Origin of the sequence: Lentibacter sp. XHP0401 (assembly GCF_025751535.1) — a bacterium.
Lineage (GTDB): Bacteria > Pseudomonadota > Alphaproteobacteria > Rhodobacterales > Rhodobacteraceae > Lentibacter.
On sequence record NZ_JAOWLC010000013.1, the window covers coordinates 57,672 to 115,342 of the forward strand.

At 55.5% G+C, this 57,671-nt stretch carries 49 protein-coding genes, 1 tRNA gene and 1 riboswitch (2 of these 51 cut by a window edge); of the genes, 27 read left to right on the plus strand and 23 right to left on the minus strand.

Annotated features, from left to right (window positions below; all coding sequences use genetic code 11):
* From miaB to OE750_RS15685, 4 genes are all read left to right on the plus strand, one after another.
* Positions 1-487 carry the final stretch of a tRNA (N6-isopentenyl adenosine(37)-C2)-methylthiotransferase MiaB gene (gene miaB / locus OE750_RS15670; protein ID WP_263765252.1) on the plus strand. 836 nt of this gene lie to the left of the window's left edge, so only the last 487 of its 1,323 coding nucleotides appear in the window; its start codon lies beyond the left edge, outside the window; the stop codon is at positions 485-487.
* A 293-nt stretch (positions 488-780) separates the two neighbouring features.
* Positions 781-1,287, plus strand: a complete 507-nt coding sequence (locus tag OE750_RS15675) for an OmpA family protein (RefSeq protein ID WP_263765323.1) — start codon at positions 781-783, stop codon at positions 1,285-1,287.
* A 14-nt stretch (positions 1,288-1,301) separates the two neighbouring features.
* Positions 1,302-1,649, plus strand: a complete 348-nt coding sequence (locus tag OE750_RS15680; protein WP_263765253.1) for a hypothetical protein — start codon at positions 1,302-1,304, stop codon at positions 1,647-1,649.
* A 119-nt stretch (positions 1,650-1,768) separates the two neighbouring features.
* Positions 1,769-2,824, plus strand: coding sequence for a PhoH family protein (locus OE750_RS15685; protein WP_263765254.1), 1,056 nt, complete (start codon positions 1,769-1,771; stop codon positions 2,822-2,824).
* Positions 2,825-2,937: 113 nt separating this feature from the next.
* On the opposite strand, the gene OE750_RS15690 is transcribed toward OE750_RS15685, so the two are convergent.
* Positions 2,938-3,591: a Fe2+-dependent dioxygenase gene (locus OE750_RS15690; RefSeq protein ID WP_263765255.1), complete on the minus strand. Its 654-nt coding sequence runs from the start codon at positions 3,589-3,591 to the stop codon at positions 2,938-2,940.
* A complete protein-coding gene (locus OE750_RS15695; RefSeq protein ID WP_263765256.1) occupies positions 3,591-4,412 on the minus strand; it encodes a hypothetical protein in 822 nt (273 codons plus the stop codon). Before OE750_RS15695 ends, OE750_RS15690 begins: the two co-directional genes overlap by 1 nt.
* A 104-nt stretch (positions 4,413-4,516) precedes the next feature.
* Here OE750_RS15695 and ybeY point away from each other — a divergent pair, with 104 nt between their 5' ends.
* From ybeY to metK, 4 genes are all read left to right on the plus strand, one after another.
* Positions 4,517-5,020 (plus strand): rRNA maturation RNase YbeY, encoded by a 504-nt coding sequence (ybeY, locus tag OE750_RS15700; RefSeq protein ID WP_263765257.1) that lies wholly within the window; start codon positions 4,517-4,519, stop codon positions 5,018-5,020.
* 36 nt (positions 5,021-5,056) lie between these two features.
* Complete coding sequence (locus tag OE750_RS15705) at positions 5,057-6,019, plus strand: hemolysin family protein (protein ID WP_263765258.1); 963 nt, start codon at positions 5,057-5,059, stop codon at positions 6,017-6,019.
* Positions 6,003-7,532 carry an apolipoprotein N-acyltransferase gene (gene lnt / locus OE750_RS15710; RefSeq protein ID WP_263765259.1) on the plus strand — a complete coding sequence of 510 codons (1,530 nt, stop codon included), beginning with the start codon at positions 6,003-6,005 and terminating at the stop codon, positions 7,530-7,532. The genes OE750_RS15705 and lnt overlap by 17 nt, the downstream gene beginning before the upstream one ends.
* A gap of 45 nt (positions 7,533-7,577) precedes the next feature.
* A riboswitch (SAM-SAH riboswitch) is annotated at positions 7,578-7,627 on the plus strand.
* A gap of 5 nt (positions 7,628-7,632) precedes the next feature.
* Positions 7,633-8,814 carry a methionine adenosyltransferase gene (metK, locus tag OE750_RS15715; RefSeq protein ID WP_263765260.1) on the plus strand — a complete coding sequence of 394 codons (1,182 nt, stop codon included), beginning with the start codon at positions 7,633-7,635 and terminating at the stop codon, positions 8,812-8,814.
* An 81-nt stretch (positions 8,815-8,895) separates the two neighbouring features.
* Here metK and OE750_RS15720 read toward each other — a convergent pair whose 3' ends face one another.
* Positions 8,896-9,114 (minus strand): DUF6500 family protein, encoded by a 219-nt coding sequence (locus OE750_RS15720; protein WP_263765261.1) that lies wholly within the window; start codon positions 9,112-9,114, stop codon positions 8,896-8,898.
* Positions 9,115-9,305: 191 nt separating this feature from the next.
* On the opposite strand from OE750_RS15720, the gene trmB reads away from it, so the two are divergent.
* Positions 9,306-10,028 carry a tRNA (guanosine(46)-N7)-methyltransferase TrmB gene (trmB, locus tag OE750_RS15725; RefSeq protein ID WP_263765262.1) on the plus strand — a complete coding sequence of 241 codons (723 nt, stop codon included), beginning with the start codon at positions 9,306-9,308 and terminating at the stop codon, positions 10,026-10,028.
* 234 nt (positions 10,029-10,262) lie between these two features.
* Here the strand turns inward: trmB and OE750_RS15730 are convergent, their stop codons facing one another.
* The 4 genes from OE750_RS15730 to fabA all read right to left on the minus strand — a co-directional run bounded on the left by OE750_RS15730 (position 10,263) and on the right by fabA (position 13,537).
* On the minus strand, positions 10,263-11,051 hold the full coding sequence (locus OE750_RS15730) for an enoyl-ACP reductase (RefSeq protein WP_263765263.1): 789 nt from the start codon (positions 11,049-11,051) through the stop codon (positions 10,263-10,265).
* 5 nt (positions 11,052-11,056) lie between these two features.
* A complete protein-coding gene (gene fabB / locus OE750_RS15735; protein WP_263765264.1) occupies positions 11,057-12,286 on the minus strand; it encodes a beta-ketoacyl-ACP synthase I in 1,230 nt (409 codons plus the stop codon).
* A 103-nt stretch (positions 12,287-12,389) separates the two neighbouring features.
* Positions 12,390-12,992, minus strand: a complete 603-nt coding sequence (locus tag OE750_RS15740; RefSeq protein WP_263765265.1) for a thermonuclease family protein — start codon at positions 12,990-12,992, stop codon at positions 12,390-12,392.
* A 35-nt stretch (positions 12,993-13,027) separates the two neighbouring features.
* The gene (fabA, locus tag OE750_RS15745; RefSeq protein ID WP_263765266.1) at positions 13,028-13,537 is read right to left on the minus strand and encodes a bifunctional 3-hydroxydecanoyl-ACP dehydratase/trans-2-decenoyl-ACP isomerase; all 510 of its coding nucleotides are present in this window, start codon (positions 13,535-13,537) and stop codon (positions 13,028-13,030) included.
* A gap of 177 nt (positions 13,538-13,714) precedes the next feature.
* Here fabA and irr point away from each other — a divergent pair, with 177 nt between their 5' ends.
* The 8 genes from irr (at position 13,715) to OE750_RS15785 (ending at position 21,295) form a co-directional block, all read left to right on the plus strand.
* Positions 13,715-14,143 carry a Fur family transcriptional regulator Irr gene (gene irr, locus OE750_RS15750; protein ID WP_263765267.1) on the plus strand — a complete coding sequence of 143 codons (429 nt, stop codon included), beginning with the start codon at positions 13,715-13,717 and terminating at the stop codon, positions 14,141-14,143.
* Between the two features lie 62 nt (positions 14,144-14,205).
* Positions 14,206-15,195, plus strand: a complete 990-nt coding sequence (locus OE750_RS15755) for an NADPH:quinone reductase (protein WP_263765268.1) — start codon at positions 14,206-14,208, stop codon at positions 15,193-15,195.
* 238 nt (positions 15,196-15,433) lie between these two features.
* Positions 15,434-16,036, plus strand: coding sequence for a superoxide dismutase (locus OE750_RS15760; RefSeq protein WP_263765269.1), 603 nt, complete (start codon positions 15,434-15,436; stop codon positions 16,034-16,036).
* A gap of 99 nt (positions 16,037-16,135) precedes the next feature.
* On the plus strand, positions 16,136-17,356 hold the full coding sequence (locus tag OE750_RS15765; protein WP_263765270.1) for a TCR/Tet family MFS transporter: 1,221 nt from the start codon (positions 16,136-16,138) through the stop codon (positions 17,354-17,356).
* A 67-nt stretch (positions 17,357-17,423) separates the two neighbouring features.
* The gene (locus OE750_RS15770) at positions 17,424-18,506 is read left to right on the plus strand and encodes a Zn-dependent alcohol dehydrogenase (protein WP_263765271.1); all 1,083 of its coding nucleotides are present in this window, start codon (positions 17,424-17,426) and stop codon (positions 18,504-18,506) included.
* Between the two features lie 18 nt (positions 18,507-18,524).
* Positions 18,525-19,574, plus strand: coding sequence for a TauD/TfdA family dioxygenase (locus OE750_RS15775; RefSeq protein WP_263765272.1), 1,050 nt, complete (start codon positions 18,525-18,527; stop codon positions 19,572-19,574).
* Positions 19,575-19,675: 101 nt separating this feature from the next.
* Entirely contained in the window at positions 19,676-20,908 is a 1,233-nt protein-coding gene (locus OE750_RS15780) for a mandelate racemase/muconate lactonizing enzyme family protein (protein ID WP_263765273.1), read from the plus strand.
* A 54-nt stretch (positions 20,909-20,962) separates the two neighbouring features.
* The gene (locus OE750_RS15785) at positions 20,963-21,295 is read left to right on the plus strand and encodes an ArsR/SmtB family transcription factor (RefSeq protein ID WP_263765274.1); all 333 of its coding nucleotides are present in this window, start codon (positions 20,963-20,965) and stop codon (positions 21,293-21,295) included.
* A 16-nt stretch (positions 21,296-21,311) separates the two neighbouring features.
* Here the strand turns inward: OE750_RS15785 and OE750_RS15790 are convergent.
* The 8 genes from OE750_RS15790 to OE750_RS15825 all read right to left on the minus strand — a co-directional run bounded on the left by OE750_RS15790 (position 21,312) and on the right by OE750_RS15825 (position 29,413).
* Positions 21,312-21,389: transfer RNA gene (locus OE750_RS15790), tRNA-Arg, on the minus strand.
* 295 nt (positions 21,390-21,684) lie between these two features.
* Positions 21,685-22,611, minus strand: coding sequence for an MYG1 family protein (locus tag OE750_RS15795; RefSeq protein ID WP_263765275.1), 927 nt, complete (start codon positions 22,609-22,611; stop codon positions 21,685-21,687).
* Between the two features lie 379 nt (positions 22,612-22,990).
* Entirely contained in the window at positions 22,991-24,133 is a 1,143-nt protein-coding gene (locus OE750_RS15800; protein ID WP_263765276.1) for a hypothetical protein, read from the minus strand.
* Positions 24,134-24,166: 33 nt separating this feature from the next.
* On the minus strand, positions 24,167-24,457 hold the full coding sequence (locus tag OE750_RS15805; RefSeq protein WP_263765277.1) for a hypothetical protein: 291 nt from the start codon (positions 24,455-24,457) through the stop codon (positions 24,167-24,169).
* Positions 24,457-25,431, minus strand: coding sequence for a TniB family NTP-binding protein (locus OE750_RS15810; RefSeq protein ID WP_263765278.1), 975 nt, complete (start codon positions 25,429-25,431; stop codon positions 24,457-24,459). Before OE750_RS15810 ends, OE750_RS15805 begins: the two co-directional genes overlap by 1 nt.
* 3 nt (positions 25,432-25,434) lie before the next feature.
* Entirely contained in the window at positions 25,435-27,627 is a 2,193-nt protein-coding gene (locus OE750_RS15815; RefSeq protein ID WP_263765279.1) for a hypothetical protein, read from the minus strand.
* Complete coding sequence (locus OE750_RS15820; protein ID WP_263765280.1) at positions 27,627-28,307, minus strand: hypothetical protein; 681 nt, start codon at positions 28,305-28,307, stop codon at positions 27,627-27,629. Before OE750_RS15820 ends, OE750_RS15815 begins: the two co-directional genes overlap by 1 nt.
* 503 nt (positions 28,308-28,810) lie before the next feature.
* Positions 28,811-29,413, minus strand: coding sequence for a transposase (locus tag OE750_RS15825; protein ID WP_318528004.1), 603 nt, complete (start codon positions 29,411-29,413; stop codon positions 28,811-28,813).
* 357 nt (positions 29,414-29,770) lie between these two features.
* Between OE750_RS15825 and OE750_RS15830 the strand changes: the two genes are divergently transcribed.
* The 5 genes from OE750_RS15830 (at position 29,771) to OE750_RS15850 (ending at position 38,934) form a co-directional block, all read left to right on the plus strand.
* Positions 29,771-31,309 carry a type I restriction-modification system subunit M gene (locus tag OE750_RS15830; protein WP_263765281.1) on the plus strand — a complete coding sequence of 513 codons (1,539 nt, stop codon included), beginning with the start codon at positions 29,771-29,773 and terminating at the stop codon, positions 31,307-31,309.
* Entirely contained in the window at positions 31,306-32,490 is a 1,185-nt protein-coding gene (locus tag OE750_RS15835; RefSeq protein ID WP_263765282.1) for a restriction endonuclease subunit S, read from the plus strand. The genes OE750_RS15830 and OE750_RS15835 overlap by 4 nt, the downstream gene beginning before the upstream one ends.
* 121 nt (positions 32,491-32,611) lie before the next feature.
* A complete protein-coding gene (locus OE750_RS15840) occupies positions 32,612-34,711 on the plus strand; it encodes a DUF262 and DUF1524 domain-containing protein (RefSeq protein ID WP_263765283.1) in 2,100 nt (699 codons plus the stop codon).
* Entirely contained in the window at positions 34,708-38,103 is a 3,396-nt protein-coding gene (locus tag OE750_RS15845; RefSeq protein WP_263765284.1) for a DEAD/DEAH box helicase family protein, read from the plus strand. The genes OE750_RS15840 and OE750_RS15845 overlap by 4 nt, the downstream gene beginning before the upstream one ends.
* Positions 38,104-38,211: 108 nt before the next feature.
* Positions 38,212-38,934, plus strand: coding sequence for a hypothetical protein (locus tag OE750_RS15850; protein ID WP_263765285.1), 723 nt, complete (start codon positions 38,212-38,214; stop codon positions 38,932-38,934).
* A gap of 123 nt (positions 38,935-39,057) precedes the next feature.
* Here OE750_RS15850 and OE750_RS15855 read toward each other — a convergent pair whose 3' ends face one another.
* The 5 genes from OE750_RS15855 to OE750_RS15875 form a co-directional block, all read right to left on the minus strand.
* A complete protein-coding gene (locus OE750_RS15855; protein ID WP_263765286.1) occupies positions 39,058-42,345 on the minus strand; it encodes a DEAD/DEAH box helicase in 3,288 nt (1,095 codons plus the stop codon).
* Positions 42,338-43,042 (minus strand): hypothetical protein, encoded by a 705-nt coding sequence (locus OE750_RS15860; RefSeq protein WP_263765287.1) that lies wholly within the window; start codon positions 43,040-43,042, stop codon positions 42,338-42,340. The genes OE750_RS15855 and OE750_RS15860 overlap by 8 nt, the downstream gene beginning before the upstream one ends.
* A 466-nt stretch (positions 43,043-43,508) precedes the next feature.
* The gene (locus tag OE750_RS15865; protein WP_263765288.1) at positions 43,509-44,894 is read right to left on the minus strand and encodes an IS1182 family transposase; all 1,386 of its coding nucleotides are present in this window, start codon (positions 44,892-44,894) and stop codon (positions 43,509-43,511) included.
* A 208-nt stretch (positions 44,895-45,102) separates the two neighbouring features.
* Positions 45,103-46,029 carry an MYG1 family protein gene (locus OE750_RS15870; RefSeq protein WP_263765289.1) on the minus strand — a complete coding sequence of 309 codons (927 nt, stop codon included), beginning with the start codon at positions 46,027-46,029 and terminating at the stop codon, positions 45,103-45,105.
* A 209-nt stretch (positions 46,030-46,238) separates the two neighbouring features.
* Positions 46,239-46,550, minus strand: coding sequence for an ETC complex I subunit (locus tag OE750_RS15875; protein ID WP_263765290.1), 312 nt, complete (start codon positions 46,548-46,550; stop codon positions 46,239-46,241).
* Between the two features lie 180 nt (positions 46,551-46,730).
* Here OE750_RS15875 and uvrB point away from each other — a divergent pair, with 180 nt between their 5' ends.
* Both uvrB and OE750_RS15885 read left to right on the plus strand, forming a co-directional pair.
* On the plus strand, positions 46,731-48,929 hold the full coding sequence (uvrB, locus tag OE750_RS15880) for an excinuclease ABC subunit UvrB (RefSeq protein WP_263765291.1): 2,199 nt from the start codon (positions 46,731-46,733) through the stop codon (positions 48,927-48,929).
* Positions 48,930-49,034: 105 nt separating this feature from the next.
* A complete protein-coding gene (locus tag OE750_RS15885; protein WP_263765292.1) occupies positions 49,035-50,126 on the plus strand; it encodes a hypothetical protein in 1,092 nt (363 codons plus the stop codon).
* A 275-nt stretch (positions 50,127-50,401) separates the two neighbouring features.
* Here the strand turns inward: OE750_RS15885 and OE750_RS15890 are convergent, their stop codons facing one another.
* On the minus strand, positions 50,402-50,701 hold the full coding sequence (locus OE750_RS15890) for a zf-TFIIB domain-containing protein (RefSeq protein WP_263765325.1): 300 nt from the start codon (positions 50,699-50,701) through the stop codon (positions 50,402-50,404).
* A 201-nt stretch (positions 50,702-50,902) separates the two neighbouring features.
* On the opposite strand from OE750_RS15890, the gene OE750_RS15895 reads away from it, so the two are divergent.
* Positions 50,903-51,466, plus strand: a complete 564-nt coding sequence (locus OE750_RS15895; RefSeq protein WP_263765293.1) for a hypothetical protein — start codon at positions 50,903-50,905, stop codon at positions 51,464-51,466.
* Between the two features lie 53 nt (positions 51,467-51,519).
* On the opposite strand, the gene OE750_RS15900 is transcribed toward OE750_RS15895, so the two are convergent.
* Positions 51,520-53,808: a glycosyl hydrolase family 28-related protein gene (locus OE750_RS15900; RefSeq protein WP_263765294.1), complete on the minus strand. Its 2,289-nt coding sequence runs from the start codon at positions 53,806-53,808 to the stop codon at positions 51,520-51,522.
* A 166-nt stretch (positions 53,809-53,974) separates the two neighbouring features.
* Complete coding sequence (locus OE750_RS15905) at positions 53,975-54,433, minus strand: GatB/YqeY domain-containing protein (RefSeq protein ID WP_263765295.1); 459 nt, start codon at positions 54,431-54,433, stop codon at positions 53,975-53,977.
* A gap of 143 nt (positions 54,434-54,576) precedes the next feature.
* Here OE750_RS15905 and carA point away from each other — a divergent pair, with 143 nt between their 5' ends.
* Together carA and OE750_RS15915 are read left to right on the plus strand one after the other, a co-directional pair.
* Positions 54,577-55,731, plus strand: coding sequence for a glutamine-hydrolyzing carbamoyl-phosphate synthase small subunit (gene carA / locus OE750_RS15910; RefSeq protein WP_263765326.1), 1,155 nt, complete (start codon positions 54,577-54,579; stop codon positions 55,729-55,731).
* A 108-nt stretch (positions 55,732-55,839) separates the two neighbouring features.
* Positions 55,840-57,671 carry the 5' portion of a glycosyltransferase family 2 protein gene (locus OE750_RS15915; protein ID WP_263765296.1) on the plus strand. The gene runs 31 nt beyond the window's last position, so only the first 1,832 of its 1,863 coding nucleotides appear in the window; it begins with the start codon at positions 55,840-55,842; the stop codon falls past the right edge of the window.

Here is a 57,671-nt window from a genome sequence, read left to right on the forward strand (position 1 = left end):
CTCCCACACCCGCGACAGCTACCTCAAGCTCATCGAGCGCATCCGCGAGGCCCGCCCGGATATCCTGATCTCGGGTGATTTCATCGTCGGCTTCCCCGAAGAAAGCGATCAGGACCATGCCGACACGCTCGATATCATCCGCGAGGTGAATTACGGCCAAGGCTTCTCGTTCAAATATTCTCCCCGCCCGGGGACGCCCGCAGCCGAGCGCCCCGAAGTGGATGCCGCCGTGGCAGATGCCCGTCTGCAAGAGCTGCAAGCTCTCATCGCGCATCAGCAAAAAGCGATCCAAGATACAATGGTCGGCCGCGAACTGGACGTGCTGTTTGAAAAGCCCGGGAAATTCGAAGGCCAGATGATGGGCAAATCAGGCTATCTTCACGCCGTCCATGTGAAAAACTGCGACCTCCCCCGCGGTGCTTTGGCCCGCGTCAGAATCATCGAAAGCGTGCGCAACTCGCTGGCAGGCGAACTTGTCATCCGCTGATTCTCGATCGTGGCGGAAATTTGGCGGCTATGCGGCAGAAATTTGACACCGTGAAAGGCAATTTCCCCCCAGAATTGCCCGTTTGCAGCGAAACACCACAAGATATTGTAATTTCTACGCTTCACAAGCCTAACAATCTTGTTAAACTAGAACGATAAGACAGTGTCAGAACCTATGGCTGCCATACCATTTTTCAGGTCTGACCGGGGGAATTAACATAAGGGACACCGGCTGTGGCGAATTTGATTTCAAAATCAGTAACAAGCCTTGCTGCCTTTGCTTTGGGCGCGGTGATGACAGTCACAGCGGCAGAAGCACAGCAAGGAACACGCACCGTAACGGGCGAAAGATATGCACCGACAATCTGGGTTGATCCGGACGGATGCGAACACTGGGTTATGGACGACGGTTTTGAGGGCTATATGTCTCCCCATACCACGCGCCAGGGTATCCCTGTGTGCCACCGTGGCAATGTCTGCGGCGTCATGAACTCCGACCAGTTCTTCGCCACCAACAGTCACCACATCAGCGCCTCGGGTAAAGCGAGCCTTGCAGAATTCTTCCGCAGCGCTCAGGCCACATCCTTCATCATTGCGGGTCATACCGACAGCCGCGCATCCGATGAATACAACATGAAGCTCAGCTACAACCGCGCCAATGCCGTTGCCGCTGTGGCCAAATCGACAGGCGCTCGCATCGCTGATGTGCGCGGCTATGGTGAGCGTATGCCCATCGCGTCAAACAAGACAGCCGGCGGCATGAAGCAAAACCGCCGCGTCGAAATCATTTGTGTACGCTGATAGGGAGCCGGATCATGCTTAAAGTAAAAATCGCCGCGCTCATGACAAGCGCACTTCTCGTCTCAGGTTGCGGAGAATCCGTAATTGCAGGGTTGTCGGGTGAAGGTGGCGGAGGCCGTGTCAACACCGACAAAACAATCGACTACGGTCAAGGCGGCAAGGAGAAACACCTCTCCAACCTCGTCGCAGGCATCTGGGTTGATCCGAACGGCTGTGACCACTGGATCATCGACGATGGTATCGAAGGATATCTCAGCCAACGCCTCGACCCATACGGCAAGCCCGTCTGCTCGGGCATCGCGCCACCCAATACAGCCGTTGGCCCCTACAAGGGCAATCAAACAATCCGTGACTCGCTCTAAGCGGTGCTCATCACCATAATACCACGTCAGGCCATGGTGCACCCGCACCGTGGCCTGATGCATTCTGGGGCCTGCTTTTTAGCAAACTCCGCGCATCACCACATAGTTCAGGAGGTCTGATGACCACTTCAACATTGCCCCCCGCAGGCTCCACCGGCTCCAACGACACCGGTTCTGATAACAAAGACATCCTCAGCGAAGTGCTGCTTGATTTTCCCGACAACCGCCTGCTGATCGAGCTCTGCGGTGAGTTTGATCGCAATCTGGCCGACATCGAGCAAAAGCTTGCCGTCCAGATCCTGCGTCGTGGCAACCACCTCGCCATCATCGGCGATGCCTTCCAAACCGAGGGCGCCGCCAAAATCCTGCAAACCCTCTACGCCCGCCTCGAGGAAGGCCGCCCTGTCGAGGCCGCCGATATCGACCGCGAGTTCCGGATGGACACAAGCGCTGCCGCCTCGGCTGCGGCCAGCCCGGCCCCTGCAGGCCAGATGGAAATGTTCAAATCGGGCCGCGTCGAGATCCGCACCCGCAAAAAAACAGTCGAACCGCGCACCGCCGCGCAAAAGACCTACGTTGAAAACCTGTTCAAAAGCGAACTTGGCTTCGGCATCGGCCCCGCAGGCACAGGCAAAACCTACCTCGCCGTTGCCGTTGGCGTGAATATGTTCATGGAAGGCCATGTTGATCGCATCATCCTGTCCCGTCCCGCTGTCGAAGCAGGCGAAAAGCTCGGCTACCTGCCGGGTGATATGAAAGACAAGGTCGATCCCTACATGCAGCCGCTTTACGATGCGCTGAATGATTTCATGCCAGCCAAACAACTCGCCAAACTGCTCGAAGAAAAGCGCATCGAAATCGCGCCGCTGGCCTTCATGCGCGGCCGCACGCTCTCAAACGCGTTTGTCGTGCTAGACGAAGCGCAAAACGCCACTGCGATGCAGATGAAAATGTTCCTCACCCGTCTGGGCGAAGGCTCCCGCATGGTCATCACGGGCGACCGCTCCCAAGTCGATCTGCCCGCCCATATCACCTCGGGCCTCACAGAAGCCGAGCGCTTGTTAAAGCGCATCCCCGATATCAGCTTCAACTATTTCACCGCCGATGATGTGGTCCGTCACCCCCTCGTCGCCGCCATCATCAAAGCCTACGACGCCGACGCGCCGCTCGGATAAACACCGACAGCGCCAAAGCTCCTTTTTTCTTGCTCAAAATATCCTGGGAGAGCGCGAGAGGGCAAAGCCCTCTCGCATCGGTCGGATTTTCGCTATGCGAAAATCCGATCCCACTACTCCGCCCACATCCTCAGCAGATTACTGCGCGCCTTACCAATCCGCTGCACCTGTTCAAAGTCTTCTGCCGCCTCGGCAGCCACTCCAGCCTGCCAAAGATCAAACAAAATCTCCCGCGCGCGCGGATCACGGATAAAGCTCGTCACCCAGCCGACAATCACAATCCGCGCGCCACGCGTCACAGGCGCGACCCTGTGCAGGCTATCAGACGCGTATAAAATCATCTCGCCCTGATTAAGCTTCACCGCGCGGTCCTCAAGTCCGTCCACAATCACCAGCGCGCCGCCCTCATAGTCCTCGGGGGGCGTCAGAAACATCGTAAAGCTCAGGTCCGTGCGCGCACCGCCCATCAGAGCGTTGTCCACATGGTCACCATACTGCCCGCCGCCCTCGGTGCGCGAAACGATCAGCCGCGCAAACCCCTTCGGATAGGCCAGCGCGCCAAAGACAGGATGCGCCAGCAAAGCCGCTTCAAGCTTGCCCAACACGGCCGCTGTCTCGGCACAGCTCCCGGCTTGCAGGTTGTCCTTCACCCGCCGCGCCAGCCGCCCGGCCGTTTTGGCCCCGTCCTCAAACGGCAGCGCCTGTGCCGCATCATAAAGCACCTGCGCCTCGGTCGCGCTCAAAACATCCGAAAGAACCTGCGCCATCACTTCAGTCGCAGCGCAATAATCTCGGCCCAGCCTGCCGCCACGCTCAGTTGCGACGCATCCACAGCGGCAGTGTCAGAGGTCAGTGAAGGGTAAAGCGCCTCCACACCCTCAAGCTGGGCAAGCACATCCGCGCCCGCCTTGGCAAGGCTCACATCGGTTCCCCTCGCAAGGCGCTCGGCCCGTGCGCGTGCCGTTTCATAAAAGCCCCAGCTGTCACGATACTCGATCACGATATCCACCGCGCCTTCGGTGACACCGCCTTCGTATTCCGCAGCCGCCAGCTTGATCAACTCATGCACCGACATCAGCCTGTCATATCCCGAAGGCGAAGCGCTGATGATATTGCCGTCAATCGCCGTCATCAAGGCATCGTAAGCCTCCGTAACAGCCACATTGCCCTTGTCTTCGTTCACAGCCGCCAAAAACACCTCAGCCTCCCGAGCAAATCCGATGGCCTTATACTCGGCCAGGCTGTCCTCGATATCCTCGTAAAACGCGTGATGCGACTCTTCCAGATGCGCCTTGGCACCGTCGCGCGCTCCGCTCAGATAAAGCGAAGCGGCAATGCGATAAGTTCCTTCAAAATAGCCCAGCTTCGTCAAAAACCCCGCTGGCCCTTCGCTCAGCACAACGCCGGCTTCTCCCGCTTCACCACCTTCGCCCGCTTCAGCCTTACTCGCCGTTTCGGCATAAGCCTTGCCCACGAACATATCCTGCACCCCGTAAGAGTGTGTCACAGAAATCCCCGCAACAGTCGCAAGCGCAATTCGTCGCGGAGTGATCAGCCTTGGAGCCGCGGGAGCTTTGGTCTTGGTCATAGCCTGTGTCCTAATTCCGAGCATTTCTATCAGATATGTAAATTCTTCCTGCCTTCGTCAAGCCTTCTCTTTATCCTCGCGCCGCAAACGGCTATCGCTCGCGCATGTTGATTGATCTCATCACCGAAGACCCGCGCTGGCAAGAGGCCGGCCTTGACACGTTGGCCGAAAATGCTGCGCGCGCCGCGCTCGCACATCTCGGCCTTGTGCCCGCCGCGCATGAAATCGCCCTGCTCGCCTGCGATGATGCCCGCATCGCAACCCTCAATACCGAGTTTCGCGGCAAGCCGGTGCCAACCAATGTGCTCAGCTGGCCCGATGAAGACCTCGCCGCCGAAGAGGCAGGCGCACCGCCCGCCCTGCCAGACCCAAGCGCCCAAGACCCCGAAGAAGCGCTCTTCCTCGGCGATATCGCCATCAGCTATGACACCTGTGCGCGCGAAGCCGCCGATCAGGCCAAGCCCTTTGCCGATCATGTCACCCATCTGATCCTCCACGCCACCCTTCATTTGCTGGGCTATGATCACATTCGTGACAAGGATGCCACGCTCATGGAAACACTCGAGATAGAAATACTTGGCAAAATGGGCATTGCTAACCCATATTGAACGCAGTATCGCAAGGCTCCCTTCAGGAAAGAGATAATGGGCGACAGTATAGACGGTTCTTCTAACGCAGCGCCAAGCGCGCAGCCTTCCCCCGAGGCCAACCCTCACCCGACACCCCAAAAAACCGGTTTTTTCGCGCGTATCATCGGCGCGCTCAGCCCGTCTGATGCAGGTGACAAACCCCTGTCCCCACGGCCCGGTAACAGCAGAACAAACATCGCCCATGGCGTTCTAAATCTGCGCCGCATGGCGGTTGAAGACGTCATGGTCCCCGCCGCCGATATCGTCGCCGTGCCGTCCACCACCACAAAAGAAGAGCTGGTCAACGTGTTCCGCGAAAGCGGTCTTACGCGCCTGCCCGTCTATGAAGACACGCTCGACAGCCCGATCGGCATGGCCCACCTCAAGGATTTCGCACTCCAGCACGGCTTCAACGGCTCTGCCAAAGGCCGCTTCTCGCTCAAGGCTCTGCTGCGCCCGCTCATGTTCGTGCCGCCGTCGATGCCAATCGGTGTTCTGCTTGCCAAAATGCAGGCCGAGCGCAAGCACATGGCGCTGGTGATTGATGAATACGGCGGCGTCGATGGTCTGGTGACCATTGAAGACCTCATCGAGCAGGTCGTCGGCGAAATCGAAGACGAACACGACGCCGAAGAAGATGTCTATTTCACCTCCGACAAAAAAGGCGGCTATTTCGCGCTCGCCAAAACCCCGCTCGACGAGTTCGAGGAAGAAATCGGCCTGCCCCTCACCGACGTTGATGAAGTCGATGGAGAAGAAGTCGATACTCTCGGCGGCCTTGTCTTCATGCTCACAGGTCGCGTGCCCGTACGCGGCGAGGTGGTAAAACATCCGGAAGGCTTCGAGTTCGAAGTGGTCGATGCCGACCCGCGCCGCATCAAGCGTCTTCGCGTGCGCCTGCCAGATCACGCCGAGCGTGCCGCCAAAGCAGCCGCCGCCTCAACGGCCGAAAAAAGCAGCAATGCGGCGGCCACTTAACCCTATGCCATGGCTCACGGCGCTCGGCCTGCGTGCGCAAATGGCCCTCGCGGCTCTGGCGGGCGGGGGCGCCGCGCTCGGCCTTGCACCGTTCAATCTCTGGCCCCTCGCCCTTGTGGCGCTGGCCTGCGTTTATCTTATGTCTCTTGCGGCACAGAGCCGCCGCGCAGCCGCATGGCTCGGCCTCGCCGCAGGCACAGGCTACTTTGCCTTCGCCCTCATCTGGCTGGTCGAACCTTTCATGGTCGACCCGTGGCGCCACGCATGGATGGCCCCTTTTGCGCTGTTTTTCATGTCCGCAGGCCTTGCGCTTTTCTGGGGCGCGGGCTTTGCCTTCGCCCACAAACGTGGCCGCATTGCATTCATCGCATCACTGGCCATGGCCGAGCTCACCCGCTCTTACGTGCTCACAGGCTTTCCCTGGGCGCTTCTGGGCTATCTCTGGTCCGAAAGCCCGATGGCGATTTATGCGGCCTATATCGGCCCGCACGGCCTCACGCTTGTGGCACTTGTCGCCGCTGTCTCTCTCGCCACACGCCCGGCTCAGGCGCATATCACAGGCAATCTGCCGCTTGTGGGCGTGCTCATAGCCCTTGGTCTCACTCCGCAGCTCAAACAAGACACCGGCGCGCAGGCCACCGCCCCGCTTGTCCGCCTCATCCAGCCCAACGCGCCCCAGCATCAGAAATGGGACCCCGAGCATGTGATCGGGTTTTACGAACGCCAGCTTGGCTTCACTCAGGCCTCCTCTGAAACAGGCCAGCGCCCCGATCTTATCGTCTGGCCCGAAACCGCCGTGCCATGGACACTGGACCGCGCCGATACAGCGCTTGATATGATATCAGACGCCGCAGGCGATGTGCCCGTCGTCCTCGGCATCCAGCGCTTTGACAAGTTACGCCTCTTCAACTCGCTTCTCCTGCTTGACGGCTCGGGCCAGCAAGCCGCGCTCTATGACAAGTATCACCTCGTCCCCTTCGGCGAATATATCCCCTATGGCGACTGGCTCACACGCTTCGGCATCCGTGGTTTCGCCGCCCAGGAAGGCGATGGCTATTCTTCGGGCACAGGCCCCAAGCTCATCACCCTGCCGCGCATTGGAACAGCCCTGCCGCTCATCTGCTACGAAGCCGTCTTCCCGCAAGACGTACGCGCCGCGCCCGAGCGCCCCGCCCTCCTGCTCCAGATCACCAATGACGCTTGGTTCGGCAACTTCTCCGGCCCCCAGCAGCATCTCTCCCAAGCCCGTATGCGGGCTATAGAGCAAGGCCTGCCCCTCATCCGCGCCGCCAATACGGGCGTTTCTGCCGTGATCGACGCCCAAGGCAACATCACCGCCTTCCTACCTCTCGGCGAAGCCGGTTTTCTTGATGCTCGCCTGCCGCCCCCTCTGCCACCCACGCTTTATGCCCGCACAGGCGACTGGCCTGCCCTCGCGCTTTTCCTCGCGCTCATGGCGGCCTCTTGGCAACGCTTCCGCGCCGGCCGTCCGCGCGGGGTGAAATCTCATTGACATTCACACGCCCACGCGCGACCTACGTTGCAATAAATGAGCAAAACACCATCCCAACGGCTTCCTGACGGGGTGGATAACAAAGAACCGGAGCACTTTCATGGCACGTAATAACTATATTTTCACCTCGGAATCCGTTTCCGAAGGACACCCCGACAAAGTCTGCGACCGCATCTCCGATGCCGTCCTTGACGCCTTCCTCGCCCAAGAGCCCGAAGCCCGTGTGGCTTGCGAAACTTTCGCCACAACCAACCGCGTTGTCATCGGCGGCGAAGTCGGCTTGTCAGACCAAGGCAAACTCGCCGAATACATGGGCAAGATCGACGGGATCACCCGCGACTGCATCAAAGACATCGGCTACGAGCAGGAAAAGTTCAGCTGGAAGACCTGCGAAGTTACCAACCTTCTGCACGAGCAATCCGCGCATATCGCACAGGGCGTTGACGCCTCAAGCGAGAAAGACGAAGGCGCTGGTGATCAGGGCATCATGTTCGGCTACGCCTGCACCGAAACAGACGCGCTCATGCCCGCGCCGATCCAGTTCGCCCACGCAATTCTGCGCCGCCTCGCCGAGGTGCGCAAGGACGGAACCGAGCCGACCCTCGGCCCCGATGCCAAAAGCCAGATCTCGGTCATTTACAAAGACCGCAAGCCCGTCGGCATCAGCTCGATCGTGCTTTCGACCCAGCACCTCGATGAGAGCATGACATCGCAAGATGTGCGCGCAGTCGTTGAACCCTACATCCTCGAAGTGCTCCCCGAAGGCTGGATCATGCCCGAAACCGAATGGCACGTGAACCCGACAGGCAAGTTCGTCATCGGCGGCCCCGATGGCGATGCAGGCCTGACAGGTCGCAAGATCATCGTCGATACCTACGGTGGCGCAGCCCCTCACGGCGGCGGCGCATTCTCGGGCAAAGATCCAACAAAAGTTGACCGTTCCGCCGCCTACGCCGCGCGTTATCTGGCCAAAAACGTGGTCGCCTCGGGTATGGCCGAGCGCTGCACATTGCAACTCAGCTACGCCATCGGCGTAAGCAAGCCCCTGTCAATCTACGTTGACACGCACCAGACAGGTCAGGTTGAAGACGCCGCCATCGAGCGCGCAATAGCCCAGTGCATGGACCTCACACCCCGCGGCATCCGCCAGCACCTGTCGCTCAACAAACCGATCTACGAGCGCACAGCCGCCTACGGCCACTTCGGCCGCGCCCCCGAAGCCGACGGCGGCTTCTCATGGGAACGCACCGATCTGGCAGACAAGCTGAAAGCAGCGGTCTAAGCCACTCTAATAATTCAAAAAGGCGCGGGCGCATCAAGCCCCGCGCCTTTTTCTTTGTCCTGCGTGAGGGGGCAACCGTGCTCAAGCCCCTTCCATCATCATCGACCTGATTTTAACAGCCTTCTCAAAGTGGTCGAGCTTGTGGATCATGATCCACCACTCCGCCGCCTCCATCAGAAGCTCGGGGTCATCGTTCCTATTCGCAAAAAACGCATAAAACGAAAGGCCGACCCCTTCGCCTGTCTTGGCAATCTTCGCGTCACACACCGCTATCGCCTTGTCGCGCAAGCTTTGCCTCATAACACCTCTCCTTCTCCTTAAAGTTACCTTCGCCGACTCGCTTCAAAGCGGCAATTTTGAAGGTACACTCTACGTCCTCATTCGTAAGGATGATCTCGCCGCACAGCGTTTTGAGCACGCCATAGCCGTCTATCAACAAACCTGAGCCGCGCCCCGTTGCGCCCTCGCTGCTTTCGCGCTAAAGCCCGCCCATGAGCGATGATACCCCAACAAACCACCCAACCGGCGCCCCATGGCGCAACTTCTACGGCCGCTTCAAAGGCAAGGGCCTGCGGCCCTCCCAAGAAGGCTACCTTGAGGAAGACCTCGCGGCCCTCTCTCCGGGCGCCGTCGGCTGGGAAGAAAACCCCGAGCGCAACAACCTCGATCTCGCTGCGCTCTTTGGTGATCGTGATATCTGGCTCGAAGTCGGCTTTGGCGGCGGCGAACATATGGTCCATCAGGCGCAAGCCAACCCCGATGTCGGCTTCATCGGCTGCGAGCCCTATATCAATGGCGTCGCCATGCTTCTGGGTAAAATCCGTCAGGCAGGCACCGACAATATCCGCATCCACGCAGGCGATGCGCGCAATATGTTCGATGTCCTCCCCGACGAATGCCTCTCACGCGCCTTCCTGCTCTATCCAGATCCATGGCCCAAAAAGCGGCATCACCGCCGCCGCTTCGTGACACAGGAACACCTCGTCCCGCTGGCCGCCAAGCTCAAACAGGGCGCCATTTTCCGCATCGCCACCGATATCGAAGATTACGTGCGCCAAACGCTGGAAGAAGTGCCGCGCGCAGGCTTTGAATGGCTCGCCGAAAGTGCAGAAGACTGGCGTACGCCTTGGGCAGACTGGATTTCAACCCGCTATGAACAAAAGGCCCACCGTGAGGGGCGCACACCGCACTACCTCACCTTCCGAAAGCTCTAACCGCACAGTAAAATGCGCCCCGTCTAAACTCGAAACCACATGAATCGACACAGAAAAACCGACGGGGCGACTTACTTAAACGCCCATCGGTCTCAGCCTGTGACGTGCCCTAGGTTTACCCCCAAAGTCTTAACAGGTGGTAAACATGTCTTCCTCTTTCAAAAAATATCCCGGGGAGCACGAGGGGCAGCGCCCCTCGCCGGTCGGATTGCCCGCAGGGCAATTCGAAACCGCTTACAGGTTCTCCTGCTGCGGCATCCCCAGCACATGAAATCCGCCATCGACACGGATAATCTCGCCTGTGGTGCAAGCCCCCGCATCCGAAGCAAGGTAAACAGCCGTGCCGCCCACCGCCTCCAATGTCGCGTTGGAGCGCAGTGGCGCGTTTTTGTCCGTGTGCTTGAAGGTCGCCCGCGCGCCGCCAATGGCCGCGCCTGCCAGCGTTTTCATCGGGCCGGGGCTGATCGCATTTACGCGAATACCCTCTGGCCCCAGATCATTTGCCAGATAGCGCACAGTTGCCTCCAAAGCCGCCTTGGCCACGCCCATTACGTTGTAGTTCGGAGTGACCCGCGTCGAGCCCATATATGTCAACGTCAATAGCGTGCCACCATGCTCTTGCATCATCGGATGCGCACGCCGCGCGACCTCGATGAAAGAATAAGCCGAGATATCCATGGAGTTCTTGAAGTTATCCCGCGAGGTGTTCAAAATCCGCCCCGTCAGCTCGGTCTTGTCACTGTAAGCAATCGCATGGACAACAAAGTCCAAAGTCCCCCAGCGCGCCTCAAGCTGTGCAAAAGCCGCGTCGAGTGAAGCGTCATCCGTGACATCGACATCTACCATGAAATCGCTGCCGACAGAGGCCGCCAGCGGTTCAAGTCGTTTGCCAAAAGCCTCGCCCTGATAGGTAAACGCCAGTTCTGCGCCCGCCTCTGCCATCGCTTTTGCAATCCCCCAAGCGATAGAACGCTCGTTCGCGACGCCCATAATCAGCCCGCGTTTTCCCGTCATAGCGCCCATATGCGTTATCCCTTGAATTTCGACAAAATCATCGAGCCGTTCGTCCCGCCAAAGCCGAACGAGTTGGTCATAACGCTATCAAGCCCCGCGTTGTCCACGCGCTTCACAGCAATCTCGCCCTCGCGAATGGCAGGGTCGAGCGTTTCCACGTTGATGCTCGGAATGATGAAATCATGCTCCAGTGACAGCAAACAATAGATCGCCTCCTGCGCGCCCGTCGCGCCTTGCGAGTGCCCCGTCATCGACTTGGTCGACGAGATCACCGGCTGCTTGATGCCTTCAAACACCGCGCGCACCGCTTCCACTTCGCCCACATCGCCCACAGGCGTGCTGGTTCCGTGTGCATTGATATAATCAACCTGCCGGCCCTCGGGCAGCGTGCTCAAAGCCAGCTTCATCGCACGCATCCCACCTTCACCCGAAGGCGCAACCATGTCGGCCCCGTCCGATGTCGCGCCATATCCGGTCACTTCCGCGTAGATCTTGGCGCCCCGCGCCTGCGCATGGCCCAGTTCTTCAAGCACCAGGATACCGCCACCGCCGCCAATGACAAAACCGTCACGGTTCGCATCAAACGCGCGGCTCGCGCGCTCGGGCGTGTCGTTATACTTGCTGCTCATCGCGCCCATCGCGTCAAACAGGCAAGAAAGCGTCCAGTCCAGCTCTTCGCCCCCGCCCGCAAACATGATGTCCTGCTTGCCCATCATGATCTGCTCCGCCGCATTGCCGATGCAGTGCAGGCTTGTCGAGCAGGCCGAGGTGATCGAATAGTTGATCCCCTTGATCTGATAGGCCGTCGACAGGTTCGCCGAAACTGTCGAACACATGGTCTTGGGAACCGCAAATGGCCCGATCCGCTTGGTCGCGCCCGAGCTGAGAACAGCCTGATGCGCCGTGAGCATCGCGCTGGTCGAGGGCCCGCCGGACCCCGCCACAAGCCCCGTGCGCTCGTTGATCACATCGCTTTCTTCAAGCCCCGCATCGGCAATAGCCTGCCCCATCGCAATATGCGCATAAGCCGCTCCCGGCCCCATAAAACGAAGCGTGCGCTTGTCGACATGGTCGGCAACATCAAGCTTCACATTCCCCGCAACACGGCTCCTGAAGCCATGCTCCGCCATATCTTCGTTAAAGGTAATCCCCGACTTGCCCGCCTTCAGCGAAGCCAAGACCTCTTCAACATTGTTCCCGATGGATGAGACAACCCCCAACCCTGTGACAACTACTCGGCGCATGATGGCCTCCTATTGCTTTGCTTAGTGCCTGTTTAAGACAGCCTAGGCGGGGGAGCAAGGAGGTTGCGATACTTGCAGAACCATCCGTCAACCAATAGGGCGTTCATCCGTTATAAGAACGGTTCTTCTGCCGGGCTTCAAACTGCTCCCACACATGCATCCGCCCTTTCTGGCGCGCATCGGCCAACCACATTTTCTTACGAGCCTCATGCACTTCCAAGTCACGGTAAATGCCGCCGGAAAACTTTGGCCAGTCGATCGCCAGGCCCATTTTGACCAATTCAGCTGATAGGTCGCGCCCATCAGGCAAGAAACACTTTGCGACAGTCCGACCATGGGCATCTTCCTCGGTAACTTCCGCACGCACAACCTGCCCCTTGCATAACTCCACCATCGCCCATTTCGACTTCTTGCCAAACGGGTGGTTCATTTCTGGAGCATCAATACCAAACAGCCTGATTTGAGTTTTCTGGATTACAATCGTATCGCCATCGACAACATAGGCCCGCCCGACAACTTCTTTCTGCGTGGGCGCAGGCCTTGAACTGGCGCTATCAAAAGTTTGGCTCGGGCCTTCCTCAAATGTTCGACGCCGAACTGCTTTTGTTTCTTGTCGCGGGGAATGGTGCCTATGCTTCTTTTTTGGCTCTTTAATCAATAAAGCCACGACACCCGTGCAGAGGCAAATCAGAAGAAAAAACTCCACGATCTCACTCCCCGCTCATCACTCCAGTCCCGCCCTCAGCTCTCGCTCAGCGCCACCTTCATGTCCTTGACCTCATAAATCACCTCACCATCGGCTTCCACGATCCCGTCGGCAACCCCCATAGTCAGGCGGCGGGTCTGGATCGCCTTGGTGAAATCAATCTTGTAGGTCAGCATCTTACGGTCGGGCCGCACCATGCCTTTAAGCTTCACTTCGCCCACACCAAGCGCATAGCCGCGCCCTGTCCAGCCGCGCCAGCCGAGGTTGAAGCCCGTCAACTGCCACAAGCCATCAAGGCCCAGACAGCCCGGCATAATAGGGTTGCCCGGGAAGTGGCAGTCAAAGAACCAGAGGTCAGGCGTAATATCAAACTCCGCCGTTATGTGCCCCTTGCCGTGCGCCCCGCCGTCGGCCGACACATCGGTGATCCGGTCCATCATGAGCATCGGCGGTTCGGGAAGCTGCGCGTTGCCTTCGCCGAAAAGCTCGCCGCGGGCGCATTTCAGCAAATCGTCGCGGTCAAAACTGCTGGGGTATTGAGCCATAGGAAGAGGCACCTTTCTGTCTTGATATCATAGCGTTCTCTCTCCTGTAACACCCTGCCCAAGCCCCTTGCAAGGGCGCGGCACATACCAAGTTGCGAGGCATTCGCACTATGTCTTGAAAGCAGCACCCCTTTCACCCTATATTGAAGCAATCAAACAGGACACAAGACACACCACATGACACTTCCACACGCCTCCTCGCCCGCCGAGCGCAGCACCAAATGGCTCGCTGCCAAAGGCCTGCGCCCCACGCGTCAACGCCTCGCGCTGGCCGAGTTGCTCGTGGGCGATGGCAAGCACCGTCACGTCACCGCCGAAAGCCTGTTTGACGCCTCCAAAGACATGAGCGAAAGTGTCTCTCTGGCCACGGTTTACAATACGCTTCGTGCGTTTTGCGAAGCGGGCCTCATGCACGAAATCACAGTGGACGGCTCCAAAAGCTACTTTGACACAAACACATCCGAGCACCCCCATTTCTTCTGGGAAGACTCAGGCGAGCTTACCGACGCCTCAACCGAGCGCATGGACATCACCAACCTGCCCAGCGCTCCCAAGAATGCCGAGATCGCCTCGGTCGATGTGGTCATCCGCCTGCGCCGCACCTGAGCGGCTCTTGACCCTCCCCTAACGCTGCCGCACAAAGCCTCCCAAATACGGGAGACAAAACAATGCGCGCCATCACCTATTCTGCCTTCGGCCCTGCCGCCGATGTGCTCACCCTTTCAGAAATCGAGACACCCGCACCCAAGGCAGGCGAAGTCCTCGTGCGCGTGCATCTCTCCGGCGTGAACCCCTCCGATGTAAAGGCCCGCGCAGGTGGCCGCCCCGGCGTCACGAAGCCGCCTTACCCGCAGATCATCCCGCACTCCGACGGCGCAGGCATCATCGAAGCGGTCGGCACGGGTGTTGACCCTGCGCGCATCGGTGAGCGCGTCTGGCTCTGGAACGGCCAGTGGCAACGCGCGCAAGGCACCTGCGCCGAATATATCGCGCTTCCGTCTGCCCAAGCCGTCCCGCTGGGCGATCACAGCTTTCAGACAGGCGCCTCCCTCGGAATCCCTGCGCTCACGGCCGCACAATGCGTCCTCGGCGGTGGTTCCGTTGAGGGCAAAACACTGCTCGTCTCGGGCGGTGGCGGCTCTGTCGGCTTCATGGCGGTGCAATTCGCAAAATGGGCAGGCGCACGCGTCATCGCAACCGCCTCCGCTGGCCCCTCGACAGATCAGGCCCAAGCCGCTGGCGCCGATCTGGTGCTCGATCACCGCTCGCCCACTCTGGCAGACGATATCCTGCAAGCCACCTCAGGCAATCTCGTCTACCGCGCGGTTGAGTGCGAATTCGGCGCAAACATCGACACGCTCGCCGCCGTCATGTCCCCAAACAGCACAATCGCCGCCTACGGCTCCGCGGTGAACATGGCCCCGACCCTGCCGTTCGGCCCACTCCTCTTCAAAGGGGTTAAAATCGACATCACCCTAATCTACATCCTCCCCGAGGCTGAACGCGCCGTTGCGATTGATCACATTCACCGCGCTTTGGCGGAGGGTGCGCTCACCGCACGTGTGCACAAAACCTACGCCCTGGAAGAGACGGCCAAAGCACATGAAGCGGTCGAGGCCGCGCACCGCTACGGTGCAATTCTGGTGAACACCGTGTAAACCCGCCGCGCGCAACATTACCTAAATTTGCGTTAACAAATCCCCTCATCAGCCGGTGCACGGGTTGTGCACGCATGGTGCACGAGTATCACCCCCCTGGAATCAGAGACACAATCCCTCCGTTAACCAAGCTGAACGCAGCTCAAATTCGGGCTTTTTTGCCCCAAGCCCTTGACCTTACCGCCGCTTAGGCCCCATCTGAAGGAGAGATAAACGCGAACATTAAAGGGGACCCCTCATGGCATTTGAACTTCCAGATCTTCCATACGCACACGACGCACTCGCCGCGCACGGCATGTCAAAAGAGACACTCGAATTTCACCACGACCTGCACCACAAAGCCTATGTCGATAACGGCAACAAGCTGATCGCAGGGACCGAGTGGGAAAGCAAATCTCTCGAAGAGATCATCACCGGAACATACGACAAATCATCTGTCGCCCAGAGCGGTATTTTCAACAATATCAGCCAGTTGTGGAACCACAACGAGTTCTGGAAAATGATGAGTCCGACCAAAACAGCGATGCCTTCGGAGCTTGAAAAAGCCATCACAGAAAGCTTCGGTTCGGTCGACAAGTTCAAAGACGAGTTCTCCGCCGCAGGCGCAGGTCAGTTCGGCTCGGGCTGGTGCTGGCTCGTGAAAAACGCCGACGGCTCGCTCGCCGTCACCAAAACAGAAAACGGCGTCAACCCGCTCTGTTTCGGCCAGACAGCTCTTCTGGGTTGCGACGTGTGGGAGCACAGCTACTACATTGATTTCCGCAACAAACGCCCGGTCTACCTCACCAACTTCCTCGACAATCTGGTGAACTGGGAAAACGTGGCCAGCCGCCTTGGCTAAGCCTCTGTAAAACAAATGCTTTCAAACGCCTCGCAAGCCAGTCTTGTGAGGCGTTTTTGCCTTAAGTTCCCTACCTTTCCCTCCTGAAAGCCCGCCAGAATGCCCTCTCGCCTGCCCGTCTTTTTCATCGTGATGACCGTGGTGATTGATGCCATGGGCATTGGCCTCATCGTTCCTGTGATGCCCGAACTGATCCAAGCGGTTCACGGTGGCAATATTGGCAATGCCGCCATCTGGGGCGGCATTCTGGCCACCTCTTTCGCCGTCATGCAGTTTCTCTTCTCCCCCTTCCTCGGTGCGCTCTCCGACAGCTTCGGTCGGCGGCCCGTCCTGCTCGTTAGTCTTTTGGTCATGGCTGCAGACTACGTTGTCATGGCTTTGGCGGGTTCCATCTGGCTTTTGCTCGCAGGACGCATCGTTGGCGGCATCACTGCGGCGACTCACAGCACCGCCATGGCCTATATGGCCGATATCTCCGCGCCGCATGAAAAAGCCGCGCGCTTCGGGCTTATCGGCGCAGGGTTTGGCATCGGCTTTGTCATTGGTCCTGTTCTGGGCGGGTTGCTGGCCGATTTCGGCACGCGCGCACCCTTCTGGGGCGCTGCAGCGCTGGCGCTGGCCAATGCGGCGCTTGGTTTTTTCGTGCTGCGCGAGACAGTCACAGCCGCCAAAGCCCGCGTCTTTGAATGGCGCCGCGCCAATCCCTTCGGCGCGCTGCGTTCGGTTGCCCGCCTTGACGGGCTCAAGCTGCTCCTTGTGGTGTTTTTCTTGTTCAACATCGCAACCCATGTCTACCCCTCGGTCTGGGCCTATTTCGGGGCCGAGCACTTTTCATGGCCCGCCAGCACCATCGGCCTCAGCCTTGGCCTCTACGGCATCGGCTTTGCCTTCGCCCAAGGCGTTCTGGTCCGCCCCGCCATCCGCCAGCTCGGATCGCGCCGCGCCGTGATGCTCGGCATGTGCTTCAGCATTGCCTCGTTCCTCTTGCTGACCTTCATCTCCAATGGCACATTGCTCCTGTGGCTGATCCCGCTTTTCTCCCTCGGCGCAATCGCCATGCCTGCCCTGCAAGGGACACTCTCACAGGCGGTGCCGGACAACGCCCAGGGCGAGCTGCAAGGCGTGCTTGGCTCGCTCTCCTCACTTTCGATGATCCTCTCCCCTCTGATCATGACACAGACCTTCGCGTCTTTCACACGCAACGACAGCGTAATATACCTGCCCGGCGCGCCCTTCCTGCTGGCCGCACTCATCATGGCGTTTGCGCTCATCCTTTACATCACGGACAAATCCGCTCGCCAAATCCCGAACGCGACATAAATTAGTCGCCATTCAGGCTTGCAGCCCGCTAATACACTTGTCAGGCTCCCCTAAAATGGAGACTCGTATGACAACAATCAAAGCCGCCGTTTGCCACGAGTTCGGCAAGCCTCTCACCATCGAAAATGTAGCGTTGCGCGCGCCCGAGGGCGGCGAGGTCGAAGTCACGCTTGAGGCGGTCGCGATCTGTCACTCCGATATTTCTTACGCCGAAGGCGCTTGGGGCGGCTCGCTGCCGGCTGTCTACGGCCATGAGGCTGCTGGCCGCATCACAGCCCTTGGCGAGGGCGTCAAAGACTTCAAGCAAGGCGACAGCGTCATCGTCACGCTCATTCGCGCTTGCGGCACATGCCCTTCCTGCGCTGGCGGCAAGCCTACCATCTGCCAAACACCTTACGATGGTGACCTTGGCCCGCTCAAAACCGCGACAGGCGGTAAGCTGCATCAGGCCATGGCCTGTGGCGCTTTCGCTGAAAAGGTTGTGGTCGATCAAAGCCAGATCGTCACAATTCCAGACGATATGCCCAAAGACGCCGCCTCGCTCATCTCCTGCGGGGTCATCACGGGTGTCGGCTCGGTGGTCAACGCAGCCCAGCTTAGGGCTGGTCAGGATGTAGTGGTCATCGGCGCAGGTGGCGTGGGCCTCAACGCAATCCAGGGCGCACGCATCGCAGGTGCACGGCGCATCGTGGCTGTTGATATGAGCGAAGAAAAGCTCGAAGTCGCCAAACAATTTGGCGCAACAGACGGCGTTCTCGCCACCGTTGAAAAGCCGTGGCATGCCGCCAAAGAAGCGATGGGCCGTGGCGCGGATGCCGTGCTTGTCACAGTCGGCGCGCCCCGCGCCTATGATGAAGCCCCGCGCTATCTTGCCTATGGTGGTAAGGTCATCATGGTCGGAATGCCCGCCACAGGTGCATTTTCAAGCTATGAACCCGCCAACTTTGCCGCCGTTGGCCAGTCCATGATCGGCTCCAAAATGGGCGATACGGTCATTCAACGTGACATCCCGTGGATGGTCGATCTTTACAGTCAAGGCCGCCTCAAGCTTGACGAGCTGATCTCCAACCGCTGGTCTCTGGAACAGATCAACGAGGCCATCGCCGACACCAAGACAGGTTCTGCCAAACGCAATGTCATCGTCTTCTAAAGCTCTTAAGGATCACGCATGCCAGAGTCACTGATCGAAAACGAAGGCCGTGTCCTGCGGGTCAATGGCCAACGCTTTCATGCAATATGGCTGCGCGACAATGTTCAAGACGGCCAGCGCCCTGCCGCGCTGGCCACTTTGCCCGCGAACCTCGGCTTAAGTGCCGCCGTCTTACGGGGCGACAGCCTCGAAATTACCTTCGCCCCCGAGGATAAAACCGCAGTTTTTGCTCTCCAATGGCTCAAAGATCACGCCTACGACACCCCGCAGGAGCGCTCAGAAGGCCACATTCCCGCAAACTGCACCCCATGGGGCGCAGGGTTTGCCTCTGCCGTACCCGCTGCCCCTCTGCCTGCGCTCTTGGCCTATGAAGCCACCAAATACAGCTGGCTCGACGCCATTCGCAGTTTCGGCTTTGCCAAAGTCACCGAATTGGTCGACCGTGAACCCGCGTTTCGTGATGTCGTTGCGATATTCGACCCGCTCTGCGAGTTGCAGCAAGATCAAGCAATGAGCAGCCACGGCCAGCTCCCCGCAACGGCAGCGCCCTACCGTGAACCTGTGCCAAGCCTCAAACTGCTCATAAACCTAAACCCGTCTTTGGGCGGCGAAATCATCCTCGTCGATGGCTTCGCCTGCGCGCTCAGGCTCATGCAGGAAGACCCCGAGGGCTTCACTGCACTCACCGCCCACTCCAACCGCTTTGCCGACACCAGCCGCCAAGGCGAGGCACTCCATTCACGCCGCCAGATCATCGAGCTTCTCCCCGAAGGCACATTGCAAACCATCCGTTTCAACCCCCGCTTTGCCGCGCCTGTCACGGATGTGCCATTTGACCGGATGGAGACCTATTACCGCGCCTATCGCCGCTTTGCAGAGCTTGTCGACAGCCCCGAAATGCAGATCACGCTCCCCTTGGCCGCAGGCGAAGCCCTCCTCCTCGACAACACCCGCGTCTTGCAAGGCCGGAAGCCCTCAGAGAGCGAAAACGCTTGCCAGTTTCAAAGCTGTTTTGCCCAAAAAGACAGGCTTCTTTCAGCCCTCGCAGCCCTCGAGGCAAGCTTATGAAACCACGCAAAACCGCTCAAACTTGCTATCCTCACCAAAGCCCAAATCCCTTCGCCCCGATGATGCACCGCATCGTTGAGCCGCAATCAGGAGACTGACCCATGCACCTCAAAGACCTCGACATCATCGTCACCGCCCCGCCTGCCCCAGGCTGGGGCGGGCGTTATTGGATCCTCGTGAAGGTCACCACAGATAACGGCATTGTCGGCTGGGGCGAGTGCTACGCAAGCTCTGTTGGGCCCGATGCCATGCGCGCCGTGATCGAAGATGTCTTCGCCCGCCACATGGAAGGTGAAAATCCCGAGAATATCGAGCTTATGTTCCGCCGCGTCTACTCGTCAGGCTTCACACAACGCCCTGACCTTACCGTCATGGGCGCTTTTTCGGGCCTTGAAATCGCCTGCTGGGATATTTTAGGCAAAGCCCGCAACCGCCCTGTCTACGCCCTCCTCGGTGGGCGCATGAACGAGCGCATCCGCACATACACCTACCTCTACCCGCTGGATTATCATGATTTGGGCACCTTCTGGACAGACCCCGACGCCGCTGCTGAAAGCGCAATAGATTGTGTTTCACGCGGCTATACGGCGGTGAAGTTTGACCCCGCTGGGCCCTATACCCTGCGCGGCGGCCATATGCCTGCGATGAGCGATATTTCAACCTCTGTTGCCTTCTGCAAAGCCATCCGCGAGGCCGTGGGCGACAAGGCCGATTTGCTCTTTGGCACGCATGGCCAGTTCAATACAGGCGGCGCGATCCGCTTGGGCCAAGCGATCGAAGAGTTTTCCCCGCTATGGTATGAAGAGCCGACGCCCCCCGACAATATCGAAGACATGGCCCGCGTAGCCCGCAACGTGCGCATCCCCGTGGCCACAGGCGAGCGGATGACAACAAAAGCCGAGTTCGGCGCTGTCCTGCGCGCGGGGGCCGCCGAAATCCTCCAGCCCGCCTTGGGCCGCGCCGGTGGCATCTGGGAGATGAAAAAAGTCGCCGCCATGGCCGAATGTTACAACGCCCAGATGGCCCCGCACCTTTACGCAGGCCCAGTTGAGTGGGCCGCAAACCTGCACCTCGCCACCTCGATCCCGAACCTGCTCATCGCCGAAACCATCGAAACAGATTTCCACGATGCGCTCATTCGCAGCTCCATCCGCGTGGAAAACGGCTTCGTGCGCCTCTCCGAAGCGCCAGGCCTTGGCATTGATGTGGATGAAGACCTCGCCCGTGCGCACCCCTACCGTGGCGAAGGGCTGCATCTGGAAATGCAGGAAGACCCTTGTGATTACCAAAATGGCAACTATTTCCAAGGCGGTGCACCTGCGACCTCACTGTAACTCGCCAAAGTGAAAACAGCGTGATACATAGAAATAAACCTATGTGAGAGACAAATGCTGCAAGAAAGCCCCCCTCCAGCATCCGAAATGGCGCAAAACGCCTCGGATGCGGCCTCATATCTCAAAACACTGGCCCATGAGGGCCGGCTGATGATCCTGTGTCACTTGGGGTCTGGCGAAAAGTCTGTTGGTGAATTGGAACAACTCCTAGATCTGCGCCAAGCCGCCGTCAGCCAAATGCTCGCCCGCCTGCGCGATGACGGGCTGGTGACAACGCGCCGCGAAGGCAAAACCATCTTTTACGCCCTCGCCGACGACAAAACAGCCGAAGTCATCTCGATGCTCTACCGCCTCTTCTGCGCGCCCAGCGGGGCAACCTGTCGGTAAGACAAAAATAGAAAAATGGCGAGCCGTGGAGGACTCGAACCCCCGACCTGAGAATTAGAAGTTCCCTGCTCTAATCCAGCTGAGCTAACGGCCCGCACTTTGTGTTGAGGGTATCGGCCAAATCCCCCAACGTTGTCAACTTGCTAAACAGGCAGAACACCTACCTGTCAAAAATATCTTATTCAAATTAGATAGCTGCATATGCCCATTGTAGCGGTCAGGCACCGACACCGAGATTATCAATCTCCAAAGCATAAATTCTTGTGCCGCGCTTTACACTACATACTGCGGCAGGCGGCTTGCGGTCGTGCAAAAAGAGCAGAAATGATCATGTAGCTTCACCACGAAACAGGAAGCAGCGCCTGCAAACACCTTGCCGCTTGCGGCAACTATTCAGCCAGGGCCTCAGCCACCGCGATATCCGCCATTTCTAAGACAGCTTCGCGGGAGGATGCCACCGCAATGAAGCGGCCGTTGTGGCAAAACTTCGCCCCCGCAACGCCGCTCGCGGCTTCCAGCGCGTCATCGGTTAACCCCGCCCAAGCCACAGGGAGATCAGCGCGATTGTCGAATGTGTCATCACCCGTTCGGATTGTCGTAAGCGCCCAATCCGTGCCGCGCGGGTGGACCACAAACAGAAGATGGTCAGCACCTGCCTTTTGCACGCCCGCGCGAAACGGCATGCCCATGGGAAGCTCAAGCACCCGCTCCTCGCCGGCCGCTTCAATGGCCGCCAAAACCATCGTCTCGGCGCGGTATTTCGCGGCTTTGCGCTTGACCTGCGCCTCCACAAAAGCCCGCGCTATGGGGAGGGCCGCCATAAATGCGCGATCATCGGCCCTGTCAGTGCGGTCATCAAACGCGGGTTTCAGGCTCTCCAGCAAAACCGGCAAGGTCAGCCCGGCAAACAGCGGCCCCGCCTCGGAGGCATTGACAGCGCCATTGTCGAGCAGATCAACGGGCAGAACAAAGTCACGATCAAACGCACTATGGATCGCTTCGATATCATGCTCAGGCACATCCATCGCGCGCAGGTAATCACGGCCATACTGCGCCCAGACCAACCCAAAGGAGCTAAAAGGCTGACCATCGCTCCGCAGCGGGTTGGGCCGTTGGTGATGATCAAAAATCTGTGCTTCCGCATCAAACTGGCCACCGACATCATAGATGATCCGATCCTGTGCAGGCATAATCCACGCCTTATCACGACTGCGGATGAGCTTAGCCTCCGGGAACAGTCGCGTCAGGATGACCGAAGACAGAATCTCATCGGCATGAAATCCGCCGGAATGGGTGACGAGGTGGGTGATGGTCATAAAAGATGGGCTCCAGCCGGGCTTGAAACGAATTGGGCGACCAGAAAGGCCGCCCGTCGGTAAATGCGATCTCGGTTTTGCGTGAGCGTTAGAGGCGATCTGATCGCTGCGCCAGGTAAGTCAGCAAGCGGCAACATACGGGAACCTGATCAGATTCGCAGGATCTTTGCCCCGATTCACACAGCTGTAAAACGGAGTTAAGTTGTCTCGAAGGGCTTTGCTTTTATTTAATATAATCAATTACTTAAATGGACCCCAAATAAAAGCGGGAGTTAAGTTTACGCGAAAATGGGGGCAAGATAACGCTAAGACGAGAGCGAAATAATAAAAAGGCCCGCAGAAGCGGGCTCACATTCAGGTATTTTTAGAAAGATCAGGTCTACGACTTCATCTCGATAATAGCATTCACATCGACATATATTGCCCTAACACCTGTTTTTTCAGGATGGCGAAAAGACGGGATCCGACCCTCTAAGATATCAACGAAAATATCCTTAAAGGGTCCTGCCCCGCGCTGGCAGGCATAAGAAATCGAGTGAAATTTCGCACCTGCGTTGGCGGCAAGCTCCGGAAGCGCACCCAACTTTGCGAGAATACCGTCGAGGTGCTGCCGAGCAAAGACGACCTGACGGACTGAACCGCGACTAGTTCTGGGGATGAGCGGCTTCACGACGCCTGCACTATAAAGAGTTTCAACCTGACGTTTGGTGGCCCCAAGGTATTCGGGAACGTCCTGGAGCGGCACTGCAGTTTTGAAGGCTTCAATCAGCGGAAGGATCTTCGCAGCCTCAAATATCATATTGCCGCTTTCTACATCAGTTGCTGACGAGGGAATCTGGCCAAGCCTCTTGAGGAGCCGCGCGAGACGGAGGCGACGGATACCGACTTCGACAGACAAACTATAGATCGTATGGAAACGCCGTTCTGTAATCTTGACCCCAAGGACGATAGCACCCTGCTCCACGGCAGAGTGTTTCACGATATGATCGCGCAGAAGGTCCTTGATTGGTCCCGGATCAATCGCATTGCTCCGACGATCGAGCCAGTCGAACAGCGAACCATAGTAAGCCAGAGGGCCGGCCTGAACGGCCATCGCAGACGAAGCCTGGCGAATGGAGTTCAGGGCTTCCTCGATCGCCAGCGGACCTTCCCGATAGATAGAGAATCCTATGTCTGTGGCCTCCTCGGTCTGTGCGGGGTTCAGTTTTGTAACGGCGACTTTATGTCCGTGCTCGAGGATTGCACCAAGCATTTCTGACGCTCCAAGAATCTGTTCAGTGGTCTGGCCGTCCAACCAAGGGGCATTGCCGCAGCGGTCACCATCCAACCGACTGCGGAGCCAACACAGATATTCTGGCGTCTCGGCACAAGCCTCACGAGGCATGGCCAACGGCGATACTCCAAGTGCGATCCGCAAATTGGTGGCATTCGCAACCGGAGCATTCTCCAGCCAGAGTGAATGCCGATCGCACCTGCTGACATGCCGGAACCCCCACAGCAGGCGAAAACGGCGTTCATCCATAGGTCCATCTTCGGCGAGACAGGTGGGGCAATATCAGGATGCACGCGCTGAGAGAAACGCTTTAGAGCTATCTTCACCACGAAAGGATGCACACCTCTGAAACACCCGGATTGCGGTGCGTTGCACCTCGTCAAAGGCATGCCCCGTAGCCTCAGCCAATATCGCGACCGCATCCGGCCGACCCGAGATAAAGTGCTCTTTGTGAATACCCCAGTCTTTGAGAAGACGCTCCATACCGCGACCGGTATGCATCCGCGACAGCCGATCGGTATAGGACAGCAGCGTCTCTTCTGGGTCGATGGGAAGTTGCGGCCAAAGGGGCATCACAGTTCCCAGCCGATGGCTTTTAACTCCCTCTTGACCGAGCTCCAGTCATCGAGATGAAAGGGAGTCAAAGCGGCGTCACCATTGATCTTCCTGAACACTTGCTCCGCATACTCAAGAGAAAGTGCGGCATGTTTCCGGCGCACAGCGTCCCGAAGGATTTCCTTGCTCAGTTCCACACTGCGGCCAATCTGGCCGTGTGCCGCATAAAGAATGCGCTCCGCGAAAGCATCCTCCGCCTGGACCATAACACCAAGGTCTTCGGCAAACTTCATGAAATTCTTACCAAAAAGATCGGCCGGGCGGCTGTCAGGGCGGATATTAGGCAGGTGAAACTCCCGAAAACGACGGTAGGTCTCGGCGGACGACTCCTTCAGGATGTCATCGCGCAGGCTCGGAACTCCTGCGATGATCAGCGCGACGCCCGGGTCGGACTGCATGATGTGCTTCAATGACTGAATAGCCGCGAGCACATCGCGACCCTGCCCGGCCCGAAGGATGTGGTGACATTCATCAATCACGACTGCCTTAATGCCAACGACACCAAAACGATGCCGCGCCATCTCCCAAGCATCTGCCGCGCGCAACTTAGAGTCCAGCTTCTCATACCCCGTCCGCTCAAGGATGATTTCGGCGAGTTTCTTAACCGTCGCCTCAGGCGGCACAGTGATGTAGAGGGTGTTACCCCCCTCTTCCCTCTTGAACTCGGTCAGCACAGGGCTCTTACGCAAGGTGCGTTCGAGCAGCGCCGTCTTCCCATTCCCAGACCCACCCAGCACCATCAGCCCCTTAGTTTCACCTGTAAGAGGATCACGACGGGGCTGGGCCGTCATCTGACCTTCGTCATCTACATCAAACAGGTCATACAGATAGTCGCTCAATGTCTCGTCCTGGCCAAACCGCAAGTAGCGCTGAGCCAACCAGTCGAGCTTCTCGGAGATCGTGACGGGGAAAATTGGGGACGTATCGTTCATGATTTACTCCATTGAATCTTCATCGGAAATTTCTACGCCAATCACATAGCCATCGGAAGAAGTGATGGTTTCGGGGTCAAGGGAAGCGCGACTGACCTCGGGCTCAGGCTCCCCCTCCAGCAGTTCTCGGTATTCCCCAGCCGCATGGCGCCGCTCTGCGGTATCGACAAAGCGCGAGAACTTCACGCACTCGTTGTCGAGCTCGTCGGGGGTTCTCGGTAAAGTAATCAACCCCGCCAAACGTTTCAGTCGGTAGGACTCGTCATTGATATCAATAATGAAGTTTCTGCGCGCACGGCCTTCCTCTTCATCCTCATCCGGCCTCTCTGAGAGCCATACCCGCAGATCGGTATCGGTTTTGCCAATCCACCTCGGGTCAGCTGCCGTAGCCGTCGTCCAGGAGCCGTCTTCTGTCATGATGCTAATAGCGCCAATATCGCCGTCCCATCGGAGAACTTCGACATGCTTGGTATTGGTTTTGTATCTCTTTTTGATGACTTCATCTGTCTGATAATAAATGTGGTCAACCAGCAGGCCTTTAGGACCAAGCTTTCGGCGTTTATGGACCCCGAAGGCCGAGCGCATTTCGTCACTTGATAACGAGCGTGGCTCGCTTACTTTTGTCGCTTTGGCCCATGCCTGCGCTGGAGACATCCTGAGGGCAGCATGAGTGCGCGTGTGATACGCATCCACGGTCCAGCGAACGAGCCAGCCCAGGAAGGCCTCCAGCGTCAGAGTTGCACGCTTTGCGGCATCGTTCTCACCCCGCTCAACCACATTGCTGAATGCACGCCCGGAGAACCGCAGCAGGAGGTCTTCGTGGACCGTCCTGAAGACGCGCTCAATGAAAGGCTTCAGCCACGGCTTGCCTGCAGGAGCACCAAGGTTGGTAATCCCAAGTGAGGCCAAGATATCGTATGCGTCATCAGTGATGTAAGCTGGCCCGCGATCGAATACGATTGCTTCCGGGGCACCAGCCATGGGCCAGCCGAATTTTGCACCTGCAGCATCGGCGATTGGGGACTTATCCATGTAAATCATTTCAAGCGTCTGCGCGAGTGGGCTTTCAACGGCCTGAGGCACGATCTGAAGGGCAAGAAAGCACCGAGTATGGACATCGATAGCCGCCGAAAGCGTGACACGGTGGGCGGAACCGTCCAACCCTATCAGCAGCTTAAGGGACTCCGGAAGATGATCGAAAAGGCCTGTTCTCTCCATAAGCACGAACAGGTCAACTGTATATTCATCAATCTCAACGCGCTCAAGCGCCCGGTGTGTCTCAATCCCCAGCCCAAGGGCGTGCATATCCTTGTAAGCCTTGTCCCAACCATGCTTGCGAATGGCGTGGTCAAGTGGAGCACTTTCTTTGATCAGATCCCTAATGTAGTCATACCCAGGCCTCTTGAGTTTCGGCTTAGGCACCGGCAACCTCTCACGACGGTCGTTCTCAGCGTCAATTAATGCCTGAACACTCTCGACACACGATTTAATCGTGACACGCTCCTGATCAAAAACTTTACCAAGGGCTTCTGAAACGAATGTTTTGACCTCGCTGTCGTAATATGGAGACTTCCCGCAATTACCGTATTTGTCATACAGGGCCTTGGTCCCAACTTCACGCCACCGCCGATGCCTCCCCCACAGGGCCTGACCGCATTTGAACCCATGATGAAACTCTACCAGCCGCTCGCGTTCAGCCCGTGATAGCTTGACTTTTGCACCGCCTCGCCTTGTCCCCTTGATTGATTGCTCAGCAAGGTAATTCTCATACCTCGACTTTCCATTTTTTACGATTTTGGGAAGCTTGGCTTGGAAATCATCCCGGGTGGGCTTCAATTCCCCATTCTCCAACATCTCTTGGATGGCCAATGCGTATTGCTTCCGAAATCTTTGCCGCGCGACTTCCGCTGAAGACCGCTTGCCGAGTCTAACACCATTCGGGTCAACAGGCTTCGCCAGTGGCCGCTTAAGAAGCTTAAGTTTGCCCATGTTATTTTCGGTAACGATCGCCTCGTATGAAATAACGCCGGCTTCGCTTTCATGGCATTCGCCTGTATCAGGGTCTGCCCACTCTTCCCAAAATACGAAATATCCCTCGGGGCGAAGTTCCAATACACGCCCCTTGCGGATGCCTATCTGGAATTCACAGTCTTTCTCCAGCAGGATCTTGACGCGTTTATTGGAAGGGGAGGCCATTACGCAGCTACCCTACTTTCGATCAAGGTCTCGCCTACGATCCTTTCCGGGGTCAACAGGCTCGCCTGGCCATAACGGATTGCTCGCGCGACGCTGAAAAACCCACGCCCGCCGATTTCCATTTCGGTCAAAAAATCAATAACGCTGATGGGGGCGGAAACCTTCCTCAAGCCATCGAGCACAGCTTCGTCCACTTCTGGTTCAGGATCGCGAGCCGCATGGAAAAGCTTGGAATTGTGAAGCTGCACAGGATGAATGTTGCGCTCAGTGATCGTTTTGACGTCATCACAAATATTGCCAATAGCCGCCTGACTTACCCTTTCCATCAACGCCTGATAAATGGCGGTATTCGCGATCCTTTCGGGCTTCACTGAAATACAGATCCGCCGCCCGCTTTTCTGGGTAAACCTGAAATCGAAGAATTGTTTACTCGGTTTTCCATTTGGCAGCGTGAAAGGCTGGGCAGCCAACTGCTCTTCAAGGTCCAAGAAATCCGAACGGTAGATCAGGCATAGTGCTGCATGGTATTCCAGAAGGCTGGCGAACCCCAGACGCTGAAGCTGATCGCCCCTATTGAATACCAGTTCGCCTACGAAATGCGCCTTCGAGGATTTTGGGATCGGGCGCACCGCACGACTTTTGGCCGGCGTCTTCCTGAGATGTTGCTTCGTGTCTTTCATTAGCAGCTTTATCCATACGGCTAGACATGACTTCTCCATTCTCGGCTTTACGCAAGCCGAGTTAGGATGGGGTGTTTCTGTTTGAGAATGCCAGTCTAGGCTGACTGACGGGGTTATAGAGGCGCACCCTTTGGTTAGTGCGCGTTTTCGTCGTTTGCCTTACTCCTGTGTCTTCACGATTGGCACGCACGAACATTCAGAACCTGCGTGAAACCCATGGGTTTCATGGGACGCGTTAGTTTCACACGTTAAGTGAAGAGTCAAATTTATTATTAATTTCAGATACTTATGCGAAAAAATCTTTGATATTACTTTTCCACAACTACATCGCTTCTCCTTTTTCTTCGTTCTATAAATGCACGAACCGCATCGGCGGCTCTTTAAACATGCGATTATTGATCGTCAGGAGCCCAGTTATCGCTCCGGCGACGATTACAATATAGAACATATGGGAGCGTGCAGATAGTCAACGAGGGCAGGTTTATGGGGACAACCTATATACTTTACTCAACAGATGCGCGGTTCTGTTTTTCAGCCTCAAATCTCTCGTTTACTCGTTCAGTTTGAACTTGAAACAACCACTTTAGGTGGTCAGTAGAGTTCGGAATGACATGATCCGGCAGATTTACCTTCTCGGTGCAAACCAGACTGCGAAAAAAGCCGGGGCCACCATCTCTCATGTCGTTCAACAACCGGTGACGGGCCTTGAACCCAGACCTGTAGGAAACACCTAGAAATTTGGCAAAAGTCTGCACCGTCATATTCCAGCCAATCGGGGAAGAATACTGGTCTTCGATGATCCGTTCGGCCCCTCGCAGCCACCACAGCAGGGAAATGCGAGTTCCATGCAAAGGAGTGCCGGACGTTAACGAGAATTGCTTTCTGCAGCGCCGGCACGCAAATTCATCTCTTTTTTGAATCTGCTTCACGTCAGCCCCTGAACATCGCGGGCACTGTGGACCGTCAGGCCAACGCACTTCCGACAACCGTGCTCGGCTCCCTTCCTCTGTTGGGTATCGCTTTTTTATACCTTCAGGAGGCAACATCAGGGCAAGTGTGCCCCAGTAGATCTTGTCCTTCTCCACGTTGGTCAGCTTGCGAGACATATGTTTTTACCCAAGACCCTATGACGCTCAAACGCCAGCGCCAACTCTTACGATCGTTTATGAGTGGTTAGACAGGTCATTTGCAATCGGCCTTACCGGCATACATGCGGTTTCTAAAATTTAGGCTGGCAAATAGTCAACGATGACTGCGGAGTAGATCTCCCTCACTTGCACTCGGTTATTCGCCGCTTTCAACCCTTTCGGGACCTCGCTCACTTTCCTTAAACAAGTGAGCCGTTCAATGGCGCGGCTTGCAGACTGCATCGTTCAAGTGGGTTTGCGTCTCAGCTATTACGACACCGATTGAAACAGTCTAGCCCTATGCCTAAGGTAGCGGAAGTAAATGAGGCACAGCACATGATTACCGGCACCGTTCGCACGCAAATCGACCAAATCTGGAACGCGTTTTGGTCGGGTGGTGTCTCTAACCCTCTGTCCGTCATTGAGCAGCTTACATTTCTGCTCTTCATCAAGCGGCTGGATGATCTTCATACTGTCGAAGAGCGTAAATCCGAAGACCTCGGCATCCCGATGCAGCGCAACATCTTTCCCGAAGGCGCGGATGATAAGGGCGAGCCATACGACAATCTGCGCTGGTCCCGTTTCAAGAACTTCGAGGCGCGCGAGATGATGCGCATCGTGGATGAGCACGTCTTTCCCTTCCTGCGTCAGATGGGTGAGGAAGGTTCCTCCTACGGCACCCACATGAAAGACGCGCGGCTTGGCTTTTCCAATCCCAACCTGTTGGCCAAGGTCGTGCAGATGCTCGACGACATCCCGATGGATGATCGCGACACCAAGGGCGACGTGTTCGAATACATGCTGGGCAAGATCGCCAGCGCGGGCCAGAACGGTCAGTTTCGCACGCCACGCCATATCATCAAGCTGATGGTCAACCTCATGGCGCCAACCCCCCAGGATACCATCTGCGATCCGGCAGCGGGCACCTGCGGTTTCCTTGTGTCGGCGGGCGAATACCTGCGCGACCATCACCCCAAAATGCTGCGCGACAAAGACCAGCGCAAACATTTCCACAACGACATGTTCCACGGCTTTGACTTCGACAGCACCATGCTGCGGATCGGCGCGATGAACATGACGCTGCACGGCGTGGATAATCCCGACATCGCCTACCGCGACAGCCTTGCCGAGGAACATGGCGCGGACGAAGGGCGCTATTCCCTGATCCTTGCCAACCCGCCCTTTGCCGGATCGCTGGATTATGACACCACGTCCAAAGACCTGCTGAAGATCGTCAAAACCAAAAAGACCGAACTGCTGTTCATGGCGCTGTTCCTGCGCCTGATGCGCACGGGTGGGCGCGCGGCGGTGGTTGTGCCGGACGGGGTGCTGTTCGGCTCCTCCAAGGCGCACAAAGACATCCGCAAAATGCTGGTCGAGGATCACAAGCTGGACGCGATCATCAAAATGCCTTCGGGCGTGTTCCGCCCCTATGCCGGTGTGTCCTGCGCCATCGTGGTGTTCACCAAGACGGGTGTGGGCGGCACGGAGGACGTGTGGTTCTACGACATGACCGCCGACGGGATGAGCCTTGATGACAAGCGCACGCCGCTGCTGGACGACGCCAAGCTTGGCCCCGTGCCGGAGGTTGCACTGTCCGAAGACGAGCACGCCAAGAACAACCTGCCCGATATCCTGACCCGCTGGCAGGCGCTGGAGGGGGAGGCCGACCGCCCCCGCACCGCGCAAAGCTTTATGGTGCCCGCGTCCGAGATTATCGCCACCGGATCATGGGACCTGTCCCTGAACCGCTACAAAGAGATCGAGCACGAAGAGGTCGAGCACCAATCCCCCGCCGAGATCATCGCGGAGCTGCGCGCGCTGGAAGCAGAGATCGCCGAGGGGTTGGATCGGTTGGAGGGGATGTTGGGATGAGTTGGCCCCTTGTCGAATTACAAAGTTTCTGCCGCACGGGAAGCGGAACAACACCATCAAGGAAGAATGCAGAGTTCTATGAGGGCACGATCCCTTGGGTCAAATCTGGCGAATTACGCGAAACAGAAATTTGCTCAACGGCGGAACATGTTTCTGCTGAGGCCCTTGAGAAAACACCTTTGAAACTTGTTCCGAAAGGCGCGCTATTGGTTGCGATGTATGGTGCCACAGTAGGCCGTGTAGGCTTACTTGGCATTGAGGCAACTACTAACCAAGCGGTATGCCATGTGGTCCCAGACCCGTCCAAAGCTGATACTGGATACATGTTTCACTTACTGCAGGCCAAAGCTGCTGAACTCGTGGCACGTGGTGTCGGTGGTGCGCAACCAAACATTAGCCAAGGCATAATAAAGTCACTCAAAATCCCCGTCCCGCCGCTGGAGGAGCAGAAGCGGATTGCGGGGATATTGGATCAGGCGGACGCGCTCCGCCGCCTCCGCACCCGCGCCCTCGACAAACTCAACACCCTCGGACAGGCGATCTTTCATGAGATGTTTGGGGATGTGGTGCGAAACTCCAAAGGTTGGGCTGACAAAGATTATTTGGAAAGTATCGCAGACATCGCTTCAGGAATTACAAAGGGCCGCAAAACTGGCGATGCACCGTTGCGCACTGTGCCATACATGGCAGTGTCAAACGTTCAAGACCAGCGCCTCAAGATGGACGTTGTCAAAGAAATTGAAGCGACAGAGGCCGAAATTGCCAGATATCTACTCAAGCAAGGCGACCTGCTTTTAACTGAGGGTGGCGACCCCGATAAATTGGGGCGCGGATGCCTCTGGAGTGGAGAGCTTCCCGAGTGCATCCATCAGAACCATGTATTCCGCGTTCGTATCAGTGATGAGCGCGTCAAACCAATTTTCTTACAGTGGCTCGTCGGGAGCCAGCGAGGGAAGCGATACTTTCTAAGCGTTGCAAAGCAAACCACAGGTATCGCATCAATAAATAAAACCCAGTTAAAGAAGTTTCCGCTTCTGTTGCCTCCTTTGGACCAGCAAAAAGAATTCGAATCTCGCATTTCGGTATTGGCCAAATCGTTGGGCCAGCAAGTTTCCGCAGCGAAGAAAGAGAAATCCCTCTTTGCCGCGCTCCAACACCGCGCATTTCGCGGGGAGCTTTGACCACAGCTCACTCAAAGGTTGAGAAAACCAACACTCCGCTCTAACCTCCTGAAATTCAGGAATTCACAAATCCAATTGCCCGTTATCAGGCTTCGGCCACCCAAATTTGTAAAGTGTCGCCATGAAAGCCACCCACGCCCATCTTTTGAAGTTCATCAATAGCGCCACGCAGTTCGTGATCCCGATTTATCAGCGCACCTACTCATGGACCGAAAAAGAATGTCAGCAACTTTGGGGCGATATCCGCAAGGCCGGCAACACCGATCATATCCCCGTGCATTTCCTTGGCTCGGTTGTCTATATTGAGGAAAGCCTGTCCAACGCGTCAAGCAGGGCCCCGTTGCTTGTCATTGACGGCCAACAGCGTCTGACATCAGTGACCCTTCTTTTGGCGGCCCTCGCGCGCAAGGTTGGCGACGATGAACCTTTCGACGGGTTTTCCTTCAAAAAAATCCGCAACCGCTATCTGCTTGACCCTGATGAAACAGGTGAACGTCAATTCAAGCTTCTGCTATCCCAGACAGATCGCGAAACGCTTAATGCGCTTGTGCAGGGCAACGCATTGCCAGACCTAAAATCCAGGCGGCTGTCGGAGAATTTTGATCTCTTTTGCCGTTGGCTCGATCAGGATAAAGGTGCCGTTGCAGAGATCTGCGCGGGTTTGGCAAAGTTGATGATCGTCGATGTCGCGTTGAGCCGTGATCACGACAATCCGCAGCTGATTTTTGAAAGCATGAACTCGACCGGTAAAAAGCTGTCACAGGCCGATCTGATCCGTAATTTCGTGCTGATGGGACTGGAGCCTGACCTTCAAACGCGCCTTTACGAGCAGTATTGGCGCCGTATGGAAGAAGGGTTCGGCCAATCGGCCTATGCCTCGCACTTTGACGGCTTCATGAGGCATTATCTCACTGTCGTAACAGGATCGATCCCGCGTCTGGATGACGTGTATGAAGCCTACAAGCTTTACGCACATGAACAACTTGCGCACGCGCGCGACATCGAGGATCTAGTTCGGGAAGTGTGGGAATTTTCCAGTTGTTTTCGTGCGTTGGCATTGGGGCAAGAGAAGAACCCGCAGCTTGCAATGGGGTTCAATGATCTGCGCGAGTTAAAGGTAGACGTCGCGTATCCATTCCTGCTCGAAGTTTACAGAGATTTCGAAGCTGGCCTGCTGAATGCTGATGAGTTCCTCGAGATCGTTCGATTGGTCGAATCCTATGTGTTCCGGCGCGCAATCTGTGCTGTCCCCACCAATTCAATGAACAAGACATTCGCGACTTTCGGACGGTCGCTAAAGAAAGATCGATATCTTGAGAGCGTGAAGGCACATTTCCTTACTATGAAGTCCTATCGCCGTTTCCCCGTCGATGATGAGTTTATCGCCCGCATGCAAGACCGCGACCTCTACAACTTTAGAAGCCGCGCCTACTGGTTGCGGAGGTTTGAGAACTTCGGGCGCAAAGAGCGCGTCCATATTGATGACTACACCATCGAACACATCATGCCACAGAATGAAATCCTGCCAAAGCCATGGCGTGACGCCCTTGGCGACGATTGGTCCGAAATCCAGGCAAAGTGGCTGCACACTCTCGGAAACCTGACCTTAACTGCTTATAATTCTGAATACAGCGATAAGAGTTTCGATCAAAAGCGGGACATGGAAGGCGGGTTCAAGGAAAGCCCGTTGCGTGTAAGTCGAGGCCTCGCCCAGTTGGAAAAGTGGGACGAGAACGCCATCAAAGCCAGAGCGAATACAATGGCGAAGCACGCAGCCGAAATTTGGTCGAGGCCTCAATTGGCTGCGTCAGTATTGTCGACTTATCAAGAGCCAACTTCGACAGCTGCTGAATACTCTATTGATGACCACCCCCACCTTTTGAATGGCGAAATGAGTAGTTTGTTTGCCGAATTCAGCAGAGAAGTTAAAGCTCTCGACCCTTGTGTGTCCGAGCAGTTCTTGAAGCTCTATGTTGCGTTCAAAGCAGAAACAAATTTCGTGGATGTGATACCTCAGGTGAAGGCGCTCTTGGTTTCGCTTAAGATTGATATTGAAGAGCTATCTGACCCTAGGAAACTTGCTGTTGATGTCCGTGACCGTGGGCGTTGGGGGAATGGCAATACTGAAGTGAAGTTTAGTGATCGAGACGATCTTCCATACGTCATTGGGTTGGTCCGACAGGCTCTCGACTTACAGTTGGGCTCGGAAGTCACTACATGACCCAATTCGCATTTCTCTCCTCCGATTTCCCCGACCTCAAGCAACACGCCGAAAAGGCCGAAAAGTTGGCCCTGTCCGACCCGCGCGGCGCGTGTTTCTGGGCGCGCCTCACGTTGGAAACGGCGCTGAAATGGCTTTATCGTCGTGATCCGGTGTTGCGGAATCCTTACGATCAGAATCTGGCCGCCCTGATCGCGGAACCCAGCCTTGAGGCGCTGACCGGCCCCGCCATCGCCACCAAGGCAAAATACATCAAGGATCAGGGCAACCGCGCCGCCCATGACAGTGGCAAGCCCCTGACCCCGCAGGATGCGGCCTCAACCGTGCGCGAGCTGTTCCACGTCTGCTACTGGATCGCCCGCACTTATGCGACGGGGGCGAAACCTGATCCGGCGCTGACTTTTGACATCGCCAAGCTGGAAAAGTCCCTCACCATCTCGGCCAGCACGGTTGCGCAGATCCAAAAGATCGAGGGCGACGTCAAAGCGGCCAACAAACGCGCAGAAGATGCCGAGGAGGCGCGCAAAACCTCTGAGGATGGCCGCAAGGCGCTCGAGGAAGAGCTATCCCGCCTGCGCACCGAAGTCGCCGAGGCCCGCCGCGCCAACCAAGCCGTTCCGGACGACCACGATTACGACGAAGCCACCACACGCGACGCATTCATCGACCTGTTGCTTAACGAGGCAGGTTGGCCTTTGGATCAACCCCGTGACCGTGAATATCCGGTATCCGGAATGCCAAACCAGAAAGGCACCGGTTTTGTCGATTATGTGCTTTGGGGCGATGACGGCAAACCCCTGGCCGTGATTGAGGCCAAACGCACCAAGAAAGACAGCCGCACAGGGCAGCAACAGGCAAAACTCTACGCCGACTGCCTTGAGAAACAGTTCGGGCGCCGCCCCGTCATGTTCACCACCAACGGGTATGAGCATTGGCTCTGGGATGACGCGCAATATCCCCCGCGTTCCGTGTCGGGGTTCCTAAAGAAAGACGAGCTACAGCTGCTGCACCAACGTCGTGGCAATGTGAAACGCCTTGGAGATGTCGAGATCGACCAAGACATCGCAGGCCGTTTCTATCAACAGCGGGCCATCCGTCGCGTGGGCGAAGCGTTCGAGAAACACGCACAGCGTAAAGCATTGTTAGTCATGGCGACAGGCAGCGGCAAAACCCGCACTGTGATCGCGCTGATCGATCAGCTGATGCGCGCCAACCGCGTCAAGCGCGTGCTGTTCCTCGCCGACCGGATCGCATTGGTGAAACAGGCGCACGGTGCATTCAAGGCACATTTGGGTGCGACACCGAGCGCCAACCTGCTCGAGCGCCACGACCCCAAAAAGAATGACCACTCCGGCGCACGCGTTTGCTTGTCGACCTACCCCACGATGATGGGCCTCATTGAGCAGATGAAGGGCGGCGAAAAGCGGTTCGGCTCGGGTCACTTTGACATGATCGTCATTGATGAGGCACACCGATCCGTTTACCGGAAATACCGCGCCATTTTTGAATATTTTGACAGTCTACTGGTCGGTCTAACCGCCACCCCGCGCGACGAAATCGATAAAGATACCTATTCGCTCTTTGGTCTCGAAAAAGGTGTTCCGACGGACTCCTATGACCTCGACGATGCCGTAAGTGACGGTTTCCTCGTGCCGCCAAAGACTATCTCGGTGCCGCTAAAGTTCCAGCGTGACGGCATCGACTATAATCAGCTGACGGACGAAGAAAAGGAAGAATGGGACGCAATCGAGTGGGACGAGGAGGGCAACGTTCCCGACCGTGTGGAGAGTGCCGAGCTGAATAAATGGCTGTTCAACATCAATACCGTGGACAAGGTCCTGGAACACTTAATGCGCAACGGCGTCAAAGTTGCGGGTGGGGATCGCCTTGGCAAGACAATCATATTCGCGAAAGGCAACAAGCACGCCCAATTCATTGTCGACAGGTTCGATGCAAACTATCCCCACTATAAAGGGCAATTCGCCAAGCTTATTGATTACAGTGTCAGCTATACCCAATCCCTGATTGATGACTTTTCCGAAAAAGAAAAAGCACCACATATCGCGGTGTCGGTAGACATGCTCGACACGGGCATCGACGTGCCTGAAGTGGTGAACTTGGTATTCTTCAAGATCGTCCGCTCAAAAACCAAATTCTGGCAAATGGTTGGTAGAGGCACACGTTTGTGCCCGGATTTATTCGGCCCGGGTGAGGACAAGAGCGAGTTCGTGATCTTCGATTTTTGCCAGAACCTCGAGTTCTTTAGCGAAAACCCCAACGTGACCGATGGCGCGGGAACCAAACCGATCGGTGAACGCCTGTTTGTAACGCGCGTAGAGCTGATCGAAGCGGCACAAGAGCACGAGGAGCCACATGATGAGTTCGTAGCCGCCATCAAATTGCGCCTTCAAAACGAAGTGAGCGGCATGCCTATCGAGAACTTTATCGTGAGGGCTAAACGCCGGAGCGTTGAAAGGTTCCAGAAACCCGATGGCTGGTCAGAACTTGACCTTGAGGCCCGGCTCGCGCTTGTTGAAGATGTTGCCGGCCTTCCATCGGCTTTTGATGATGGCGGACTACCAGCTAAGCAGTTTGACCTTCTTTGCTTAAACGCACAGCTCCAGCTACTTAAAAATGAGAGTGGGTTTAGCCGTCTGCAACAGCGCATTATTCAGTTTGCGTCCGCGCTGGAGGAATTATCCAATGTGCCATTGGTGGCGACGGAATTGGAACTGATCCTGGAGATCCAGACAGATGCCTATTGGGATGATGTCACCGTTGAAATGCTCGAAACTATCAGGCGCCGACTGCGTGATCTTGCGGAGCTGATCCAGCCAAAGGAACGGAAGATCGTGATCACCGATTTTGAGGATGAAATCGGAACGGGAGAAGACGTCACGATGCCCGCTATCGGGGACGGCGTGGACAAGGCGCGCTTCAAAATGAAAGTTCGCCGGTTTGTAGATGAGCACCGCAATCACATCACGCTAAATAAAGTCAGACTTGGTGAGCAATTGACCAAGCAGGATCTGGAGGAATTGGGCCGGATACTGATCAATGAGGGCGTTGCTGACGATACGGCTTTGGAGGATCTTGCGATGGACGGAGGGCTGGGTCGCTTCCTAAGATCGCTGACTGGGTTGGATCGGGCTGCAGCGAAGGGGGCCTTTAGCGACTTCACCACACAACACCAGCTCAACGCCGATCAAACCGAGTTTCTTGATCTGATAATCGATAGCTTAACCGAGAGTGGCATCATTGAACCCCAAACTTTCTATGAAAGCCCATTTACCGACTTAGATGACATGGGGATCGCTGGGATTTTTGACCGAGAGCAAGCCAAAACGATTATCGGCATAGTCAGAACACTGAATGATGCCGCGGCAGCGTGAAAGACGAAGTGTTGCGATTGTGGCTTTAGGCCCCAGACACTCCCGGCGGTGAATTCGCAGTGTGAATGCATCATGGAACTGAAATGCGGTCTATGGCAGCATGCTGATATGATCGAATTCCGCACTCTCGCCGATGACCATCCCGACCTCGCGCATTCTCCGATGCTTCGAGGCGCTCTCCTGACCCTGCAGTATGCGCAGAAACACGGCTCAATTGGCTTGACTAATACCAAGGCCTTCAAGCGCATCTTCGTTCATTGGGCCGTCGAGAATTTCGACTGGCCGGGGAAAAGTGCAGAAGAGATGTTCCGCTACAACAAGGTGATCAATGAATATGATTTTCCCCCGCTCGAGGTTTTGCATTTCCTGCTGATTTCCCTGCGTTTGGGACGTCATTTCAAGGGTGAGTTTCGGCTGACCAAGCGTGGCGCCGAGTTGACGCAAGCACCTGGCCGCTTGTTCGCCGAGTTGATTCCGCACTTTGTGCTCTGGATCGATCACGCTTCCTATGCACGCTTTGACGGCCGCCCCTTAGGAAAATGGGACGTCTGGATGAACGTGATTAACGTAGAGGCCGATCATGGCACGACCGAGGCTGCCTTGTTCGAAACCTTCTACGGTGAGCCAAAAGATTGGCATACCGAGGGGTGGCGAGAGATGGCAGCGTTTTCATCGTGCGTGCTGCGGCCGCTCGAATGGGCGGGATTGCTGATCGAGACTCGCGAAGACGGCGCCGGCAAGCAAGTGTCTCATGTGTTCAAGACCCCGCTCTGGCGCAGCGCGCTTAACCTTGACACAGATGACATGCTGCGTCCGATGTTCGTTCAGTGAGATGTTTCTACTGCTCCCCAAAACGCGACGCGGCTCGCTTATGACGGCCCAAACCGGGCCTTTCTAATGTCTTCAATCGCTGCGGTGCATCTTCATCGGAACAGACGTTCATTGTTGGCCCAGTTAAAGGTCATCAATAGAAGAGAAGAGCCTCAGGGCTAGTGCCACCCTGACCTCATTGTGAACTGTATCAAGATCGGCACTAGCATCCGCAGAAAACCCATCCGCAATCGTTTTGAGGTCCTCATATGAGCCGACACGGCTAGTGCTATTCGTCTCCCGCCGGAGACAAGAATGATGCCTATTAAAATCGCCTGCTTTGACCATCTGTTGTAGCATTTCGATAACAGGGCTCGGAGAAATCCCTGTCTCAAGCTCTAATCCCTTCCCGATCTGGCTCAGTAAGCCACACACAAAAGCAATGTCAGGCAGTATTCTGATAGAAAAACGCCGAGCGCGGTTAGCGTGTTTTTGAGCAGTTGCTTGCCGGGTTACGGGCTGCTCATGTTCGCGGATGAATGCCAGAAGCCAAGTCTCGATCTCGACAAGCGACTTACCTCCACACCACATCTCGACCAATGACTTCAAAGCACCTAATATGATTAGCGATCCAGCATCCTTGTCCACCTGATTTGAGTAAGCGCGCCCAAATACGGTTTGCAGCGATGTTTCCCGCACGAGCAGCGTTAAGTCTGCCGAAGATGTCACACACACATCTAGAAGCCAAAAAACCCAATCGCTAGTTTCAGCTTTGTCGTTTGGTGCCGAACCCATTTGGTTGACAATACGGGCGACTAGTTCAGGTGGAATACCGTTCCGAACAGCCAAGGTTTGTTGCCAAGGAAGCACAGGAGGATCCTGTAAAGTTGCTGTCGCTGCGGTGAGTGCTATTCGCCGAGACTGAAGCCATGCATCGGCAGAGGCCGTCTCTCGCGATTTTCGCACAAAATATCCGAAAGACCTTCCTGCGATGTCGTCAAAGCCCGATCGACCATCGATCGTAACCGAAGAAAGGCGTCGTATCATTGCCTGAGTTTTGGGGTCGGAACTCGCTGTTGCTTCGACAGCATCCAAGAGTAGTTCGACTGGGTCGATAATAACCTGACACGCATCTTTATCAGAAAAAACGATATCCAAAGGATTTTGATGCAGCCCGAAAGAAAGTGTTGAAGGGTCAATTCGGATTGGATTCGCCGGAACAACAATGGCGAGTCCCGTTGCCGAATAAGCAGCGCGCCCGGCGCGACCCATGGCATTCAAAATCTCATGGGGAAGCAAATCCTTTCTTGGGTTTCCTCCTGGATCATCTTGGGCGCTTCGATCAGTTCCTGCGAGAATTACCACGTCGCATGGCAAATTGAGACCTTGAGCGATTGTTGAAGTAGCAGCGATTACCTCCAACCCAAACTGTGCCCCCTCCGGAGGGCGGCTCCTGCGAAAGACGGCTTCCATCAATCTTCGTTCTAAAGGTATCAAGTCACCATGATGCACGCCCGCACGTAACCCCGTCGGTTCATACGTTGCCTCTGAAGAGCCAACATCTTTCAGTATCGATGCCCGCATTCCTTCTTGATCAGCGGTCAATGGGATGTCTGCACCATCCAATTGGTCATTAATGCCGTCGGCAATACTCCCACATGCTGTTGCGTCAGCGCAGAAAACGACCACCCGTTTGCCTTGCGCCGCATAGTCAGCGGCGACCTGTGCCGCGATGGCGTTTCTATTGGACGTGTGACGTCCATTAGGTTTGCGTGTCAACGGCGGAGATGCTGCCGTTAGTCTACGAACCGCGAGTTTCTCTGGCCTCTCTGGATGCCAACCTGACAAAAGTGAAAACAACCCGAAGGGCTGAACGGGAATCGCATTCTGTGCTTTCTTTGTGAGTAAGTTCGCAGTTTCCGCGGCCGAACTCCTGACCTCGGCGTCATCGTATACGACACATGAACGTAACTGACGTGTCGGCTTCCACGGGTCATTGAAGCAGTGGACTGTCTGCCCCGTGGTCGAGCGAAGCCAATTCCTAATTTCCTCTCCGTTTGCGACCATCGCGGAAAGCAGCAGTAGGTCGGCACTCTGCCGATGGCTCATGAAACTCAACAGAGCCAACATTGCATCGATTGCACGCGAGTTGATTTTGGGTGAGATTTGTGAGTCGTCCGCACTGATCAAGTGAAACTCGTCAAAAACAAGCAAACCTACATTTTCGAAGAGCTCAGGGGCCGAACCCAGCAATGCAAGACATCTCTCTGGGGTCATTACAGAGAGTTGGGGGAGGCGATCCCCAATCTCCTCCAGCAAAGTATCTTCAACGCTTTCTGGATTGATGTCTCCGACTTCACCCGACAAGTCGTGCTCTACCTGGTCCACAAGTGCATGGGTCGGCGCGAGATAAACAACACTTTCGTCGGCGCACAAAACAGCGGCAATTTTCAAGACCGACAACGTGGTCTTCCCAGAACCAGTCGGTGTTGTCATCACCATTGAGGCACCACGGTCGAGGTATCCTGTCGCGACTGCGCTCAAGTGGTTGGTCCAAAGAAATGGCCTTTTTTGCACTTGGGGAAGCAACCACCCCTTCCAAGTGGTCGGGTTAGCACCTGCAGGAGCGGGCGTGCGAATAAGCATGGCCTGCCTGACTCTGGGCAACAACCTAAGCAACAGGGTAGCCACGTGATGCGGTCCGGCATATTGCTCGTGCATCAGGCCGACGATCCCCTCTGGCAGTTCAGTGCCACCTGGCTCCGAAAGTGAAATGACTCGACCCAACCTTTGTTCTAAGTCTTCCAAGATTTCTGCCTTGCCCAGAGCTTCCACAGCAAGACCTTGAACCACTTGAGCACATTCACGGAATAAGAGGTTAGTGGCGTGCTGCCTGCTGTCGTCCGCTGCGACCCACTCCCCCTCCAAGTTTCGTTCAGAAATCTTCGAGAGTTCACCCTTTGCGAGCTCGCGAATTGAAATTATCAACGCTCGCCGAATTGCATGATCTTCGCCTACTGCGATGAGCTTCGAAGCAGCCTCCGCAGCATCAGCCGCTCGGTCTGCAATCAAGAACAGCAATGTGCTTGCAATGGTGGACGACACTGCGTCGCTAGAAAGTAGCGTCGGCCCAACTGCTCGACCGTCGGTTGCACTGGTAATTACCTGATGAGCACTCGCGGCGACAAATGCTGCCGCTTGTGTCCGTGCTGGCTGCAAGTCAAATGCAACATAGGCTTCGAACGTAGCTGCCAAACGTCGCACTTTATCAAGAAGAATGTTCCGCCGAACTTCGTCTTCCTCTAAAATTTCGATCCGTATCGTCGCAAGCTCGATGTGGGCTTCTGTTAGCAGCTCATCCAACATCTCGGCTTCAAGCCCTGGAAGATTTGGCGCCGTTCGAATTAAACGTAGTGAGCTTTCGTCAAACATCACCACCCTCCGTTGCCGAACCGATGCTTTGCAACTTCGCAATCACGTCTTGAGCAAGCTGGTGAAGCCCAATTCTAACATCGTCGAAAGGCAGAACCCCGCCAATCCTACTTGATAGTGCCCCCAATGCTACGTCATCAAAGCCAGCGACGAGATGGGCAAAATCAGTCGTTCCGCGCTGATCTTCACCTGTGGCTATAGACACACGGAACTGCCGAATCTTCTCCCAGAATATCGCATCAACCGCATCCTCAAGTTCTTCATCTGAAAGACCCGGGACGGCCTTTAGAAGGGTTGTAAGTGCAGACGATGCCTCATCTTCGCGTTCACCGGCGCATATTGATGCGATTTCGTCCCAAACTCCTCCCTTCTTGGTCACCAACCTACGTGGGTCCTGCGACGCCTTATCTTCACACAGAACCACTTTCTGCACTCGTTTCTGTGCGTCATCAAATTCAATAATGAACCCATCAAAGCCTTTGTCAGCCTGCCGGACATGTGGCGGCGTAAGGATGTCGTTAGGGTTAGCTAATCGAGCAACGACCCAGGACAAGTATTGAAAGAGGTGTCCATCCCTGTGCCAAATCGACACCTTAATACGGTCAGCAGCTTTCTTTCGCTCACCCTCATCGCCATGCTGGGACATCTCAATATCGGCAGGCTTTGGGGCGGTGAGCTTTGCAATAGCGTTCGGCAAGACCCTTTCTGTTGAAGAACGCGTCCTCGTTTCCAAAGTTTCTATAATGCGTTCGGCGTTTTGTTCTTGTCGTAGATATAGGTATGCCAAAATCGTAACGAGCTGGTCTCTTTTGGCCGGGTCGATTGACCACTCGTTTAGGTCACACTCAGTTGAGGTGAGTTGAGATTGGGTTACTGGCAAAAAAACGCACTCCAAAATTGGTTTTCTAACAATATATGTCTGAACACACCTATAGGGGGAAGCCTGTAATGTGCGTTCACTCAGTAATAGATGGATAAGATACGGTCGGTTTTCGTGAAATCAGACTGCGCGATGCCTAGTCGGTCTGAATGTCTGCTAACGCGGAGCGACCCTTGCAATATTGCACCGCAGCTAATGACGGCTCTCCGCCGATTCTGTGGAAAAACTAACGTTTGCGAGCGCAGAAATAGCTGTTCCAAATCCGGCGCGAGCGCCTTTTCTATCAGGCTTTGCGTATTTGCTGCGGTGCAGGAAATATCTTGGCGAGTTTGCGGAGGTTTTGGGCGGTTGCGGCGAGGAGGAATTCGTCATTTGCACCGCATGGACCACGTAATCGAAGCCGGCTCAGGCCGAGAATACGTTTGAGGTGGGCAAAGAGCATCTCAACCTTCTTCCTGAGCTTCATCGCAATCGCGTATTCATCCGTTTTGGCCAGATCCCTGGCAACTTGACGGGCATCTTCGTGTTCTTCACGCGTGATCGATCTGGCGTCGGCATTGGGGCAGCACTTCGGCTTGGATGGGCAAACCTGACAGGTCAGCTTCAGCGCACGATACTTCGCGGTGCCTTTGCCCGTCTGGCCTCGGTTCGGGTCGGAATAATTCCGGCGGAACTGCTTGAGCGCGTGCCCCTCGGGGCAGATGTATTGGTCGTTCTGCGCATCCCAGTCGAAATCTGTGCGTGTCCAGGTCCCATCGGGGCGTCCGGCCTTGTCGATCACAGGGATGTAGGGATCGATCTTGCGATCCACGAGCCAGCCGAGCATTGGGCCTGAGCCATAGGCAGTGTCGGCGATCATCCAGTCAGGAACCAGGCCAAACTTGTCTTTCACCCGCGTCAGCATGGTTTTTGTCGATCCAACCTCGGCTTGCCGGATGGAGCGGGTGGGTTCCACATCCAAGATGAAACCGTGATCCGTGTCGATGAGATAGTTGTCGGAATAGCTAAAGAAAGCAGGGCCTTTGCGGGCTGCTGTCCACTGACTGGCGGGATCAGAATGCGAGGTAAACTTGGGCTGCACCTCGCTTGCTGCGCCAAAGGCTGCCTTGTCCAGTGTGTCGAGATACTCGCGGACGGCGCGGGGCGCATCCGCCGGGTCTATGCTTGCCGCGTGCCAGTCTTCCTTCGGCGTGGAGTTCTGCTTGTTGGCATCCGCTTCAATCAGGCTGGCATCAACTGCCATGCGCTGGCCGCTGACCAGACCTTCGGCGATGCAACGCGCGACAGTCGTCTCGAACAGGTGGCGCAGAAGTTCGCTGTCGCGAAAACGCCCATGCCGGTTCTTGGAAAACGTCGAGTGATCCGGGACACGATCGCTCAGATCGAGGCGACAAAACCAGCGATACGCGAGGTTCAGATGGACCTCTTCGCAGAGCCGCCGCTCTGAACGGATGCCGAAACAGTATCCGACCAGCAGCATCCGGATCAGCAGTTCGGGATCGACCGACGGGCGGCCCGTATGACTGTAGAACTCCGCCAGATGGGCACGGATGCTGCTCAGGTCGACGAACCGGTCGATGGATCGCAGCAGGTGATCCGTGGGAATGTGATCCTCGAGCGAAAACTCGTAAAACAGCGCCGGTTGCGCTTCCTGCCTCGGTCCCATCATCGCCGATCCTCCCCTCAATTACAGGAATTGAATCAGTAGTTCAGCTCTCGATCAAGGAAGAGTTTTTCAACAAAATACGCCCCTTTTCCTGTTGAAGCTGGGCTTAGCGTCGAGCGAAGGGCGATCGCGCCTCATGGGTAGAAATGCTAATGCGGCTCCACCTCGAAACAGGAAGCAGCGCCTGCAAACACCTTGCCGCTTGCGGCAACTATTCAGCCAGGGCCTCAGCCACCGCGATATCCGCCATTTCCAAGACAGCTTCGCGGGAGGATGCCACCGCAATGAAGCGGCCGTTGTGGCAAAACTTCGCCCCCGCAACGCCGCTCGCGGCTTCCAGCGCGTCGTCGGTTAACCCCGCCCAAGCTACAGGGAGATCAGCGCGATTGTCGAACGTGTCATCGCCCGTCCGGATTGTCGTCAGCGCCCAATCCGTGCCGCGCGGGTGGACCACAAACAGGAGATGGTCAGCACCGGCCTTCTGCACGCCTGCGCGAAACGGCATGCCCATGGGAAGCTCAAGTATCCGCTCCTCGCCGGCCGCTTCAATGGCCGCCAACACCATCGTCTCGGCGCGGTATTTCGCGGCTTTGCGCTTGACCTGTGCCTCCACAAAAGCCCGCGCTATGGGGAGGGCCGCCATGAAGGCGCGGTCATCGGCTTTGTCAGTTCGGTCATCAAACGCGGGTTTCAGGCTTTCCAGCAAAACCGGCAAGGTCAACCCGGCAAACAGCGGCCCCGCCTCGGAGGCATTGACCGCGCCATTGTCGAGTAGATCGACAGGCAGAACAAAGTCATGATCAAACGCACTATGGATCACTTCGATATCATGCGCAGGCACATCCATCGCGCGCAGGTAATCACGGCCATACTGCGACCAGACCAACCCGAAGGAACTATAAGGCAGGCCATCCTCGCGCAGCGGGTTGGGCCGTTGGTGGTGATCAAAAATCTGGGCCTCTGCATCAAACTGGCCTCCGACATCATAAATGATGCGGTCCTGTGCAGGCGTAATCCACGCCTTATCCCGACTACGGATGAGCTCTGCCTCGGGGAACAGTCGCGTCAGGATGACCGAAGACAGAAGCTCATCGGCATGAAATCCGCCGGAATGGGTGACGAGGTGGGTGATGGACATAAAAGATAGGCTCCAGCTGGGCTTAAAACGAATTGGGCGACCAAAAAGGCCGCCCGTCGGTGAATGTGATTTCAGTTTTGCGTGAGCGTTAGAGGTGATCTAAATCTTGTGCTGCGAAGTCAGAAATCCACTGAATGTGGGAAATCGGTGAGCTTCGTGGGATCTTTACCCCGATTCCGAGACAACTTAACTCCGATTTACAACAGCATTCAATGCGTCCATGCACCTCGGCGATTGGTTGCGAAGTTCTCGCCATACCCGCCTGCGCGAATGTTGGCTTTGCGCACCTTCGGCTCGCTCACAACGGCCTCAATCCCGTGATCCTCGGCATACTCGATCGCAGCTTCTTTACTGTCAAAACGCAAACGCACCTGAGCTTGCGTGTCCGCCGAAGATGTCCAGCCCATAAGCGGGTCAACCTCACGCCGCGAAGCAGGCGCAAAATCCAGAACCCAGCGTTTACTTTTTGCTGATCCTGATTGCATCGCGTTGCGGGCGGGTTTGTAAATGCGTGCGCGCATGGGGCTTGCTCCTTTGATCTGCACGTATTTATCGAGGATTTGCCCCAGCACTGCAAGGCCAAAACACCCGCAATCTTAAGCACTCTTCATGACAGTTATTGGCATGAAACACTCTGCTTAGCCTTGCAATTTGTCGCCGATAGATCAAGTTAGAAGACTGCACCAAACGCGAGCACCTCAATGCCCCACGTCCACACCGACACATCCCCTGCCCTCACCAACGCCCCCACGGGCGATGTACGCGAGCGCGAGAAGCTCGAAGGCGGCAAGCGTTTTGTCATGCATACGCCCTTCAAAGCCGCTGGCGACCAGCCCACGGCCATAGCCGAGCTGACCGAAGGCATCAATGAAGGCGAGCGCAACCAGGTGCTCCTAGGTGCAACGGGTACAGGCAAAACCTTCACCATGGCCAAGGTGATAGAAGGAACACAGCGCCCCGCAATCATCCTCGCCCCCAACAAGACACTGGCCGCCCAGCTTTATGGCGAAATGAAAGGCTTCTTTCCCGACAACGCCGTCGAGTATTTCGTATCGTTTTATGATTACTACCAGCCCGAAGCCTATGTTGCGCGCTCCGACACATTCATCGAGAAAGAAAGCCAGATCAACGAGCAGATCGACCGCATGCGCCACTCTGCCACGCGCGCGCTTCTGGAGCGTGACGATGTGATCATCGTCGCCTCGGTGTCGTGCATCTACGGTATCGGCTCGGTCGAAACCTACGGAGCAATGACGCAAGACCTGATCGTCGGTCAGGAATATGACCAACGCACCATCATGGCCGACCTTGTGGCACAGCAATACAAACGTAACGATGCTGGCTTCCAGCGCGGCTCTTTCCGCGTGCGCGGTGACAGCCTCGAGATCTGGCCAGCCCACCTTGACGACCGCGCATGGAAGCTCAGTTTCTTTGGCGAAGAGCTTGAGAGCATTCAGGAAATCGACCCCCTCACAGGCGAAAAAGCCGGCAATATGGACAAGGTCCGCGTCTACGCCAACTCGCACTACGTGACGCCCAAGCCGACACTCTTGCAAGCCATCCAGCACATCAAACAAGAGCTGCGCACTCGGCTTGACCAGTTCGTGAGCGAAGGCAAATTGCTCGAAGCGCAGCGCCTTGAGCAGCGCACAAACTTTGACCTTGAGATGATGGAGGCCCAAGGCTTCTGCAACGGTATCGAAAACTATTCACGCTACCTTACAGGGCGCAAAACAGGCGAGCCGCCTCCCACATTGTTCGAGTTCATCCCCGACAATGCTATCGTTTTTGCCGATGAAAGCCACGTCTCTGTGCCCCAGATCGGCGGCATGTATAAGGGCGATTATCGCCGCAAATTCACCCTGTCGGAGCATGGCTTCCGCCTGCCCTCCTGCATGGACAACCGCCCGCTGAAGTTCGAGGAATGGGACGCCATGCGCTCCCAATCGGTCTTTGTTTCCGCGACCCCCTCAAAATGGGAGTTAGAGCAATCAGGTGGCGTTTTCGCCGAGCAGGTTATCCGCCCCACAGGGCTTTTAGACCCCGTAATCGAAATCCGTCCGGTTGAAACGCAGGTTGATGACCTCTTGGATGAGGTCAAAAAAGTCACCGCCGATGGCTACCGCGTCCTTTGCACCACGCTCACCAAGCGTATGGCCGAAGACCTGACAGAATACATGCACGAGCAAGGCATTCGAGTGCGCTACATGCACTCGGATATCGACACATTGGAGCGGATCGAAATCCTGCGAGACCTGCGACTTGGCGCGTTTGACGTGCTCATCGGCATCAACCTTTTGCGCGAAGGCCTGGATATTCCAGAATGTGGGCTTGTGGCCATTCTCGATGCCGACAAGGAAGGCTTTTTGCGCTCCGAAACCTCGCTCATCCAGACAATCGGCCGCGCCGCACGCAACGCCGAAGGCCGTGTGATCATGTATGCCGACAAGATTACAGGCTCCATGGAGCGCGCGATGGGCGAGACGGAGCGACGCCGCGAAAAGCAGCACGCCTACAATCTCGAACACGGCATCACACCTGAAACGGTGAAGAAAAATGTCGATGACGTGCTCTCTGGCCTCTACCAAGGCGACGTCGACATGAACCGCGTGACGGCGAAGATTGATCCCGCCCTGCAAGGCGGCAATCTCAAATCCGTGCTCGAAGGCCTACGCACCGATATGCGCAAAGCCGCAGAGAATCTGGAGTTTGAAGAGGCCGCAAGGCTGCGCGATGAAGTCAAACGCCTTGAGGCAGTGGACTTGGCCGTCCACGACGACCCTCTGGCCCGCCAATCCGCCGTCGAGGCCGCAGGTGCCGAGGCCACAAAAAGCCGTGGCCGCTCAACAGCGGGTAGGCCGGGGCAACGGGGCGGAAATGTGAAACGGCGGGGGCGTTAACGAATGTTTGGACCGATCCTGACCCGAAACATACGCTCCTATTGGAAGCGCCTCTGTGACGCCAACAAGGATATTCAAGTCGGCCTAAGTGGACCAAGCCTGAAAGTGCCTCTTGGCAAAGTAAAACAGGCCGTTCAACAGCGTGAAGGTTTAAGCGAAACAGACGCGACTCCCTTCTATGAAAGCGACTACACGCGTTTGCGCAGTCTCTATAACGGCTATGACCGCAGCCCGCTCTTCTTTGCCGAATTGCTCTATGAAGACGTCGTCTATTTTCGCCCCGAAGGTTACGCCGCCATATCTTCCGACGCCATCAATCCCGAAAATCTGAAGGTAATAGTTACCCCGCTATCTTACCGCCTCCCTCAGAAACTGCGCGCGCACACCGAAGCGATGGTGCAGTTTTTCAAAGAAACGCGCCGCCTGAACTGGGATTCAGCGACAAACACGTATGAAAACAACAGAACGGCACGAGTCGATGCGTTTGATATAGAGAACACGACGCTAACCCTCTCCGAAGCCAGCTACTTTGATCAAATCGGAACAAATTTGTCCGTCGACACAAATTCCGGCAAGCTTCCGCACGGCATGGCCTCAATCCGGCACGGTTTTGAACCACCAGTGGACGGTCGTTTGCCACCACTGACACATTCCGGACTGGCAAATTCACTTGGCGTCGCCGCGATGGTCTTCACGCCGGATTTTGCCACCCAACTGCTGCGCGTAAGAAGCTCTCGGCTTGCCTCGATTGCCCACAGGGCGCTACATTGCACTGTTTCGGGCGTTTATGAGCTGCCCAATTCCGTCAAGAAAGGGGATATCACCGATTTTTCCGCTCTAGAAGCCGGCATGCAGCTTGAAATGCGCATGGAACTCGGACTTGAACCCGATGAATACGACCTTTTCCCAGTTGCCTTTGCCCGCGAACTGCCCCGAGCAGGCAAACCACAACTGTTTTTCGTCGCCCGCTCGAAACTGCCCCTCGAGGAGTTGAAGCTTCGCTCTGCGAAAGCCAAAGAAAGTAACGAATTCATTAGCGAGGCTGACAAGCCGTTTCACGATCTGTCTTCAGGAGAGTTCACACGCGAAAGTTTCACCTATGAAGGCTGGGCTTGTGTTCACTTTGCCAACCAATTCCTTGAAGCCAACAATTTGGCGAACGATCCGCAGGTTTTTAGCTCAAACTCTATGAGCTAATTTTCAAAGAATTCAAAGAAACGGTACAAACGGCACACCACAGCCTGAAAGGGCCGTCATAGCCACCAAAAACATCCAACCCCGCATGAAATTTCCTTGTTTTGCTCTTTTCGAAACCTAACTCTCAGGCTTCAAGCGCGTCAAAGTCATCTTCGCAATCATACGGGTATTTGCGCCAGTTCTGAGTCTCATTTGCAACGCTTGATCAGCTCTATCAATTCAAAATCCTCCCCAAATGCGGGAAGGGTTTCATTTTGGGCTTAAAAGAGCACTAATCAGTCAAAATCGAACAGATCTTCCAGAATATCCGCAAATCCGCCGCGCTTCTTCCGACGGCGGCCATGGCTATACTCCCTTGGCTCCTCACGCCGCGTCTCGCGGTAAGGTTCCTGATAAACATGCGGCTCAGGCGCCGGAGTTGGGGCCGGTGTAACTGGGGTTCTGCCTGCGACCTCGATGAGCTTGTCCAATTCGCCACGATCTAGCCAAACGCCGCGGCATCGTGGACAATAGTCGATCTCGACCCCGCTCCGTTCTGTAATCACCAAAAGCTCCCCGTCTACAGGACATTTCATCAGCGCACCTTTCATATTGTTGCGTTTAAGGTATGTCGCCATTCGGAAGCTTCAAGCGCGTTAACCAAAACTTTACCGATTTTAATCAATGTGAACTTCGGATTAAGTATAATGTTAAAAAGCGTATTCCTTCTCTTTCTGGCTTGGGCCAGCACAGCAGATGCGGGCCCCTGGCCACGCGGCAAAGGAGACGCGTTTATCATGACATCTTTACAAGTCACTGCGCCAAACCTTGAAGGGCCTGCAAGCTACTATTTCAGCAATTATCTAGAGTATGGGCTAACCGACAGCTTCACATTTGGGGCTGATGTAGGTCATTCAGTTTCAGGAGAATCCAAGTCCATCGCGTTTTTACGCCACCCCCTATGGCAGCACAACACTACGCATTATTTTGCAGCTGAGATTGGCCTCGGTCAAGTGGCTGGCAATGTCGTTGTCAGGCCCGGATTTTCATATGGGCGCGGGTTTTCTAATGGGAAAACGTCTAGTTGGTTAACAGTTGACCTTCTATTTGAGCACCATCTTGTGAAAAAGCACACCGACTTTAAAGCAGATATCACTTACGGATTGAACCATCACGGCGGATTCAAGTCTATGATACAGATCCAAACAGGGAAACAGACAGGCGACCCGAGTTTTCTGCGCCTTGCGCCGTCCTTTGCGCTGCCGATGGGTGCATCATCTCATCTAGAAATAGGGGGCTCAATTGCCTTGAGAGGCACTGATGAATATGGCCTGAAAGTTGGCTTCTGGAAAAACTTTTAGGATGTTTCGTTGGGGCACGGAGCGCACTCAGCGAGGCGCCCCGTGCGGCTTTTCTAGATTGGAGTATCCATCCGCATGGTTACAACCACCTCTCCGCGCACTGGCTGATCCCAGTTCACATAGACTTCATCATTGTTTGAACCTTTGGAAACTTCGACATAGGGCATATCAAAGCGTTTTATATTGGCTGCATTCCTGATTGCGCCTTCCGCAACCACCGATTCAACTTTACGCACCCAGCCACCAAAAGGTAGCTTTGGTGCGCCGCTGATTACCCAGCGGTTGCTTTCAGTTTGCTGAGAGTGCGTATGCACCAACGGGTTGACAGTCGGAACATCAACAGCAGCATACATGTTGTCACGCCAGGTGATGTTCTTCATCCGCGAATAATTGAAATCGGAAAAGCTTGTGTCGATCCGCTCCACACGCTGGATTGTGCCACCAATGATGCGGAAAAAATTCCCCTGAACGTTCAATCCGTTTATAAAATGCCCACTCCCATGCGGCTTAACCACGACATAACTGAACCAGGGGGCAACCTGGCTCGCGAGAAATATGTTGTTTGAGAGATTGAGTTGGCTAAATGAGTATTCCGCACTGAAGTCTGGTTCATCATCATGCTCATTTGTCCACTCGATGAAGCAGTTATCAATGTAGTTGCCGTCGATCGTAGCGCGACAATTAGAGCCCGTCAGAACAATTCCGGCCAATCGCAAGCCATTGCTTTCCCCGTCCCCTTGGAAAAAGTGGTTCCCAGTAATAATAGATCCCGACCCGCCGATGACGGCAAAATGGCGAAACTTTACCACACGGTTGTTGCGCAGCTTGATGTCGTTTCCATTTGTATTCAAAGCAATAGTCGTTCTGTCTTGAGACGGCACCGGGTTTTCATTTGACAGAAACTGGCATCGGTCGACATGCAACCCTTGGCAGCCCTCACCCGGGCTTGTGATGCCCCGATCCTTTGGGCCTGTAAAAAAACAATTCTCAACCGAGAAGATCAAACCCGTCGGAGCAAGAATGATACCACTCGCCTCGCCTTGCAGGCGAAACTCGACGTCTTTGATCGAGAAACGGTCAAAATCTTCCAGACCGGTAAAATCAAGAACATACTTGAAACGGCGAAAAGTGAAGTTTTGAGTGCCAACGGCGTCATAAAGGCGCTTGGAGAGCGTGATTTCCTGAGCCGCTATATTCTTTGCACGAACATAGACCTCACGCCCGACCCCGTTGCCTTCGACGAGCGAGCCAACTGGAATAGAGGCAATATTGGTCACTCCTGTCAATTTGAAGCTATTTGTGTATGAATACGTTCCCTGCCCTGTAAACGTTTCGGTATCCCAGGCGTCACCAGCTTTCACATCAAACTGTCCACTGTGAATGTGGCGGCGTGTGGCGTAGCGGTCCCGTCCGATCACTGCTCGGATATCAATCGGAGCAGTGATCGAGATCCTGCGACCACACATGTCAAGAGATTCATGGTCAGAGCTGTCAAACAGCGCTTGCACAGCCTTTTTAAATGCCAGTTCTTCATCTCCGAATGCGTCGATATAGGCGGGAAGATTATAGTTTTTCGTCAGCGCGAAGACGTGCTCATCCGCCATGGTGATACTACCTTCGAAGCGGACACGACTTTCAAAAGTCATATCATCGCCAAGAAAGAATGTGCCTTTCGACACAAGCACGGTTCTTCCGTCAGCCGCCGCATCCGCGGCCTCGAAGGCCGCCAGATCATCGGTTACGCCATCACCAACTGCGCCAAAGTCACGGACATCAACGGATGCAAGCATATCGCGCAGGAACGCGCTCGTTATGTCTTCAACAATAATATCATCGACACGAATAACACCCCCTGTCGTTCCTGCCATATCAAGGCCGACGTGAGCGTAAAGCGCTTCTTTTCCCCAGACCATATCAACGCCACTGCGGTTACCCGTACCAATAATGGCCGAAACTTCCACCACTTCACCATAGCTGGTCAAGGAAACCATGGGGCCCTGCTCGACAACTCCGTTCACATGCGCACCCCCTGCACCGCCAGCCCAAGCCGCAATGCGGATGCTCGGAAGCGGGCCACTCACAGCTTTGACTCTTGCCCGGACTTGCAGGTAGCAACCCGGCAATATCGGTGTTTCCCCCATAGAGCGTAATTTCTGGACTGCATCGGATTTTACCAGTTCGACACACCCGCCAAAATCAGGATCGGCAGGCACAAACACCGCATTAGGGTTATTGTCGTAAGTATCCGAGCCCGGCGTCCCATCTTGGCTGGACCAGATATCAAGCCCAGCTGCAAATTTGGGCGGCATAAACAGCACGCCATCTGTAATCACTTTATTCATGTGTTCCCTTTCCTCGCCCTTTTGGAGCGGAATCAACATTTAGAATCCGGCGGCAATCCGCACGGCTCAGGGAACTATCTACAAAGGATTAACATCGGCTCAGGGTAGCGCACGCTGGCCAAACAATACACTTGCCCTATTTGATTTTTCAGAAAACTCTAGAGCTTTAACTATTTGTTAAAGCCGCCTTAACTTTCGGCCCGGCAGCGCCGAAATCAATCTGACCTGTGTATTGTGATTTTAAAACACCCATCACTTTACCCATGTCACGTATGCTCTCGGCCCCTGTCGCCGCAATGGCCTGAGCTATCGCTTCGTCGGTTTTTTCCTCACTCAACTGCTGAGGTAAAAACTCTTCAATAATAACTATCTCAGAGAGTTCGCGCTCAGAGAGATCAAGTCTGTTGCCCTCTTCATAAACACGCGCACTCTCCTGACGTTGCTTGACCATTTTTACAAGAATGGAGAGAACCTCTTCATCTCCAACGCCAGCATCATTGCCCTCGCCGCGAGCAGCGATATCTCGGTCTTTTATCGCTGCAGTGATCAGTCTTAGCGTTGAAAGACGGCTGCTATTCTTATCTTTCATCGCTTGCTTAAGTGCAGCGTTAATCTCATCGCGCATAACTTTTGGGCCCTTGAAGTTGGATTGGTTTCAACCCCGCGACATTAGACAACTGTAACAGCCGTGACAACAGGCGCATGAGCCCTTGACCCCCGCCAGCCCCAGACGTAGGAATGCGCCAATTTATCAGCGGAGTGACTCATATGGCGCAGGCGTCCCCCTCGCATCCAACAGCATGTCTGGCACTTGCAGATGGAACTGTTTTTTATGGCCATGGTTTCGGAGCCACAGGAATGCGTGTTGCTGAACTCTGCTTCAACACGGCCATGACCGGCTATCAGGAAATCATGACAGACCCTTCATACGCAGGGCAGATTGTAACCTTCACCTTTCCTCACATTGGAAACACTGGGGTAAACCCAGAGGATGACGAAACCGGCGATCCGGTTTCAGAGGGTATGGTGGTAAAATGGGATCCGACAACTCCGAGCAACTGGCGCGCCACAGAGCATCTTTCCAGTTGGCTGGCTGCACGTGGTCGAATTGCCATCGGCGGCATCGACACGCGCCGCCTAACAAGGTCAATCCGCCAGCAAGGCGCTCCCCATGTAGCGCTCGCTCACGATCCGAGCGGAACTTTTGATACAGATGCATTGGTCGCCGCAGCACGAGGGTTTGCCGGTCTGGAAGGTATGGACCTAGCGAAAGATGTCACATGCGCGCAGTCTTACCACTGGAATGAGATGCGGTGGGCGTGGCCCGACGGGTATCAACCGCAGACAGCCCCCAATCATAAAGTCGTGGCTATAGATTACGGTGCAAAGCGCAATATTCTGAGGTGCCTTGCGTCTGCGGGTTGTGATGTAACTGTGCTGCCAGCCACTGCAACGGCTGAGGAAGTTCTTGCTCATAAACCTGACGGTGTTTTTCTGTCAAACGGCCCGGGAGACCCTGCCGCGACGGGTAAATATGCCGTGCCAATGATCCGTCAGATTCTGGACACGACAAATCTTCCAATTTTCGGAATTTGCTTGGGTCACCAAATGCTGGCTTTGGCATTAGGTGGCAAAACGATCAAAATGAATCATGGTCATCATGGTGCAAACCACCCGGTAAAAGATCTAGACAGTGGTAAAGTAGAAATTACTTCAATGAACCACGGTTTTGCTGTTGACGCTCAAACCCTGCCAAAGGGCATACGGCAAACGCATGTCTCGCTTTTTGACGGTTCGAATTGCGGTATCGCTGTCGATGGTAGGCCAGTCTACTCAGTTCAGCACCACCCTGAGGCAAGTCCTGGCCCACAAGACAGCTTCTATCTGTTTGAGAAGTTCGCAGAGTCCATGGCAAAGCGTTAACCAGTTAGCAGCTGGGTAATGTCTTGTTAACTTTGACTTAACGGACGGTTAACTAGTTTTTTATAGTATCTGAACGGTTGAGGAAAACTGTTCAGAAAGCTCTCAGATATGTATGCTCTAAAGCAACAACCGTTAGACACCACAAGCGACTTTGGACGTTACCTGGTGGATATGGGTCTGGTGAGCCCAAGCGCTCTGATACGCGCTAAGTCTGAATGTCGAGAATTAAACGCCTCGCTTCAAAGCTGTCTCGAAATGCAAGGGGCACTAAGTGCTGACGAACTATCAGAAGCCAGTGCAAGCTATCTAGACCTCCCCCTAGTTGAGCTTACGCTCAGCCCGCCAGATCCAAATCTGTCCGCGCTTTTCGACCCCGCCCTCTTAATACGATACGGAGTGATCCCGTGGCGCAAAACTAACAGAAAAACCACGTTACTATGCTCCAATAGTGAAAATTATCGCGATTTTCTTGCTCGATTAGATGGCGATCCTTCTGTCTTTGAATTTGCAATCGCAAAGCAAAGCCACATTATGAATTGGCTGACAGGACACCATCGCGATGAGTTGACGAGGCGTGCATCAGCAAGAGTACCAGAAGACGAAAGCTGCAGAGGATGGGAGCGCCATACGAGCAGAAGGCGCTTGTTCGCAACCATAGTTGGCCTTCTGGTGGTAACTTTGCTGGTCGCCCTGCACCCGCAGGCCGTATTTGGCCTATTTGCCGCGTGGGCCGTATTCACTCTTGTCGTATCAGCCGTTATGCGACTGGCCTCCTACATTTCCGAAGTCTCGAAAGAACAGCAGGACTGTCCGCCGCCTTGCCCGCAAAATCGTTTGCCCCATATTTCAGTCTTAGTTCCCTTATTCAAAGAACGCGAAATCGCCAATGTGCTTCTCGCTCGTTTGATGCGTCTTACTTATCCAAAAGCATTGCTTGATGTTGTGCTCGTGGTGGAAGAAAGTGACGAATTGACGAAATCGGTCTTGCAGGCATGCTCGCTCCCTCAGTGGATGAGAGTGGTCGAAGTGCCCGAAGGCACACCCAAAACCAAGCCGCGAGCAATGAACTACGCTCTCGATTTTTGCAAAGGCGATATCATCGGGATCTGGGATGCTGAAGACGCTCCGGCACATGACCAACTTCAAATTGTCGCAGATCATTTTCACTCTGCTGGCGAAGACCTAGTCTGTCTGCAAGGGATACTTGATTATTACAACAGTCGACAAAACTGGCTCGCACGGTGCTTCACGATCGAATATGCGGCGTGGTTCAGACTCATTTTGCCAGGCATGGCCCGCCTCGGCTTTGCTATTCCCTTGGGTGGCACAACTCTTTTTTTCCGCCGCAAACCCCTAGAAGAGATAGGCGGGTGGGACGCACACAATGTAACCGAGGACGCTGATCTGGGATTTCGGCTCGCACGCCATGGCTATAGAACCGATGTCATTCCAACGCGCACAGGCGAAGAAGCAAACTGTCGTCTTTGGCCATGGGTGAGGCAAAGGTCACGTTGGCTCAAGGGTTACATGGTAACTTACCTTGTTCACATGCGTAGCCCTCGCCGGCTTTTAAGAGAGGTTGGTCTCTGGCGTTTTATTGGGTTTCATGCACACTTCCTAACGGCTTTATCGCAATTCGTACTTGCTCCAGTCTTATGGAGTTTCTGGCTTGTTCTATTCGGCCTGCCGCATCCGCTAGAGGCATTTATCGAACGGGATCTCCTACTTATACTTGGCCTGTCTTTCCTCGGCATTGAGTTGATAAACGCCCTGATCAACGCAACTGCTGTTTCAAAACCCACTTTGCGACATCTCTTCGCTTGGGTGCCCACTATGCACTTTTACTATCCGCTCGGCGCCATTGCCGCCTACAAGGCGCTCTTTGAACTGGTTGTCAAACCTTTCTACTGGGACAAAACCCAACACGGCATTTCTTTATA

Coding starts and splice junctions, on each gene's coding strand:
- OE750_RS15705 (WP_263765258.1), top strand. CDS start 5,057: ATGGGCGACAGTATAGACGGTTCTTCTAACGCAGCGCCAAGCGCGCAG.
- OE750_RS15760 (WP_263765269.1), top strand. CDS start 15,434: ATGGCATTTGAACTTCCAGATCTTCCATACGCACACGACGCACTCGCC.
- OE750_RS15780 (WP_263765273.1), top strand. CDS start 19,676: ATGCACCTCAAAGACCTCGACATCATCGTCACCGCCCCGCCTGCCCCA.
- OE750_RS15755 (WP_263765268.1), top strand. CDS start 14,206: ATGCGCGCCATCACCTATTCTGCCTTCGGCCCTGCCGCCGATGTGCTC.
- uvrB (WP_263765291.1), top strand. CDS start 46,731: ATGCCCCACGTCCACACCGACACATCCCCTGCCCTCACCAACGCCCCC.
- OE750_RS15870 (WP_263765289.1), bottom strand. CDS start 46,029: ATGTCCATCACCCACCTCGTCACCCATTCCGGCGGATTTCATGCCGAT.
- OE750_RS15890 (WP_263765325.1), bottom strand. CDS start 50,701: ATGAAATGTCCTGTAGACGGGGAGCTTTTGGTGATTACAGAACGGAGC.
- OE750_RS15825 (WP_318528004.1), bottom strand. CDS start 29,413: ATGTCTCGCAAGCTGACCAACGTGGAGAAGGACAAGATCTACTGGGGC.
- OE750_RS15675 (WP_263765323.1), top strand. CDS start 781: ATGACAGTCACAGCGGCAGAAGCACAGCAAGGAACACGCACCGTAACG.
- OE750_RS15795 (WP_263765275.1), bottom strand. CDS start 22,611: ATGACCATCACCCACCTCGTCACCCATTCCGGCGGATTTCATGCCGAT.
- OE750_RS15835 (WP_263765282.1), top strand. CDS start 31,306: ATGAGTTGGCCCCTTGTCGAATTACAAAGTTTCTGCCGCACGGGAAGC.
- OE750_RS15800 (WP_263765276.1), bottom strand. CDS start 24,133: ATGGATGAACGCCGTTTTCGCCTGCTGTGGGGGTTCCGGCATGTCAGC.
- OE750_RS15775 (WP_263765272.1), top strand. CDS start 18,525: ATGCCAGAGTCACTGATCGAAAACGAAGGCCGTGTCCTGCGGGTCAAT.
- ybeY (WP_263765257.1), top strand. CDS start 4,517: ATGTTGATTGATCTCATCACCGAAGACCCGCGCTGGCAAGAGGCCGGC.
- OE750_RS15770 (WP_263765271.1), top strand. CDS start 17,424: ATGACAACAATCAAAGCCGCCGTTTGCCACGAGTTCGGCAAGCCTCTC.
- OE750_RS15905 (WP_263765295.1), bottom strand. CDS start 54,433: ATGCGCGATGAGATTAACGCTGCACTTAAGCAAGCGATGAAAGATAAG.
- OE750_RS15845 (WP_263765284.1), top strand. CDS start 34,708: ATGACCCAATTCGCATTTCTCTCCTCCGATTTCCCCGACCTCAAGCAA.
- OE750_RS15785 (WP_263765274.1), top strand. CDS start 20,963: ATGCTGCAAGAAAGCCCCCCTCCAGCATCCGAAATGGCGCAAAACGCC.
- OE750_RS15900 (WP_263765294.1), bottom strand. CDS start 53,808: ATGAATAAAGTGATTACAGATGGCGTGCTGTTTATGCCGCCCAAATTT.
- OE750_RS15690 (WP_263765255.1), bottom strand. CDS start 3,591: ATGGCGCAGGTTCTTTCGGATGTTTTGAGCGCGACCGAGGCGCAGGTG.
- carA (WP_263765326.1), top strand. CDS start 54,577: ATGGCGCAGGCGTCCCCCTCGCATCCAACAGCATGTCTGGCACTTGCA.
- OE750_RS15865 (WP_263765288.1), bottom strand. CDS start 44,894: ATGATGGGACCGAGGCAGGAAGCGCAACCGGCGCTGTTTTACGAGTTT.
- OE750_RS15720 (WP_263765261.1), bottom strand. CDS start 9,114: ATGAGGCAAAGCTTGCGCGACAAGGCGATAGCGGTGTGTGACGCGAAG.
- fabA (WP_263765266.1), bottom strand. CDS start 13,537: ATGGCTCAATACCCCAGCAGTTTTGACCGCGACGATTTGCTGAAATGC.
- OE750_RS15820 (WP_263765280.1), bottom strand. CDS start 28,307: ATGAAAGACACGAAGCAACATCTCAGGAAGACGCCGGCCAAAAGTCGT.
- OE750_RS15830 (WP_263765281.1), top strand. CDS start 29,771: ATGATTACCGGCACCGTTCGCACGCAAATCGACCAAATCTGGAACGCG.
- OE750_RS15680 (WP_263765253.1), top strand. CDS start 1,302: ATGCTTAAAGTAAAAATCGCCGCGCTCATGACAAGCGCACTTCTCGTC.
- OE750_RS15765 (WP_263765270.1), top strand. CDS start 16,136: ATGCCCTCTCGCCTGCCCGTCTTTTTCATCGTGATGACCGTGGTGATT.
- OE750_RS15730 (WP_263765263.1), bottom strand. CDS start 11,051: ATGGGCGCTATGACGGGAAAACGCGGGCTGATTATGGGCGTCGCGAAC.
- OE750_RS15840 (WP_263765283.1), top strand. CDS start 32,612: ATGAAAGCCACCCACGCCCATCTTTTGAAGTTCATCAATAGCGCCACG.
- OE750_RS15850 (WP_263765285.1), top strand. CDS start 38,212: ATGATCGAATTCCGCACTCTCGCCGATGACCATCCCGACCTCGCGCAT.
- irr (WP_263765267.1), top strand. CDS start 13,715: ATGACACTTCCACACGCCTCCTCGCCCGCCGAGCGCAGCACCAAATGG.
- OE750_RS15695 (WP_263765256.1), bottom strand. CDS start 4,412: ATGACCAAGACCAAAGCTCCCGCGGCTCCAAGGCTGATCACTCCGCGA.
- fabB (WP_263765264.1), bottom strand. CDS start 12,286: ATGCGCCGAGTAGTTGTCACAGGGTTGGGGGTTGTCTCATCCATCGGG.
- OE750_RS15895 (WP_263765293.1), top strand. CDS start 50,903: ATGACATCTTTACAAGTCACTGCGCCAAACCTTGAAGGGCCTGCAAGC.
- OE750_RS15685 (WP_263765254.1), top strand. CDS start 1,769: ATGACCACTTCAACATTGCCCCCCGCAGGCTCCACCGGCTCCAACGAC.
- OE750_RS15875 (WP_263765290.1), bottom strand. CDS start 46,550: ATGCGCGCACGCATTTACAAACCCGCCCGCAACGCGATGCAATCAGGA.
- trmB (WP_263765262.1), top strand. CDS start 9,306: ATGAGCGATGATACCCCAACAAACCACCCAACCGGCGCCCCATGGCGC.
- lnt (WP_263765259.1), top strand. CDS start 6,003: ATGCGGCGGCCACTTAACCCTATGCCATGGCTCACGGCGCTCGGCCTG.
- OE750_RS15805 (WP_263765277.1), bottom strand. CDS start 24,457: ATGCCCCTTTGGCCGCAACTTCCCATCGACCCAGAAGAGACGCTGCTG.
- OE750_RS15810 (WP_263765278.1), bottom strand. CDS start 25,431: ATGAACGATACGTCCCCAATTTTCCCCGTCACGATCTCCGAGAAGCTC.
- metK (WP_263765260.1), top strand. CDS start 7,633: ATGGCACGTAATAACTATATTTTCACCTCGGAATCCGTTTCCGAAGGA.
- OE750_RS15815 (WP_263765279.1), bottom strand. CDS start 27,627: ATGGCCTCCCCTTCCAATAAACGCGTCAAGATCCTGCTGGAGAAAGAC.
- OE750_RS15855 (WP_263765286.1), bottom strand. CDS start 42,345: ATGTTTGACGAAAGCTCACTACGTTTAATTCGAACGGCGCCAAATCTT.